The 56,255-nt window shown below is 74.1% G+C and carries 57 protein-coding genes (1 of these 57 only partly in view); 30 read left to right on the top strand and 27 right to left on the bottom strand.

The annotated features are described in order from the left end of the window. Positions 1-9 precede the first annotated feature (9 nt). The 11 genes from AC4OR8_RS16250 (at position 10) to AC4OR8_RS16300 (ending at position 10,972) form a co-directional block, all read left to right on the top strand. Complete coding sequence (locus tag AC4OR8_RS16250) at positions 10-207, top strand: ubiquitin-like protein Pup (RefSeq protein ID WP_492166631.1); 198 nt, start codon at positions 10-12, stop codon at positions 205-207. Further along, positions 204-1,049 carry a proteasome subunit beta gene (gene prcB, locus AC4OR8_RS16255; protein ID WP_492166632.1) on the top strand — a complete coding sequence of 282 codons (846 nt, stop codon included), beginning with the start codon at positions 204-206 and terminating at the stop codon, positions 1,047-1,049. The genes AC4OR8_RS16250 and prcB overlap by 4 nt, the downstream gene beginning before the upstream one ends. Continuing rightward, complete coding sequence (gene prcA, locus AC4OR8_RS16260; RefSeq protein ID WP_492166633.1) at positions 1,046-1,876, top strand: proteasome subunit alpha; 831 nt, start codon at positions 1,046-1,048, stop codon at positions 1,874-1,876. The genes prcB and prcA overlap by 4 nt, the downstream gene beginning before the upstream one ends. A gap of 103 nt (positions 1,877-1,979) precedes the next feature. Then, a complete protein-coding gene (gene pafA / locus AC4OR8_RS16265; RefSeq protein ID WP_492166634.1) occupies positions 1,980-3,341 on the top strand; it encodes a Pup--protein ligase in 1,362 nt (453 codons plus the stop codon). A 136-nt stretch (positions 3,342-3,477) separates the two neighbouring features. Beyond that, a complete protein-coding gene (locus AC4OR8_RS16270; RefSeq protein WP_492166635.1) occupies positions 3,478-4,428 on the top strand; it encodes an FKBP-type peptidyl-prolyl cis-trans isomerase in 951 nt (316 codons plus the stop codon). Continuing rightward, on the top strand, positions 4,425-5,420 hold the full coding sequence (locus AC4OR8_RS16275; protein ID WP_492166636.1) for a helix-turn-helix transcriptional regulator: 996 nt from the start codon (positions 4,425-4,427) through the stop codon (positions 5,418-5,420). Before AC4OR8_RS16270 ends, AC4OR8_RS16275 begins: the two co-directional genes overlap by 4 nt. Next, positions 5,417-6,430 carry a helix-turn-helix transcriptional regulator gene (locus tag AC4OR8_RS16280; protein WP_492166637.1) on the top strand — a complete coding sequence of 338 codons (1,014 nt, stop codon included), beginning with the start codon at positions 5,417-5,419 and terminating at the stop codon, positions 6,428-6,430. Before AC4OR8_RS16275 ends, AC4OR8_RS16280 begins: the two co-directional genes overlap by 4 nt. Before the next feature lie 88 nt (positions 6,431-6,518). Then, positions 6,519-6,812 (top strand): Sec-independent protein translocase subunit TatA, encoded by a 294-nt coding sequence (tatA, locus tag AC4OR8_RS16285; protein WP_492166638.1) that lies wholly within the window; start codon positions 6,519-6,521, stop codon positions 6,810-6,812. Positions 6,813-6,834: 22 nt separating this feature from the next. Then, on the top strand, positions 6,835-7,671 hold the full coding sequence (gene tatC / locus AC4OR8_RS16290) for a twin-arginine translocase subunit TatC (RefSeq protein WP_492166639.1): 837 nt from the start codon (positions 6,835-6,837) through the stop codon (positions 7,669-7,671). Continuing rightward, a complete protein-coding gene (locus AC4OR8_RS16295; protein ID WP_492166640.1) occupies positions 7,668-8,126 on the top strand; it encodes a hypothetical protein in 459 nt (152 codons plus the stop codon). Before tatC ends, AC4OR8_RS16295 begins: the two co-directional genes overlap by 4 nt. 35 nt (positions 8,127-8,161) lie before the next feature. Beyond that, positions 8,162-10,972 (top strand): DEAD/DEAH box helicase, encoded by a 2,811-nt coding sequence (locus AC4OR8_RS16300; protein ID WP_492166641.1) that lies wholly within the window; start codon positions 8,162-8,164, stop codon positions 10,970-10,972. A gap of 28 nt (positions 10,973-11,000) precedes the next feature. Here AC4OR8_RS16300 and AC4OR8_RS16305 read toward each other — a convergent pair whose 3' ends face one another. Further along, positions 11,001-11,660: an SDR family oxidoreductase gene (locus AC4OR8_RS16305; RefSeq protein ID WP_492166642.1), complete on the bottom strand. Its 660-nt coding sequence runs from the start codon at positions 11,658-11,660 to the stop codon at positions 11,001-11,003. A 107-nt stretch (positions 11,661-11,767) separates the two neighbouring features. Further along, positions 11,768-12,673, bottom strand: a complete 906-nt coding sequence (locus AC4OR8_RS16310; protein ID WP_492166801.1) for a 5'-3' exonuclease — start codon at positions 12,671-12,673, stop codon at positions 11,768-11,770. An 80-nt stretch (positions 12,674-12,753) separates the two neighbouring features. Here AC4OR8_RS16310 and AC4OR8_RS16315 point away from each other — a divergent pair, with 80 nt between their 5' ends. After that, a complete protein-coding gene (locus tag AC4OR8_RS16315; RefSeq protein WP_492166643.1) occupies positions 12,754-13,209 on the top strand; it encodes an Lrp/AsnC family transcriptional regulator in 456 nt (151 codons plus the stop codon). A 101-nt stretch (positions 13,210-13,310) separates the two neighbouring features. Here AC4OR8_RS16315 and AC4OR8_RS16320 read toward each other — a convergent pair whose 3' ends face one another. From AC4OR8_RS16320 to AC4OR8_RS16345, 6 genes are all read right to left on the bottom strand, one after another. Then, positions 13,311-14,261, bottom strand: coding sequence for a hypothetical protein (locus tag AC4OR8_RS16320; RefSeq protein ID WP_492166644.1), 951 nt, complete (start codon positions 14,259-14,261; stop codon positions 13,311-13,313). Between the two features lie 166 nt (positions 14,262-14,427). Further along, positions 14,428-15,894 carry a KamA family radical SAM protein gene (locus AC4OR8_RS16325; RefSeq protein WP_492166645.1) on the bottom strand — a complete coding sequence of 489 codons (1,467 nt, stop codon included), beginning with the start codon at positions 15,892-15,894 and terminating at the stop codon, positions 14,428-14,430. Positions 15,895-15,960: 66 nt separating this feature from the next. Beyond that, entirely contained in the window at positions 15,961-16,593 is a 633-nt protein-coding gene (locus tag AC4OR8_RS16330; protein WP_492166646.1) for a GNAT family N-acetyltransferase, read from the bottom strand. After that, positions 16,590-18,221 (bottom strand): amidohydrolase, encoded by a 1,632-nt coding sequence (locus AC4OR8_RS16335; RefSeq protein ID WP_492166647.1) that lies wholly within the window; start codon positions 18,219-18,221, stop codon positions 16,590-16,592. The genes AC4OR8_RS16330 and AC4OR8_RS16335 overlap by 4 nt, the downstream gene beginning before the upstream one ends. After that, positions 18,218-19,678, bottom strand: a complete 1,461-nt coding sequence (locus AC4OR8_RS16340) for an AMP-binding protein (RefSeq protein ID WP_492166648.1) — start codon at positions 19,676-19,678, stop codon at positions 18,218-18,220. Before AC4OR8_RS16340 ends, AC4OR8_RS16335 begins: the two co-directional genes overlap by 4 nt. After that, positions 19,671-20,417, bottom strand: a complete 747-nt coding sequence (locus tag AC4OR8_RS16345) for an enoyl-CoA hydratase/isomerase family protein (protein WP_492166649.1) — start codon at positions 20,415-20,417, stop codon at positions 19,671-19,673. The genes AC4OR8_RS16340 and AC4OR8_RS16345 overlap by 8 nt, the downstream gene beginning before the upstream one ends. Positions 20,418-20,498: 81 nt before the next feature. Between AC4OR8_RS16345 and AC4OR8_RS16350 the strand changes: the two genes are divergently transcribed. The 4 genes from AC4OR8_RS16350 (at position 20,499) to AC4OR8_RS16365 (ending at position 24,521) form a co-directional block, all read left to right on the top strand. After that, a complete protein-coding gene (locus AC4OR8_RS16350) occupies positions 20,499-21,173 on the top strand; it encodes a TetR/AcrR family transcriptional regulator (protein ID WP_492166650.1) in 675 nt (224 codons plus the stop codon). Positions 21,174-21,521: 348 nt separating this feature from the next. Further along, on the top strand, positions 21,522-23,105 hold the full coding sequence (gene lnt, locus AC4OR8_RS16355) for an apolipoprotein N-acyltransferase (RefSeq protein WP_492166651.1): 1,584 nt from the start codon (positions 21,522-21,524) through the stop codon (positions 23,103-23,105). 7 nt (positions 23,106-23,112) lie between these two features. Continuing rightward, a complete protein-coding gene (locus AC4OR8_RS16360; RefSeq protein WP_492166652.1) occupies positions 23,113-23,919 on the top strand; it encodes a polyprenol monophosphomannose synthase in 807 nt (268 codons plus the stop codon). Continuing rightward, the gene (locus AC4OR8_RS16365; protein WP_492166653.1) at positions 23,916-24,521 is read left to right on the top strand and encodes an FxsA family protein; all 606 of its coding nucleotides are present in this window, start codon (positions 23,916-23,918) and stop codon (positions 24,519-24,521) included. Before AC4OR8_RS16360 ends, AC4OR8_RS16365 begins: the two co-directional genes overlap by 4 nt. A 31-nt stretch (positions 24,522-24,552) precedes the next feature. On the opposite strand, the gene AC4OR8_RS16370 is transcribed toward AC4OR8_RS16365, so the two are convergent. The 5 genes from AC4OR8_RS16370 to AC4OR8_RS16390 form a co-directional block, all read right to left on the bottom strand. Continuing rightward, complete coding sequence (locus AC4OR8_RS16370) at positions 24,553-24,939, bottom strand: RNA polymerase-binding protein RbpA (RefSeq protein WP_492166654.1); 387 nt, start codon at positions 24,937-24,939, stop codon at positions 24,553-24,555. Positions 24,940-25,158: 219 nt separating this feature from the next. After that, entirely contained in the window at positions 25,159-26,613 is a 1,455-nt protein-coding gene (locus AC4OR8_RS16375; protein WP_492166655.1) for an MFS transporter, read from the bottom strand. After that, positions 26,610-27,434, bottom strand: a complete 825-nt coding sequence (locus AC4OR8_RS16380; RefSeq protein ID WP_492166656.1) for a glycerophosphodiester phosphodiesterase family protein — start codon at positions 27,432-27,434, stop codon at positions 26,610-26,612. The genes AC4OR8_RS16375 and AC4OR8_RS16380 overlap by 4 nt, the downstream gene beginning before the upstream one ends. A gap of 336 nt (positions 27,435-27,770) precedes the next feature. Further along, on the bottom strand, positions 27,771-28,670 hold the full coding sequence (locus AC4OR8_RS16385) for a sulfotransferase family protein (protein WP_492166657.1): 900 nt from the start codon (positions 28,668-28,670) through the stop codon (positions 27,771-27,773). Positions 28,671-28,672: 2 nt separating this feature from the next. Beyond that, positions 28,673-30,199 (bottom strand): UDP-N-acetylglucosamine 1-carboxyvinyltransferase, encoded by a 1,527-nt coding sequence (locus AC4OR8_RS16390; RefSeq protein WP_492166658.1) that lies wholly within the window; start codon positions 30,197-30,199, stop codon positions 28,673-28,675. A 104-nt stretch (positions 30,200-30,303) separates the two neighbouring features. Here AC4OR8_RS16390 and AC4OR8_RS16395 point away from each other — a divergent pair, with 104 nt between their 5' ends. Next, entirely contained in the window at positions 30,304-31,335 is a 1,032-nt protein-coding gene (locus tag AC4OR8_RS16395; protein WP_492166659.1) for a zinc-dependent alcohol dehydrogenase family protein, read from the top strand. Between the two features lie 81 nt (positions 31,336-31,416). Then, positions 31,417-33,090, top strand: a complete 1,674-nt coding sequence (locus AC4OR8_RS16400) for an alkaline phosphatase D family protein (protein WP_492166660.1) — start codon at positions 31,417-31,419, stop codon at positions 33,088-33,090. 41 nt (positions 33,091-33,131) lie between these two features. Here AC4OR8_RS16400 and AC4OR8_RS16405 read toward each other — a convergent pair whose 3' ends face one another. After that, the gene (locus AC4OR8_RS16405) at positions 33,132-33,572 is read right to left on the bottom strand and encodes a DUF6314 family protein (protein WP_492166661.1); all 441 of its coding nucleotides are present in this window, start codon (positions 33,570-33,572) and stop codon (positions 33,132-33,134) included. Next, positions 33,569-34,135 (bottom strand): hypothetical protein, encoded by a 567-nt coding sequence (locus AC4OR8_RS16410; protein WP_492166662.1) that lies wholly within the window; start codon positions 34,133-34,135, stop codon positions 33,569-33,571. The genes AC4OR8_RS16405 and AC4OR8_RS16410 overlap by 4 nt, the downstream gene beginning before the upstream one ends. A 70-nt stretch (positions 34,136-34,205) precedes the next feature. Between AC4OR8_RS16410 and AC4OR8_RS16415 the strand changes: the two genes are divergently transcribed. After that, complete coding sequence (locus AC4OR8_RS16415; protein WP_492166663.1) at positions 34,206-34,367, top strand: hypothetical protein; 162 nt, start codon at positions 34,206-34,208, stop codon at positions 34,365-34,367. A gap of 14 nt (positions 34,368-34,381) precedes the next feature. Here the strand turns inward: AC4OR8_RS16415 and AC4OR8_RS16420 are convergent, their stop codons facing one another. Then, positions 34,382-35,368 carry a pyridoxal-phosphate dependent enzyme gene (locus tag AC4OR8_RS16420; protein ID WP_492166664.1) on the bottom strand — a complete coding sequence of 329 codons (987 nt, stop codon included), beginning with the start codon at positions 35,366-35,368 and terminating at the stop codon, positions 34,382-34,384. Between the two features lie 32 nt (positions 35,369-35,400). Beyond that, the gene (locus AC4OR8_RS16425; RefSeq protein WP_492166665.1) at positions 35,401-36,621 is read right to left on the bottom strand and encodes a serine hydrolase domain-containing protein; all 1,221 of its coding nucleotides are present in this window, start codon (positions 36,619-36,621) and stop codon (positions 35,401-35,403) included. Between the two features lie 251 nt (positions 36,622-36,872). On the opposite strand from AC4OR8_RS16425, the gene AC4OR8_RS16430 reads away from it, so the two are divergent. Together AC4OR8_RS16430 and AC4OR8_RS16435 are read left to right on the top strand one after the other, a co-directional pair. Then, a complete protein-coding gene (locus AC4OR8_RS16430) occupies positions 36,873-38,135 on the top strand; it encodes a sensor histidine kinase (RefSeq protein ID WP_492166666.1) in 1,263 nt (420 codons plus the stop codon). Further along, positions 38,123-38,776: a response regulator transcription factor gene (locus tag AC4OR8_RS16435; RefSeq protein ID WP_492166667.1), complete on the top strand. Its 654-nt coding sequence runs from the start codon at positions 38,123-38,125 to the stop codon at positions 38,774-38,776. Before AC4OR8_RS16430 ends, AC4OR8_RS16435 begins: the two co-directional genes overlap by 13 nt. Before the next feature lie 66 nt (positions 38,777-38,842). Here the strand turns inward: AC4OR8_RS16435 and AC4OR8_RS16440 are convergent, their stop codons facing one another. Together AC4OR8_RS16440 and AC4OR8_RS16445 are read right to left on the bottom strand one after the other, a co-directional pair. After that, positions 38,843-41,299 carry a PQQ-dependent sugar dehydrogenase gene (locus tag AC4OR8_RS16440; protein ID WP_492166668.1) on the bottom strand — a complete coding sequence of 819 codons (2,457 nt, stop codon included), beginning with the start codon at positions 41,297-41,299 and terminating at the stop codon, positions 38,843-38,845. 100 nt (positions 41,300-41,399) lie between these two features. Continuing rightward, on the bottom strand, positions 41,400-42,029 hold the full coding sequence (locus tag AC4OR8_RS16445; RefSeq protein WP_492166669.1) for a GNAT family N-acetyltransferase: 630 nt from the start codon (positions 42,027-42,029) through the stop codon (positions 41,400-41,402). Between the two features lie 71 nt (positions 42,030-42,100). On the opposite strand from AC4OR8_RS16445, the gene AC4OR8_RS16450 reads away from it, so the two are divergent. Next, positions 42,101-42,901 (top strand): alpha/beta fold hydrolase, encoded by an 801-nt coding sequence (locus AC4OR8_RS16450; RefSeq protein ID WP_492166670.1) that lies wholly within the window; start codon positions 42,101-42,103, stop codon positions 42,899-42,901. 58 nt (positions 42,902-42,959) lie between these two features. After that, the gene (locus AC4OR8_RS16455) at positions 42,960-43,901 is read left to right on the top strand and encodes a hypothetical protein (RefSeq protein ID WP_492166671.1); all 942 of its coding nucleotides are present in this window, start codon (positions 42,960-42,962) and stop codon (positions 43,899-43,901) included. 75 nt (positions 43,902-43,976) lie between these two features. Here the strand turns inward: AC4OR8_RS16455 and AC4OR8_RS16460 are convergent, their stop codons facing one another. Continuing rightward, complete coding sequence (locus AC4OR8_RS16460) at positions 43,977-44,132, bottom strand: hypothetical protein (RefSeq protein WP_492166672.1); 156 nt, start codon at positions 44,130-44,132, stop codon at positions 43,977-43,979. Between the two features lie 271 nt (positions 44,133-44,403). Here AC4OR8_RS16460 and AC4OR8_RS16465 point away from each other — a divergent pair, with 271 nt between their 5' ends. Further along, a complete protein-coding gene (locus AC4OR8_RS16465; RefSeq protein ID WP_492166673.1) occupies positions 44,404-45,708 on the top strand; it encodes an LLM class flavin-dependent oxidoreductase in 1,305 nt (434 codons plus the stop codon). A gap of 12 nt (positions 45,709-45,720) precedes the next feature. On the opposite strand, the gene AC4OR8_RS16470 is transcribed toward AC4OR8_RS16465, so the two are convergent. Continuing rightward, positions 45,721-46,578, bottom strand: a complete 858-nt coding sequence (locus AC4OR8_RS16470) for an SDR family NAD(P)-dependent oxidoreductase (protein ID WP_492166674.1) — start codon at positions 46,576-46,578, stop codon at positions 45,721-45,723. Between the two features lie 174 nt (positions 46,579-46,752). Here AC4OR8_RS16470 and AC4OR8_RS16475 point away from each other — a divergent pair, with 174 nt between their 5' ends. Further along, a complete protein-coding gene (locus AC4OR8_RS16475) occupies positions 46,753-47,643 on the top strand; it encodes a helix-turn-helix domain-containing protein (protein ID WP_492166675.1) in 891 nt (296 codons plus the stop codon). A gap of 18 nt (positions 47,644-47,661) precedes the next feature. Here the strand turns inward: AC4OR8_RS16475 and AC4OR8_RS16480 are convergent, their stop codons facing one another. The 3 genes from AC4OR8_RS16480 to AC4OR8_RS16490 form a co-directional block, all read right to left on the bottom strand. After that, positions 47,662-48,354, bottom strand: coding sequence for a GAF and ANTAR domain-containing protein (locus AC4OR8_RS16480; RefSeq protein ID WP_492166676.1), 693 nt, complete (start codon positions 48,352-48,354; stop codon positions 47,662-47,664). A 79-nt stretch (positions 48,355-48,433) separates the two neighbouring features. Then, entirely contained in the window at positions 48,434-48,604 is a 171-nt protein-coding gene (locus tag AC4OR8_RS16485; RefSeq protein WP_492166677.1) for a hypothetical protein, read from the bottom strand. A gap of 77 nt (positions 48,605-48,681) precedes the next feature. Then, positions 48,682-49,359 carry a helix-turn-helix transcriptional regulator gene (locus tag AC4OR8_RS16490; RefSeq protein WP_492166678.1) on the bottom strand — a complete coding sequence of 226 codons (678 nt, stop codon included), beginning with the start codon at positions 49,357-49,359 and terminating at the stop codon, positions 48,682-48,684. Between the two features lie 205 nt (positions 49,360-49,564). On the opposite strand from AC4OR8_RS16490, the gene AC4OR8_RS16495 reads away from it, so the two are divergent. After that, positions 49,565-50,353 carry a GAF and ANTAR domain-containing protein gene (locus tag AC4OR8_RS16495; protein WP_492166679.1) on the top strand — a complete coding sequence of 263 codons (789 nt, stop codon included), beginning with the start codon at positions 49,565-49,567 and terminating at the stop codon, positions 50,351-50,353. Beyond that, the gene (locus AC4OR8_RS16500; protein WP_492166680.1) at positions 50,337-51,104 is read left to right on the top strand and encodes a GAF and ANTAR domain-containing protein; all 768 of its coding nucleotides are present in this window, start codon (positions 50,337-50,339) and stop codon (positions 51,102-51,104) included. The genes AC4OR8_RS16495 and AC4OR8_RS16500 overlap by 17 nt, the downstream gene beginning before the upstream one ends. Positions 51,105-51,623: 519 nt before the next feature. Here AC4OR8_RS16500 and AC4OR8_RS16505 read toward each other — a convergent pair. Both AC4OR8_RS16505 and AC4OR8_RS16510 read right to left on the bottom strand, forming a co-directional pair. Beyond that, positions 51,624-52,943, bottom strand: coding sequence for an HNH endonuclease signature motif containing protein (locus AC4OR8_RS16505; RefSeq protein ID WP_492166681.1), 1,320 nt, complete (start codon positions 52,941-52,943; stop codon positions 51,624-51,626). Between the two features lie 436 nt (positions 52,944-53,379). After that, entirely contained in the window at positions 53,380-54,126 is a 747-nt protein-coding gene (locus tag AC4OR8_RS16510) for an SDR family oxidoreductase (RefSeq protein WP_492166682.1), read from the bottom strand. A 131-nt stretch (positions 54,127-54,257) separates the two neighbouring features. Here AC4OR8_RS16510 and AC4OR8_RS16515 point away from each other — a divergent pair, with 131 nt between their 5' ends. The 3 genes from AC4OR8_RS16515 (at position 54,258) to AC4OR8_RS16525 (ending at position 55,981) form a co-directional block, all read left to right on the top strand. Beyond that, positions 54,258-54,998 carry a class I SAM-dependent DNA methyltransferase gene (locus AC4OR8_RS16515; protein WP_492166683.1) on the top strand — a complete coding sequence of 247 codons (741 nt, stop codon included), beginning with the start codon at positions 54,258-54,260 and terminating at the stop codon, positions 54,996-54,998. 92 nt (positions 54,999-55,090) lie between these two features. Further along, positions 55,091-55,684: a dienelactone hydrolase family protein gene (locus tag AC4OR8_RS16520; RefSeq protein ID WP_492166684.1), complete on the top strand. Its 594-nt coding sequence runs from the start codon at positions 55,091-55,093 to the stop codon at positions 55,682-55,684. A gap of 15 nt (positions 55,685-55,699) precedes the next feature. Continuing rightward, positions 55,700-55,981, top strand: coding sequence for a hypothetical protein (locus AC4OR8_RS16525; protein ID WP_492166685.1), 282 nt, complete (start codon positions 55,700-55,702; stop codon positions 55,979-55,981). 162 nt (positions 55,982-56,143) lie between these two features. Here AC4OR8_RS16525 and AC4OR8_RS16530 read toward each other — a convergent pair whose 3' ends face one another. Then, positions 56,144-56,255, bottom strand: the end of a protein-coding gene (locus AC4OR8_RS16530; protein WP_492166802.1) for a dihydrofolate reductase family protein. The gene runs 452 nt beyond the window's last position; only the last 112 of its 564 coding nucleotides appear in the window; its start codon lies beyond the right edge, outside the window; the stop codon is at positions 56,144-56,146.

Genomic DNA, 56,255 nt, shown 5'->3' on the forward strand with positions numbered 1-56,255 from the left:
GGTCCCACCATGGCCCAGGAGCAGAAGCAGCCGCGCAAGTCCTCGGAGACCGAGGAGAGCGTCGAGACCGCGCCGGAGACCGACGTCGCCGAGCGCAAGGAGGCCCTCGACGCCGACATCGACGACATCCTCGACGAGATCGACGACGTCCTCGAGACCAACGCCGAGGACTTCGTGAAGTCGTTCATCCAGAAGGGCGGCCAGTGACCTCCCCCCGCCTGCCCGCGGCCTACCTGCAGCCGGGGGCGTCGTCGTTCAGCGACTTCCTGGCCGAGCAGGCCCCCGACCTCCTGCCCGGACGGCGGGCGCTGCCGCAGGGCGCAGCCGGCGACCTGGCCCCCCACGGCACCACCATCGTCGCGGCCACCTTCCCCGGCGGTGTGCTGCTGGCCGGTGACCGCCGCGCCACCATGGGCAACGTCATCGCCCAGCGCGACATCGAGAAGGTCTTCGCCACCGACGAGTACTCCGCCGCCGGCATCGCCGGCACCGCGGGCCTGGCCATCGAGATGATCCGGCTGTTCCAGACCGAGCTGGAGCACTACGAGAAGATCGAGGGCACCACGCTGTCCCTCGACGGCAAGGCCAACCGGCTGTCCGCGCTGATCCGCGCCAACCTGGGCATGGCCATGCAGGGCCTGGCCGTCGTGCCGCTGTTCGCCGGCTTCGACCTGGGCGACGCCCGCGGCCGCATCTTCAGCTACGACGTGACCGGCGGGCGCTACGAGGAGACCGGGTTCACCGCGGTCGGCTCGGGCTCGATGTTCGCCCGCGGCTCGCTGAAGAAGCTCTACCGCCCCGACCTGTCGGAGGAGGAGGTCGTGGTGCTCGCCGTGCAGGCCCTGTACGACGCCGCCGACGACGACTCCGCCACCGGTGGGCCCGACGTCGCGCGCCGCATCTTCCCGATCGTCCACCTGATCACCGCCGAGGGCGGGCGCCGGGTGGCCGAGGACGACGTGGCGGCCGTGGCCGACCGCGTCATCGCCGGGCGCATGTCGCAGCCCGACGGGCCCACCGCCCCGCTGACCGGAGGGGGTCTGCGATGAGCATGCCGTTCTACGTCTCGCCCGAGCAGCAGATGAAGGACCGGGCCGACTTCGCGCGCAAGGGCATCGCCCGCGGCCGCTCCGTGGTGGCCGTGCAGTACGCCGACGGCGTGCTGTTCGTCTCGGAGAACCCCTCGCAGGCCCTGCACAAGGTCTCGGAGATTTACGACCGCATCGCCTTCGCCGCGGTCGGCCGCTACAACGAGTTCGAGAACCTGCGCATCGCCGGCGTCCGCCTGGCCGACATGCGCGGCTACGCCTACGACCGCCGTGACGTCGCCGGCCGTGCGCTGGCCAACGCCTACGCCCAGACCCTCGGCACGATCTTCTCCAGCGGCGCGGAGAAGCCCTACGAGGTGGAGCTGTTCGTCGCCGAGATCGGCGACCAGCCGGCCGCCGACCAGCTCTACCGGCTCACCTACGACGGCCAGGTCGCCGACGAGCACGGGTACGCCGTGATGGGCGGCGCGGCCGACGTGGTGGCGGGCTACCTCAAGGAGCGCTACACCGAGGGCGCCGACCTCGCCACCGCGCTCGGGGTGGCCGTGGCGGCGCTGGGCCACACCCCCGACGCCGCGGGGTCGGCGGGCGGCAGCACCGCCGGCGACGCGGGTGACACCGCCGACCGCGTGATCGCCACCCGCGACCTGGAGGTGGCCGTCCTCGACCGCACCCGTGCGCAGCAGCGCAAGTTCGTGCGGCTCAGCCCGGCCCGCCTCGAGACGCTGCTGGGCGAGCGCGCCTCGGCCGAGCCGTCGCCGGGCGCGGGGGAGAGCACCAGCCCCGACGTCCTGGGCTCGGCCGGGGAGCCGCCGATCGCGCCCTGAGCGCACCCGCTGCGGCGATCGCGCGTCGCCGTGCGCGACCCGGCACCCCTCGGCCCCCGGCGGTTCGACCCCGATCCGTCAGGGGCCGACGTAGTGTGCGGACATGGACCGGCGCATCTTCGGGATCGAGAACGAGTACGGCGTCACGTGCACGTTCAAGGGGCAACGCCGGCTCAGCCCCGACGAGGTGGCGCGCTACCTGTTCCGCAAGGTGGTCAGCTGGGGCCGCAGCAGCAACGTGTTCCTGCGCAACGGCGCCCGGCTCTACCTCGACGTCGGCAGCCACCCCGAGTACGCCACGCCCGAGTGCGACGACATCGCCGAGCTGGTCACCCACGACAAGGCCGGCGAGCGGGTCCTCGAGGGGCTGCTGCTCGACGCCGAGCAGCGCCTGCACGACGAGGGCATCGCCGGCGAGATCTACCTGTTCAAGAACAACACCGACTCCGCCGGCAACTCCTACGGCTGCCACGAGAACTACCTCGTCGGCCGCGCCGGTGAGTTCTCCCGGCTCGCCGACATCCTGATCCCGTTCCTGGTCACCCGCCAGATCGTGGTGGGCGCCGGCAAGGTCACCCAGACCCCGCGCGGGGCGTCGTACTCGGTCTCCCAGCGCGCCGAGCACATCTGGGAGGGCGTGAGCAGCGCCACCACCCGCAGCCGCCCCATCATCAACACCCGCGACGAGCCGCACGCCGACGCCGAGAAGTACCGCCGCCTGCACGTGATCGTGGGCGACTCCAACATGAGCGAGACCACCACGATGCTCAAGGTGGCCTCCTGCGACCTGGTGCTGCGGATGATCGAGGAGGGCGTGGTGATGCGCGACCTCACGATGGAGAACCCCATCCGCGCCATCCGGGAGATCTCCCACGACATGACCGGACGCCGCAAGGTGCGCCTGGCCAACGGCCGCGAGGCCAGCGCGCTGGAGATCCAGGGGGAGTACCTCGCCAAGGCCCGCGACTTCGTGGACCGCCGTGAGATCAGCACCCCGCTGATCGAGCGGGCGCTCGACCTGTGGGAGCGCGGCCTCAAGGCCGTGGAGTCCGACGACCTCGGCCTGGTCGACCGGGAGCTCGACTGGGTGATCAAGTGGAAGCTCATCGACCGCTACCGCGCCAAGCACGGCCTGGCACTGAGCCACCCGCGCGTCGCCCAGCTCGACCTCGCCTACCACGACATCCACCGCGGCCGCGGGCTCTACTACCTGCTGGAGAAGCGGGGGGCGGTGGCCCGGGTCAGCACCGACCTGAAGATCTTCGAGGCCAAGTCGGTGCCGCCGCAGACCACCCGCGCCCGACTGCGCGGGGAGTTCATCCGCGCCGCGCAGGAGCACCGCCGCGACTTCACCGTCGACTGGGTGCACCTCAAGCTCAACGACCAGGCGCAGCGCACCGTGCTGTGCAAGGACCCGTTCCGTGCCCACGACGAGCGCGTGCAGCGCCTCGTCGACGGCATGTGAGCCACCCCGGCACGACAACAGCGCCGGCCCGGCGCGGGCAGCGGCGAGGGCCGGGGTCGGGCCTCGTAGGATGCAGGTCGCTCAGGGGTCACCGGTCACCACCGGGCCCGACGGTCGTCACGTGAAGGAAGTCCCGGTGTCCCGACGCCTCCGCAGGCCGCTGGCCCTGCTGCTCCCGCTCCTCGTCGCCCCCGCCCTCGTGGCCTGCGGCGACGACTCCGGTGAGGGCGCCTCGACCGGGCTCGAGGCGGTGAGCATCACCGGCGACGTCGGCACCGCCCCCGAGGTCGAGTGGACCGACGAGCTCAGCATCGACCCCGAGGCCGACCTCCAGGTGGAGACCCTCGTGGAGGGCGACGGCCCCGAGCTCACCGCCGACGACACCGCGCTGGTCAACTTCTGGGTCGGCAACGGCTTCTCGTCGTCGCAGACCTACTCCACCTACGAGGAGGGCGGCACGCCGCAGGAGCTCGACCTCGGCGCCACCGACACCGTGCCGGTCTTCACCGAGCCGCTCGTGGGCCAGACCGTCGGCTCCCGCGTCGCGGTGGCGTTCAACGCCGAGGGCCCCTTCGAGGGCGGGGGACAGCCCAGCCTCGGCATCGGCAACCAGGACTCCGTGGTCATGGTCTTCGACATCGTCGGGCCCTACGAGGTCACCGCGCCGTACGCCGAGGACGGCCCGGCCTGGACCCCCGACCTGGAGCTCGACGGCGAGGGCACGCCCACCGCGATGCGGTTCAAGGGCACCCCGCGGCCCACCGGCGAGCTGCGCACCTACGTGCTCGAGGAGGGCACCGGGCCCGAGCTGGCCGCCGACGACACCATCCAGGCCAAGTACCTCGGCCAGGTCTACGCCAAGGCCAAGCCGTTCGACGGCAACTACGGCGACGCGGCCTACCTCACCAGCCCGCTGGCCGGCCTGGTGGAGGGCTGGAGCCAGGGCCTGGAGGGCGTGCCGGTCGGCTCGCGGGTCGTGCTGGCGATCCCGCCCGAGCTCGGCTACGGCGCGAAGGGCAGCCCCGACGCCGGCATCGAGGGCACCGACACCATCTACTTCCTCATCGACGTCGTCGGAGCAGGGTGAGCGTCCGCAAGAGCGAGCGCCTGCTCAACCTGCTGATCATGCTGCTGGTCCAGCGCCAGTTCGTCAGCAAGGAGCGGATCCGCTCGATCCTCTACCCCGGCTCCACCCTCGAGGCCTTCGAGAAGATGTTCGAGCGCGACAAGGACGAGCTGCGCAGCCTCGGCGTCCCGATCGAGGTCGGCAACATCGACGCCTACTTCGACGACGAGCCGGGCTACCGCATCCGCCCCGACGAGTTCGCGCTGCCCGACATCGACCTCACCCCCGACGAGGCGTCGGTGGTGGGCCTGGCCACCCGGGTCTGGCAGCACGCCAAGCTCGCGGAGGCCACCACCGAGGCGGTGCGCAAGCTCACCGCGCTGGGCGTGCCCGTCGACGTCGCCGCCCTCGACATCGTGGAGCCGCGGCTCAGCGCCGACGAGCCGTCGTTCGACGCGTTCTGGGAGGCCACCGCCGAGCGCACCCCCGTCGTCTTCGACTACCGCCGCCCGGGCCAGGACACCGTCACCACCCGCCACCTGCAGCCGTGGGGCGTCACCCGATACTCCGGTCGCTGGTACGTCGTCGGTCTCGACACCGACCGCGGTGAGGAGCGGGTCTTCCGGCTCTCGCGCGTGGAGGGCGACGCCCGGCCCGCCGGCGAGCCCGGGTCCTACGAGGTGCCGCCCGGCACCGACGTGAGCGCGGTGGCCCGCCGCCTGGCGCCGGCGCCGGTCGAGCAGGACGCCGTGCTGCTGGTGCGCCGGGGCACCGGGCACCCGCTGCGCCGCAGCGCCGCCACCATCGAGACCGCCGTCGTCGGGCCCGACGACGCCACCGTGTGGGACCGGCTGCTGCTGCGCCGCGACACCCTCGGCCTGGCCGACGAGGTGCTCGGCCACGGCGCCGACGTCTACGTGGAGTCCCCGCTGGCGCTGCGTGCCACCGTCATCGAGCGGCTGCGGGCCGCGCTGGAGCCCGCGACCGCCGGCGCGGGGGAGGAGGCACCGTGAGCGGCACCCCGGCCCCCGGGGCCAAGGACCAGGTCGCGCGCCTGCTGACGCTGGTGCCGTACCTGCACGCGCACGGCGAGGTGCGCCTCGACCAGGCCGCGGCGGCGCTCGGCGTGGCGCCGCGCCAGCTGCTGAAGGACCTCAAGGTCCTGCTGATGTGCGGCCTGCCCGGCGGCTTCCCCGACGACCTGATCGACGTCGACCTCGACGCCCTCGAGGACCCCGACGGCGACGGCGTCGTGCGGGTCAGCAATGCCGACTACCTCGCCCGCCCGCTGCGACTGACCCCCACCGAGGCCACGGCGGTGATCGTGGCGCTGCGGGCGCTGCGCAACGGCGCGCGCCCCGACACCCGGGAGGTCGTCGACCGCGCGCTGGCCAAGCTCGAGGCCGCCGCGGCCGCCGGCAGCGCTGCCCCCCGCATCGACCCCGGGGCCGGCGGCGCCGACACCGACACGGCCCTGCTGGCCACCCGCCTGCAGGACGCCGCCGACCGCGGCCGGCAGGTGCGGCTGACCTACTACGTGCCGACCCGTGACGAGGAGTCGGAGCGCACCGTCGACCCCCGTGGGGTGGTGTCGACCGGGGGGTTCGCCTACCTCGATGCGTGGTGCCACACCGCCGAGGCGCCCCGGTTGTTCCGCCTCGACCGCATCCGCGAGGCCGAGGTCTCCGAACACCCTGTCGTGAGCGCGCCCGAACCACCCCGTGACCTGGCCGACGGCCTCTTCACGCGCTCCACCGAGACCACGCCGGTCACGCTCCACCTCGACCCCGCCGCCCGCTGGGTCGTGGAGTACTACCCGGTCGAGGCCGTGCGCACCCACGATGACGGCAGCCTCGAGGTCGACCTGCTGGTGGCCGACCCGCGCTGGCTCACCCGGCTGCTGCTGCGCCTGGCCCCCCACGCGCGCGTCGTCGCGACCGGCGGCGACCACCCCGGCGCCCACTCAGAGTTCACCGACTCGTACACCGCCGCCGCACAGGCGACGCTGGGTCTGTACACGTGACGGGGCGTACAGTTGGCCTCGTCCCACCGGGTGCCCACGGGCACCTCCCGGCGACACCTCGGCACCACCCCCAACAGAGAAGGTCCTGATGTTCCTCCCCATGATCGGCATGCCCCAGGGCGCGGAGTGGCTCGTCATCCTCGCGATCGTCATCCTGGTCTTCGGTGCGGCCAAGCTGCCCGACCTCGCCCGCGGCACCGGTCAGGCGCTGCGCATCTTCAAGGCCGAGACCAAGGGCCTCAAGGACGACGACGACAAGGACGCGCAGGGCGAGACCAAGCCCGTCACCGCCGAGCTGCCGCCCCCGTCGCCGGCCCCCACCGCCACGCCGGTCGAGGACCTGACGGTCACCGAGCACACCACCGACCAGCACCGCAGCTGAGCGCAGGCACCCCCGTCCGCTCGTGTCGATCACCGGTGTCGCCAAGCTGTTCGTCGGCAAGCCCGTCCACCCCATCGGGTCCGACGGCCGCATGGCCCTCTCCGACCACCTCCGGGAGCTGCGCGCGCGGCTGCTGAAGGTCGTCCTGTTCACCGTCGGCGGGTTCGTCATCTCGCTGTTCTTCTACGAGCAGCTGTTCGAGCTGATCAACGACCCCTACCGCAAGGCGCAGGACACCCTGCCCGAGGGCGCCACCCTCGGCACGGTGGGGGGTGCGGGCGGCGGCTTCCTGCTCTACCTCAAGATCTGCGGCCTGTCGTCGCTGGTGCTCACCAGCCCGTTCTGGCTCTACCAGATCTGGGCGTTCATCCTCCCGGGCCTGCACCCCCACGAGCGGAAGTGGACCCGGGTCTTCAGCGCGATCGCCGGGCCGCTGTTCCTCGCCGGCGTCGTCCTGGGCTACCTCACGCTGCCCAAGGGCCTCGAGGTGCTGATCGGGTTCACCCCGGCCGACCTCACCAGCCTCATCGAGTTCAACGACTACCTCCAGTTCTTCAGCCGCACGCTGCTGGTCTTCGGCGTGGCCTTCGAGATCCCGCTGTTCGTGGTGATGCTCAACCTGGCCGGGGTCGTCTCCGGCAAGGCGCTGGGTGCGCACCGTCCGTGGATCGTGATCGGCGTGTTCCTCTTCGCCGCCGTCGCCACGCCGTCCACCGACCCGTTCACGATGACCTTCATGGCCGTGCCGATGGTGGTGCTGTTCTTCATCTCCGAGATCATCGCGCGCTACAACGACAGGCGCCGCGCGGCCCGCGGCATCAACGCCGGGCTCTCGCCCGACGAGATCTCCGCCCTGTGACCCCGGGCCCCTCCCACGCTGCGCGCTCGGTCGCCCTCGACGACGTCGACCCCTTCGACCTGCCCGCGTGGCTCGGGGAGGACGAGGTCACCTGGACCGCGGCGTCCGGCGTGCTCAGCGGACACCTCGTCACCGGGCGGCTCGACGGCGGTCCACCCGGCGTCCCGTCCGGCGACCTGCCGTGCGACCTGCTGGCCGTGGACGACGCCCACCCGGCGCCGGTCGCCACCGACACCGTGCGCTCGGCCGCGCACCTCGCGTGGCGCCACGGACAGGTGCTGCTCGTCGCGCCGACCACCGGCGCCGCGCGCGGGCGGCTCACCCTCGCCGTACCGGGGCGCAGCTTCACCGCCGACCTCGTCCTCGACGCGCTCGGCCGGCTGGCCAAGGCCGTCGGGGCGTCCCCGGAGCGCTACACCGCCCGGCTGCGCCTCGGCGTCGAGCCACGCCGGTGACGCCGGGGCGTGGCGCGCCCCCGTAGGTTGGAGCCATGAGCACGGCTGACGAGATGACCCCGGCCGAGCGCTACGCCTCCTACCGGCAGCACCGCAACCACCCCGTCGTCCGCGACTTCGAGGCGATGTACGACTTCGCGCTCGACGACTTCCAGCTGCGCGCGTGCCGTGAGATCGAGGACGGGCGCGGCGTGCTGGTGGCGGCGCCGACCGGGTCGGGCAAGACGATCGTGGGCGAGTTCGCGATCCACCTGGCGCTGCAGACCGGCCGCAAGGCGTTCTACACCACGCCGATCAAGGCGCTGTCGAACCAGAAGTACCAGGACCTGGTGGCCCGCTACGGCGCCGACCAGGTCGGGCTCCTCACCGGTGACAACACCGTGAACGGCGAGGCGCCCGTGGTCGTGATGACGACCGAGGTGCTGCGGAACATGCTCTACTCCGGCTCGCGCACGCTGAACGGCCTGGGCTACGTGGTCATGGACGAGGTGCACTACCTCGCCGACCGCTCCCGCGGGGCGGTGTGGGAGGAGGTCATCATCCACCTGCCCGAGTCGGTGTCGGTGGTCTCGCTGTCGGCCACGGTGTCGAACGCCGAGGAGTTCGGCGAGTGGCTCGAGACCGTGCGCGGCGACACCACCACGATCGTGGAGGAGAAGCGGCCGGTGCCGCTATACCAGCACGTGATGGTCGGACGCCGCCTGCTCGACCTGTTCGCCTCCTCCGACGTCGACGCCGCCGCCGGGTTCGTCAAGGAGGGCGCCCCGGTCAACGAGGAGCTGATGAAGGTGGCCCGCGACGACTGGGCCGCCACCCGCATCAAGGACCGGCGCACCCCGCGGGGCGCGCGCGGCAAGGGTGGTCCCCGCCAGATCGGCAACAACCGCCGGGTGCAGACCCCCAGCCGCTACGACGTCATCGACCGCCTCGAGCGCGAGCGGCTGCTGCCGGCGATCGTCTTCATCTTCAGCCGGGTCGGCTGCGACGCCGCCGTGGCGCAGTGCCTGAACGCCGGTATCCGGCTGACCACGTCGGAGGAGCGCGACACCATCCACTCCTTCGTCGAGGAGAGCACGCGCCACCTGCCCCAGGACGACCTGCACGTGCTGGGCTACCACGACTTCCTCGAGGGGCTCACCCGCGGCGTCGCCGCCCACCACGCCGGCATGCTCCCGGCGTTCAAGCAGGTGGTCGAGGAGCTCTACACCCGTGGGCTGTGCAAGGTCGTCTTCGCGACCGAGACCCTGGCCCTCGGCATCAACATGCCCGCCCGCACCGTGGTGATCGAGAAGCTGTCGAAGTGGAACGGCGAGACCCACGCCGACATCACGCCGGGGGAGTACACCCAGCTCACCGGCCGGGCGGGTCGCCGTGGCCTCGACACCGAGGGCCACGGCGTCGTGCTGTGGCAGTCGGGCACCAACCCCCGCGAGGTGGCCGGCCTGGCCTCGACCCGCACCTACCCCCTGCGCTCGTCGTTCCGCCCGTCGTACAACATGGCGGTCAACCTGGTCCACCAGTTCGGCCGGGAGCGGGCGCGCGCCACGCTGGAGCTGTCGTTCGCGCAGTTCCAGGCCGACAAGGCCGTCGTCGGGCTGGCCCGCCAGCTGCGCAAGAGCCAGGACGCCCTCGACGGCTACGCCGAGGCCGCCGCCTGCTCGCGTGGCGACTTCATGGAGTACGCGACGCTGCGCCGCCGCATCAGCGACGTGGAGAAGGACGCCAGCCGCGCGAAGCGGGCCGACCGCCGGGCCGAGGCCGTCGAGTCGCTGCGCCACCTGCGGGTGGGCGACGTGATCCAGGTGCCGACCGGCAAGTTCGCCGGGCTGGCCGTGGTCGTGGACCCCGGCTGGTCGGAGGAGGGCCCGCGACCCTACGTGGTGACCGCCGACCGGCAGGCCCGCCGCCTGGCGATGATCGACTTCCCGACGCCGGTGACCGCGCTGACGCGGCTGCGGGTGCCGAAGAGCTTCAACGGGCGCAACCCGCAGATGCGCCGCGACCTCGCCTCGGCGTTGCACGCGCGCACCCGCGACCTGCCCCGTGACGGCGACGGCGGCTCCCGGCGCTCGGCGATGGCCCGCTCCGGTGCCGACGAGGAGGTGCTCGAGCTGCGCGCCGACCTCAAGGCGCACCCCTGCCACGACTGCCCCGACCGCGAGGACCACTCCCGCTGGGCCGAGCGCTGGTTCAAGCTGCAGCGCGACGCCGCCACCCTCGAGCGGCGCGTCGAGAACCGCACCAACACCGTCGCCCGACAGTTCGACCGCGTGTGCGACGTGCTGACCGCGCTGGGCTACCTCGCCCCCGCCGGCGACGGCGGCGCCGACGCCCGGGTGACCGAGCGCGGACGACGTCTGATGCGGCTGTACTCCGACATGGACCTGCTGGCCGCCGAGGCCATGCGCGCCGGCCTCTGGGACGACCTGTCGCCCTCCGGGCTGGCCGCAGCGCTCTCCGCGCTGGTCTTCGAGGCCCGCCGGGCCGAGGACGCCGCCTCACCCCGCCTGCCCGGCGGCGGGTCCCGGGAGGCCATGGAGGGCACCGTGCGGCTCTGGGGGGAGCTCGACCGGCTGGAGAAGGACCACGGGCTCGCCTACCTGCGCCAGCCCGACCTCGGCTTCGCCTGGATCGCCTACCGGTGGTGCGAGGGCGACGACCTCGACGACGTCCTGGCCGACACCGGCATGTCGGCCGGTGACTTCGTGCGCCGGATGAAGCAGCTGCTCGACCTCGCCGGCCAGGTCGCCGACGCTGCCGGCGACACGCCGCTGCGGCGCACCGCCCGTGACGTGGTCACCCGCATGAAGCGCGGGGTGGTGGCCTACTCCGGTCTCGCGGAGTAGGCCCCCGCCCGCTCGTCGGCCCGGACGGTCAGGCGCCCGCCTGCGCCACGGCCTCGGCGACCGGGGTGTCGCCACCGACGAGCTCCCACTGGTGGCCCACCGAGGTGTCGTCGTCGAGGCACGCGGCCACGACGGCGGCGACGTCGGCGCGGGTGACCTCACCGCGCTCGACGTGCTCGGCCAGGGTGACCCGGCCGGTCGCGGCGTCGTCGATGAGGGCGCCCGGACGCACGACGGTCCAGCGCAGGGTGCTGGTCCGCAGGGCGGCGTCGGCGTCGCGCTTGGCGTGCACGTAGACCTTCCACACCTCCTCGGCGTCGTCGGCCAGCGGGGTGTCGACCCCGATCGCCGAGACCTGCACGAAACGGTCGATCCCGGCGTGCTCGGCGGCCTCCACCGACTTCAGCGAGCCCTCCAGGTCGACGGTGCGCTTGCGCTCCACGTTCCCGTCGGCGCCGCCGCCGGCGGCGAAGACCACCGCGTCGCAGCCCTGGAACGCCGCGGCGAAGCCGGCGACGTCCTGCTGCTCGATGTCGAGCAGGCGCACCTCGGCGCCCAGCGCCTCCAGCTCGGCGCGGTACTCCTCCTTGCGCACCAGCGCGACCGGCACGTGCCCGGCGTCCACCAGTGCGGTGTGGAGGTGCTGGGCCACCTTGCCGTGGCCCCCGACGACTGCGATTCGACTCATGTCCCCAACGTACGTCGGGCCCGTGCGGGTCCGTCCAGCGGCGGGGAGCGTGGCCCCGGGCTCCGTCGGGGCTGATCAGGCGCCGCTGCGGCTGGCTCGGGGCCGGCTCAGGGCTGGCTGAGTACCGCGACCAGGCGCTGCACGGGCGACTCCAGGCCCCACCGCTGGGCGAGCGCGGCGAGCCGCTCGAGGTCGGGCGGGGCGGACGGCAGGGCGGTGCGGCTGCGGTCGAGGTCGATGTCGCGGGCGACCGCCACGACCTGGGGCGCCACCGCGAGGTAGTCGGCCGCGGCGCGCACCTTGCCGCGGGGCCCGGGGGCGAGGTCGGCGGCGGGGTCGTCGAGCGCGGCGCTGATGCCGGCGATGTCGCCGAAGCGGCCCAGCAGCGTCGCAGCGGTCTTGTCACCCACCCCGGGCACGCCGGGCAGGCCGTCGGAGGCGTCGCCGCGCAGGGTCGCGAAGTCGGCGTACTGGCGCGCGTCGACGCCGTACTTGGCGCGTACCCAGTCGTTGGTGACCCGCTCGTGGTTGCCGACGCCGCGGGCGATGTAGAGCACCCGCACGTCGAGGTCGTCGTCGACCAGCTGGAACAGGTCGCGGTCGCCGGTGACGACGTCCACGGGCTGGCCGGCGCCGGTGGCCAGGGTGCCGATGACGTCGTCGGCCTCGTAGCCCGGGGCGCCCAGCACGCGCAGCCCGAAGGCCTCGAGCACCTCGCGGATGATCGGCACCTGCACCTGCAGGGGGTTGGGCACCTCCTCCACGTCGGGGTCCTGGGCGACCTCCTCGACCACGCGGTGGGCCTTGTAGGACGGCAGCAGGTCGACGCGCCACTGCGGGCGCCAGTCGTCGTCCCAGCAGCAGACCAGGTCGGTGGGGCGGTAGTCCCCGACGAGGCGGGAGATGAAGTCGAGCAGGCCGCGCACCGCGTTGACCGGGGTGCCGTCGGGGCCGGTGATCTCCGGGACGCCGAAGAACGCCCGGAAGTACAGCGAGGCCGTGTCGAGGAGCATGAGGCGTCCGGTGCCGCCACCGGTCTGAGGGCTGGTCACGTCGCGCAGTCTCGCACGCGCGCTGGCCTACGCTGTGGCACGTGACGATCTCCGAGGTCGAGCCCACCGACCGCCGGATCGTGGAGCTGCTCGCCACCGACGGCCGGATGTCCTACACCGACCTCGGCAAGGCCACCGGCCTGTCGACGTCCGCGGTGCACCAGCGGGTCAAGCGCCTCGAGGCCCGCGGGCTGATCCAGGGCTACGGGGCCACGATCGACCACGCCGAGATCGGCCTGCCGCTGACGGCGTTCATCTCGATCCGCCCCATCGACCCCTCCCAGCCCGACGACTGCCCCGACCGGCTGCAGCACCTCCCCGAGATCGAGTCGTGCTGGTCGGTGGCCGGCGAGGAGTCGTACGTGCTCAAGGTGCGCACCGCCACCCCCGCCGCCCTCGAGGACCTCCTCGCCCGCATCCGCCACGCCGCCAACGTCTCCACCCGCACCACCATGGTCCTCTCCACCTACTACGAGAACCGCCCGGTGATCGGCTGAGGCGTGCGGGTTTCACCGGATATCCGGTGAAACCCTTGGTTGTCGACCGAAGCCTCGGTCGACAACCAAGGGTTTGGGCTGACAACCCCTGGGCTCTGGCGTCAGGCGGCCCAGTGGCGGCCCTCGAGCACGGCGCGGACGCGGGCCACCGTGCGCTCCGGTTGGCTGAGGTCGGCCCAGGTCACCCGGACGCACCGCCACCCGGTCAAGCCCTCGACCAGCTCCTGGCGTCGCTTCTCACGCAGGACGACGTCCGTCGCCGTCTCTCTCGGGCCCAGGCCGCCGCCGTACTTGACCCGGCCGTCGAACTCCAGGAAGGCGCCACGTGCCGGCCAGGCGAAGTCCAGCCGAGCCACCACGACGCCCCGGCCGTCGCGGACGACCCACTGGGGCACCGGGGCGGGGATGCCGTGGCGCCACAGGAGGTGGAAGGTGCGCGACTCGCCAGCGCTCTCGCACCGGCCGTCCACCAGCCGCAGGACGAGGTCGGTGTGCAGGGTGCGCGGCCAGTACGTCATCGCGTCGAGCCGCCGTCGCATGGCGGCCACCGTGGTCTCCCCGCGGTGCACCAGGGAGTTCAGCACCACCAACGACCGCTCGACGTCGGCCACCGTCGTGACGTCGAGCCCTGTTCGGGTGCCGCTCGTCAACCACATGCCGTCGCGGCGCGTGACGTCGTCTGCCACGACGGTGCCGCGGTGCGGCACGACACCGGCCTGGCGGCGTCCGGCCCTCCCGTCGCTGCGAGTGAGGTGCACCAGGTCCGGAAGGTCCCAGACGTCCGCGCCGAGACGTTCGGCCGCGGTGGTGTGCGAGCCCAGGACGTGTGACCGCGCCGCGCGGTAGGCGGATCGGGACACCGCGAGTCGCCGGCTGCGGTCGTCGAGCGCCCGCCACAGTTCGGCCGTGCAGTACGCGCCGTGACGGACGCGGTGCCACTCACCCGACCGCACCATCTGCGTGATGGTCCGGTCGTCGTGGCCGTGGGCCAGGGCCTCGAACGTCAGGAAGACACCGTCGGGCCCGGCGGGTGGGGTGCTCAGACAGGACATGCCTGAGTCATGGCCGTTGCGGCTCGCATCGAACCGTCCGATCTCGCCCCTGTGGACAAGGGCCCCGGCGTCGACCGGGTTGTCGAACCAAACCCTTGGTTGTCAGCCGAGGCTTCGGCTGACAACCAAGGGTTTCACCGGATATCCGGTGAAACCCGCAGCACCTTCACCACGCCTGGAGGGCAGCGGTACGGCGGGAGGCCTCGGCCATCTCGGCGGCCTTGAGGGCGGAGGTGTCGAGCTCGCCGTGCTCGGCCCACCACGCGCGGCCGGCCTCGGGGAGGGTGTGGATCGGGTCGTAGTACTCGAAGGTGCGGGTGAGGGCCTCGGGGTCGGTGGCCTCGATCGAGGTGCGGTAGTTCTTGGTCCAGTAGGAGATGCCGCGCTCGGTGTCGTAGTCGGCGAGCTGGTGGACCCAGCGCTTGCCGACGTAGGGCACGTCGCAGACGATGCGCGGGGTGGCGAAGCCGGGGAGGTAGCCCATGATGTGGTGCTGCAGCTTCTGGGCGTCGGCGACCGAGACCCGCCAGTGCTCCGAGAACGGGATCATGTCGCACATGTAGAAGTAGTAGGGCATGATCTGCGCGCCGTCGAGGAGGCGGAAGCACAGGTCGAGCAGCGCGTGCGGGTCGGCGTTGACGCCGTCGAGCAGCACCCCCTGGTTGCGCACGTCGCGCACGCCGGCGTCGAGCATCGCCCGCGTGGCCTCCGCGACCAGCGGGGTGATCGAGTTGGCGTGGTTGGCGTGGGTGTGGATGGCCAGCGACACCCCGCGGGCACGGGCGGTGGTCGCGACGCGCTCCATGCCGGTGCGCACGTCGTCCTGCAGCCAGTGCTGCGGGAGGCCCACCAGCGCCTTGGTGGCCAGGCGGATGTCGCGGACGTTCTCCACCTCGAGCACCGACATGAGGAACGCCTCGAGGCGCGGCCACGGCATGTTGGCGACGTCGCCGCCGGAGACCACCACGTCGCGCACCGACGGGGTACGGCGGATGTAGTCGAGCATGTCGCCGATGCGGTCGGCGGGCTTGCCGCCGAACTTCAGCTTCTCGATCACCGGGGTGGAGTTGCCGACCAGGTCCATCCGGGTGCAGTGGCCGCAGTACTGCGGGCACGTCGGCAGCAGCTCGGCGAGCACCTTGGTGGGGTAGCGGTGGGTGAGGCCCTCGGTGGCCCACATGTCGTGCTCGTGCAGCGAGTCGCGGGTCGCGTGGGGGTGGGAGGCCCAGTCGGTGCGGCGGTCGGAGAACACCGGGATCATGTAGTGGCGCACCGGGTCGGCGTAGAACGCGTCGGTCAGCGAGCCGGGGCCGGCCACGGGCTCGTGGGGCACCATCGTGTTCATCATCTGCGGCGGCACCAGCATCGACATGGTGGCCCGCTCGGCCTGGTCGCGCTCCAGGTCGGCGTAGAACCGCTCGTCGACCAGGTCGCCCAGCAGCTCTCGCAGCTGGCGCACGTTCTTCACGCAGTGCGCCCGCTGCCACTGCACCGACGCCCACTGCTCCGCGGTCACGTCGCGCCAGCCCGGGAAGCGGGTCCAGTCGGGCTCGACCAGCTCGACGCGGCGGTAGGGGTAGGGCTGCCCGGTGGTGTCCTCGACCAGGGAGGCGATGGACGTCTCGATGCTCATGGTGGGAGCGTAACGGGAGATCTTGCGGCGAGTCCAACGAAGCGCCGCAAGATCTCCGTCCCCTCGTCACCTGAGCCCGCTGGCCTCCAGCGTGCGTCGTACGGCGGACGCCTCGGTCGGCAGCCCGTAGCGCAGCCGGTAGACCGACTCCACCAGCCACCGCAGCGGTACGTCGGGCGCTGCGGCCCCCAGCGGGGCCTGCATCAGCAGCAGCCGCGGCGCGTGGCCGTCGTCGTGGGGCGGGAGGTAGTCGCGTACCGGCAGCAGCCGCCCGCCGAGGCGCTGGTAGAACACGATGCGCCGCTGGTGCTCCTCGGCGAGGTCGTCGGGCAGGCCGGGCTCGTCGGGGTCCTCCACGTCCCACACCAGCCGGGTGCGCCCCTCGGCGGCGAGCAGGGCGGTGAGGTCGCGCCACAGCGCCGACCCGACGCCGGCGCCGCGCCGGCCCACCGCGTAGTAGCGCAGGAACGTCAGCCCCGTGTCGGCAGCGGGGTCCACCACCTCCGCGCCCGGGTCGACCAGGTCGCGCACCAGCGCCAGCCCGGCCGGCCCGTCGTCGTCGACGCGCACCAGCATCCGGTCGACCAGCAGGTCGTCGAACGGCGCGCGCAGGTCGTCGGGGAAGGCGCCGTCGTAGATCGCGCGCACCGCGTCGACGTCCGCGGCCGAGAGCCGGTCCAGCGGCACCAGCGGGCTCACGCCGACCACACCCGCTCGCCGTCGACGTAGGTCGCCAGCACCTCGACGTCGCGCAGCCGCGCGGGGTCGACGGTGGCGGGGTCGTCGGAGAGCACGGCGAGGTCGGCCAGCTTGCCGAGACCCAGCGTGCCGCGGGTGGCCTCGGCGTGGGAGGCGTGCGCGGAGCCGTGGGTCCAGGCCACCAGGGCCTCCAGGCCGGTCACGGCCTCCTCGGGCCCGCATGGGAGGCCGCCGTCGGTGAGCCGGTTGACCATGTCGTGCATGCCCTTGAGCGGCGCGCCGTCGACCACGGGCCGGTCGGAGCTCCCGGGCAGGACGATGCCGGCGTCGAGCAGGGTGCGGCCGCGGTAGGCCCATCCCGACCGCTCGGGGCCGAGCGCGCGCAGCATGCCGTCACCGATCTCCCCGACGAAGCGGCCCTGGGGGACCGGCACGACCCCCAGCGCAGCGGCCCGGGCGACCTGGTCGGGCCGGGACACCCCGAAGTGCTCCACCCGATGGCGTACGTCGGGGCGCGGCCAGCGCCGCTGGGCCTCCTCGTAGGCGTCGAGCACCAGGTCGATGGCGGCGTCGCCGATCGCGTGCGCCGCCACCCGCCACCCGGAGCGGTGGGCATCGATGATCCGCCGCCGCAGGGCGTCGGCGTCGCCCTGGAGGTAGCCCCGCTCGCCGGGGGTGTCGGCGAAGTCGTCGCACATCGCGGCGGTGTGCCCGATCAGCGAGCCGTCGGAGAAGACCTTGACCGGGCCGAGCCGCAGCCGGTCGTCGCCGAGGCCGGTGCGGATGCCGAGGTCGAGGCCGACGGGGATGTCGTCGTCGGCGTGCGCGGCCACGGGGTGCAGCACGTCGGCGGCGACCATCAGCTCCACCCGCACGGGCAGCCGGCCCTGCTCTCGGGCGCGCTGGTAGGCCGCCACCTCGACCGGGCTCTTGCCGATCCAGCCACCGCCGACGCCGGCCTCCACCACGCTGGTGACGCCCTGGGTGAGGAACACCTGCCCGGCGCGCTCGATCGCGTCGACGAGGGTGTCGACGGGGTAGGGGAGCACCAGGCGGTTGAGCAGCTGCTGGGCCTGCTCCTGCAGCAGCCCGGTGGGGCGGCCCGCGGCGTCGGTGACCACGAGCCCCCCGGGCACGTCGGTGGGCGCCTCGGCCAGGCCGAGGTCGGCCAGCACCGCCGAGCTCACCACGCACATGTGGCCCGAGGTGTGACGCAGCCAGACCCGCCGGCCGCCGGCGGCGCGGTCGAGGGCGTCGCGCTCGGGGTGGGCGCCGACCTTGTTCTCGTCGTACCCCGCCCCGACCACCCACTCGTCGGGGCCGAGCGTCGCCGCGCGAGCGGCGACGGCGGCGTAGAGGGCGTCGAGCGAGGGCACCCGCAGGTCGACCTCGGCCAGGCTCAGGCCGAACCACGCCATGTGGTTGTGGGCGTCGTGGAAGCCGGGCACGACGACGGCGCCGTCGAGGTCCACCACCTCGCGCGCCGCCACGTCGTGGTGGGCCACCACCCGGCCGCCGAGCACCGCCAGCGCCGGCACCACCTCGGAACGTCCCGGGCCCTCCAGCGTGCGCACCCGCGCGTTGCGCAGCAGCAGGTCGGCCTGCAGGTCTCCCCGTGCCGCGGTCACGGCGTGGCCCCCCGCAGCGCCGACTTCTCCACCCGCTGCGACGCGGTCATCGGCAGCTCGGTGCGCAGCTCCCACCACCGCGGGACCTTGAAGCGGGCGAGCCGCTCCTCGCACCACGCACCGAGGACGTCGCCCAGCGTGGCCGCGTCGAGACCGGGCGCCACGACGTAGGCCTTGACCTCCTCGCCGCGCACCTCGTCGGGCACCCCGACCACCGCGGCCAGGCGCACCTCGGGGTGGGCCATCAGCACCTCCTCGACCTCGTGGGCGGCGATGTTCTCGCCGCTGCGGCGGATCATGTCCTTCATCCGCCCGGCGAGGTAGACCCGGCCCTCGTCGTCGAGGCGGGCGAGGTCACCCGTGGGGAACCAGCCGTCGGCGTCGAAGGGGGAGGGGTGGCCGAGGTAGCCGTCCAGCATCCCCGGCCCGCGCAGCCACAGCTGGCCGCCGTCGTCCAGGCGCACCTCGCGGTGGCCGGCCGGTCGACCCAGGCAGCCGGTGCCGACGAGCGCGTCGTGCTCCTCGGCCCCGACCCGGATGTCGGCGCCGGTCTCGGTCATCCCGAACGCCTCGAACCAGCCCACGCCCCAGCGCTCCTCGAGCTCGGCGTGGCGCGTCGGCGGGATGGCCGAGCACTGCACCGCCCGCACCCGGTGCTCGCGGTCCAGCGGGTCGGGCGGCATCCGCAGCAGCAGGGTCGGCATCGAGGCGAGGCAGTAGAAGTAGGTGACGCCGTGGGCGCGCACCCGCGACCAGAACGTCGAGGGGTGGAAGCCGTCGAGCGCGACGAGGTGGGCGCCGGCCAGCAGCGCGGTCGCGACGTTCCACTGCGGGTCGACGTAGTGGAACGGCTGCGCGGTGAGCATCACGTCGTCGGCGTCTAGGTGGGGGAACTCGCCGGTCATCGAGCCCGCCAGCGTCGTCCAGTAGGCGTGGGGGAGCAGGCAGCCCTTGGGCCGGCCGGTGGTGCCGGAGGTGTACTGCACGTTGGCGGTGGCCGACGCCGGCACGACGCCCTGCGCGAACGGCCCCGCCGTGGCCGCGGCCGCGTCGAGGTCGCGTACGTCGAGGAGCTCGGGCGGGGCGTCGAGGCCGCGCAGCACGGCGTCGTGCGGCGCGGTGGTCAGCGCCAGCGCCACCCCGGCGTCGGCGAGCACGTGGGCGGCGTCGGCGGAGCGGTAGCGCACGTTGAGCGGCACGATCGCCGCCCCGAGCCGGCCCAGCGCCAGCCAGGCAGTGGGGAAGTCGGCGGTGTTGTCGAGCACCACCGCGACCCGGTCGCCTGCGCCGACCCCCCGCTCGCGCAGCACCTGCGCCCACCGGGCGGTGCGGTCGGCGACCTCGGCGAAGCTCGTCGTGGTGGCCGCGCCGTCGGCGTCCTCGAAGGTCCACGCGGGGCGCTCGGGCCAGCGCTCGGCGGCGCGGACGACGAGGTCGGGCAGTGACGGCTCAGCCACGGCCGAACGCCTCGCGCGGGGCGTCGCCCTCGCCGGAGAGGGACGTGAGGATCGCGTGGTCGACCTCGCGGGCCATCGCCTCCTCCAGCGTGGCGTCGAGGCCGAGGTCGATGACCTGCTTGGCCAGGCTCACCGACAGCGGGGGGCGCTCGGCCACGCGCCGGGCGAGGTCGAGGGCGACGTCCTCGTGGGTGCCGCTCGGCACCGCGCGCGCCACCAGCCCCATGGCCGCGGCCTGCGCGCCGGAGACCCGCTCGCCGAGCAGCAGCAGCTCCTTGGCGCGCGCCCACCCGACCAGCAGCGGCAGCAGCCGCGACACCCCGCCGGTCACGCTGAGCCCCACCCCGACCTCGGGGAACCCGAACGACGCGTCGTCGGCCGCCACCACCACGTCGCAGGCCAGCGCGAACTCCGCTCCTGCGCCGAGGGCGTAGCCGTGGACGGCGCCGATCACCGGGCCGGGGAAGCGGCGCACCAGGCGGGTGACGTCCTGGATGGCCTCGAGGCGGGCCCGGGTCTGCAGCACCGTCTCCTGCGGCACGGGCTCCTTCAGGTCGTGCCCGGCGCAGAACGCGCGCCCGCGCCCCGCCAGCACCACCGCGCGGGCGCCGTCGTCCTCGGCGCGGCGCAGGGCGGCGACCAGCGCGTCGGTGAGGGCGGGTACGACGGCGTTGAGCCGCTCGGGGCGCGCGAGGTGCACCTGCGCCACCGCCCCGTCGTAGTGGTAGTCGACGCTCACGGGCGTGGCCTCCTGCTATCGTCACGGTTGCCGATCGATCGATCGATCGATCGGGTCGCACGCTACCAGCCGGGAGGCACCGTGCCCGAGCCGAGCGAGCCGGTCGAGCCGACCGGGCAGCGCGTACGACGCGCTGCGCTCGAGCTGTTCGCCGAGCGCGGCTACCACGGCACCGGCATCCGCCAGCTCGCGGAGCGAGCCGGGCTGTCGTCGGCCTCGCTCTACCACCACATGGGCTCGAAGGAGGACCTGCTGGTCGAGCTGATGCGCGAGAGCCTCACCCGTCTCGTCGACGACGCCGAGCAGGTGGCCGCCACCCACGCCGACCCGCTGGCCCGCCTGGTCACCCTGGTGCGGGTGCACGTCACCAGCCACGGCGAGCGGCCGCTGGAGACCCGGGTCGTCGACGGTGAGGTCGGTGCGCTCGCCGGGCCCGCCCGTGCCGAGGTGGTCGCGCTGCGCGACCGCTACGAGGCGGTGTGGGCGCGCGCGATCGACGAGGGAGTCGCCTCGGGGCGGCTCGGCGTGGCCTCGCCGGCCGTCGCCCGACGCGCGCTGCTGGAGATGTGCAGCGGCGTGGCGCGGTGGTACGACGCCGCCGGGCCGACCCCGCTGGCGCAGCTCGCCGAGCAGTACGCCGACATGGGCCTGGCCCTGCTCGGCGTGCCTGCCACACGACGTCGGCGCGTCGTCGGCGACACGCCGGGCCGCGAAGGGAAAGGCGCGGGAAATCTCGCGCCGGACGCGACCCGCTGACCTGCGGCTTCGCGCGTCTGCGCAGGTCAGCCCCCGGTTGACACCCCCTGGGCGGGAGAGTGAGTGTGTGCCGTCCGCTCGCGCAGGTCGTGGCCGGCGAACCGACGTCCGAGTGGCCGTGTCGGAGGGTGGGGGCGCCAGCCACCTGTCCGACACTGTTCGCGGAGGTCGGTCCGCTCCACGGGAACGGACACGGAAGGACCCCGGCCCCCCTAGACAACAGCCCGGCTTCGGCAGCCGGTCGTTCCCGGGTTGGACCGAAGGGTTCCGGGGTCCTTCCGTCCCTCTGCCGACCCGCTGTCGCCGTGCCCCCGGGTCCCGGCCGACCCCGCCCCGTACCGTTGGGGTGTGCTGATCCGGAGCGTGGCCGCCGTCGCGGCGGGCGTCGTGCTGTCGCTGGCCCACGAGCCGGTGGCCCTCCCCGTGCTGCTCCCGTTCGCCCTCGCCGCCTTCTTCGCCCTGGCCCACGGCCGCACGGCCCGCGCCGGGTCCGTCGTCGGGCTGGCCTTCGGGCTGGGGTTCTTCGTGGCCCACCTGTTCTGGCTGCGGGCCGTGGCGGTGCCGGCGTGGCTCGGGCTCGCGCTGCTGGAGGCGCTGTTCGTGGGCGTCGCGGGCGCGGTCGTGGCCCGGCTGTCCACCTCGCCCCGCACGCGGGGCACCTGGCCGCTGTGGGCCGCGGCGACGTGGGTGGCGGTCGAGGTGCTGCGCAGCGGCTCGCCGTTCAGCGGCCTGCCGTGGGGCCGGCTCGCCTTCGCCGTGGTGGACACCCCGGTGGCCCCCGCGCTGCCGTACGTCGGCATGGTCGGTGTCAGCCTGCTGCTGGCGCTGCTCGCCGCGCTGCTGGCCGGGGTCGTGGTGACCACCGGACGCACCCGGCTGCTGACCGGGGGCGGGCTGCTCGCGCTGGTCGTCGTGGCGGCCGTGCCGGCCCTGGCGCCGTACGACGCCGGCGCGGAGGACCCCGCCACCGCGGAGGACAGCGCGACGATCGCCGCGGTGCAGGGCGACGTGCCGGGTCCCCTGGGCAACGACGTGCTCTACGACTTCCGCCAGGTCACCGAGAACCACGTGCAGGCCACCGTCGACCTCGCCGAGGCCGTCGAGGCCGGGGAGCGGCCCGCCCCCGACCTCGTGCTGTGGCCGGAGAACTCCACCGCCGTCGACCCCTTCACCGACGCCACCACCAACGCCGGCATCGAGCGGGCGGTCGAGGCGATCGGGGTGCCGGTGCTGGTCGGCGCGCTCGTCGACGACGGGCCGGAGCACGTGCTGAACCAGGGCATCGTGTGGGACCCCGACACCGGGCCGGGCGAGCGCTACACGAAGTGGCACCCGGTGGCGTACGGCGAGTACATCCCGTTCCGCTCCGTGCTGGACGTCAACTTCGGCGACCTCGCCCGCATCCAGCGCGACATGCTGCCCGGCTCCCGCGAGGAGCCGCTGAGCGTGGCGGGCGTGCAGCTGGCCGACGCGATCTGCTTCGACGTCGCCTTCGACGACGGGATCCACGCCCAGGTCGCCCGCGGCGCGGAGATGCTGGTGGTGCAGACCTCCAACGCGACGTTCATCCAGACCGACCAGATCGACCAGCAGTTCGCGATCAGCCGGCTGCGCGCCGTCGAGACCGGCCGGTGGACCACGGTGGCGTCCACCAACGGTGTCTCGGGGGTGATCTCGCCCACCGGGGAGGTCGTCGAGACCGTCGACCCCCGCACCACCGCGGTGCTGGTGGCCGAGGTGGGCCTCACCGACACCGTCACCCCGGCCGTGCGCCTCGGGCCCTGGGTGGGTCGGCTGTGCACCGTCGCGACGCTCCTCGGTCTCCTGGCGGCCGTCCTGCCGTACCGTCGTCGGTCCACACTCACGCACCGCACCACCAGCACCACCCCCACCGAGGGCGCGCCCGCGCTCGTCGGACCCACGAGCGAATGAGGGACGCATGAGCATCGCCGGACTCGGCCGTGTCGTCATGGTCATCCCGACCTACAACGAGGCCGAGAACCTCACCTGGATCGTCGGGCGGCTGCGCCAGGCGCAGCCCGGCGTCGACGTCCTGGTCGTCGACGACGGCTCGCCCGACGGCACCGGTGACCTCGCCGACGCGCTGGCCGCCGCCGACCCGCAGGTCGCCGTGGTGCACCGCACCACCAAGGAGGGCCTGGGTGCGGCCTACCTCCACGGGTTCCGGGTGGCCCTCGACGCCGGCTACGACGTGATCGGCGAGATGGACGCCGACGGCTCCCACCAGCCTGAGCAGCTGCACCGGCTGCTCGACGCGCTGCACGACGCCGACCTGGTGATCGGCTCGCGCTGGGTGCCCGGCGGCTCCGTGGTCAACTGGCCCTGGCACCGCCAGGCGCTCTCGCGCGGCGGCAACCTCTACGTGCGGCTGCTGCTCGGCATCGGGGTGCGCGACGCCACCGCCGGCTTCCGCCTCTTCCGGCGCACGACGCTGGAGAAGATCGACCTCGCCGCCGTGCTGTCGACGGGCTACGTCTTCCAGACCGACCTGGCCTCGCGCACGCTGCGGGCCGGGCTGCGGGTGCGCGAGGTGCCGATCGAGTTCGTCGAGCGGGTGCGTGGCGACTCCAAGATGAGCGGCTCCGTGGCCACCGAGTCGCTGCGCCTGGTCACCGTGTGGGGGCTCAAGGAGCGCCGGCGCCAGGTGCGCGACTCCCTGCGCCGACGCCGCGCCACCGCCACGACGAGCGCCCCGGGCGGCACCCGGGTCGGCGGACCACGGTGAGCCAGTCCGTGGGCGGCCCCGGCGGCCCTGGCGGTGCCGTCCCGGCGCGGCGGCGCCGTCCGGTGGCGCTGCTGCTGGTGGTGCTGTTCGTGGTCGTGCCGCTCGCGGAGATCTACGTGCTCATCCAGGTCGGCCAGGTCATCGGCATCGGCTGGACGCTGGTGCTGCTCGTGCTCGACAGCATCCTGGGCGGCTGGCTGATCCGCCACGAGGGGGCACGGGCGTGGCGGGCGCTGCGCACGACCCTGGAGGCCGGCCGGATGCCGGCGCGCGAGATCGCCGACGGCGCCCTGGTGGTGCTGGGCGGCACGCTGATGCTGAGCCCCGGGTTCGTCACCGACGCCCTCGGCATCCTGCTCATCCTGCCGTTCACCCGCCCGTTCTTCCGCGGGATGCTCACCACCGCGCTCGGACGGCGGCTGGTCGCGGCTCCGGGTCCCGGCGGGCTGGGCGGTCTTGGCTTCGGGGTGCCCGGTCGCTTCGGCACCGCTGCCGGCGGTCCCGGCGGTTTCGGGCCCGGCGGGGCGACCCCTGGAGACGCACGACGCCCCGGACCGGGGCAGGGGCCGGTGGTCCGGGGCGAGGTCGTCGACGACGAGTAGTCGCCGGGCGGGTCAGGTCGAGCCGATCGGCTCAGGCGCTGGCCTGACGCTTCTTGGCGTTCGCGCGGTGCAGGTGGGCCGGGCCGATCTCGCCACCGCGCAGCAGCTCGAGACGCTCCTTGAGGATGTCCTCGAGCTCCTTCTCGGAGCGGCGCTCGAGCAGCATGTCCCAGTGCGTGCGGACGGGCTTCTCGGCCTTGACCTCCTTCTCGATGCCGGCGGTGCTCAGCGCCTCGGCGCCGCAGCGGGGGCACTCCCACACCGCCGGGATGTCGGCCTCGACCGACATGGTGATCTCGAAGCCGTGGCCCTGCGGGCAGCGGTAGCCCACCTGCTGCCGAGCCGCGAACTCGATGCCGCGCTCGTCCTCGAAGCTCTGTCCTCCGAGTCGCGCTCCGCGCAACGTCCGCTCAGCCATGAGGCACCTCCAGTTCCTTGTCCCCGGGTTGTCGACGAGGGACCAGCGGCACGGCGGTGCTGCCATGGGCCGCGGGAACGCAAGCGGCCTTCCGATGCCGGACCCTCGAAGTGATCAACGGTACCGAGGGGTGCAACATTCCGGAAACCGTCGGCGACCACCCGGCGACCGGTGGTCACCGGTGGGCTCGCCGGCAGGCGCGCCACCCGGTCGGGCCGCTCAGGACCGCCCAGCACGAAGCAGCGCGCCCGGCACCGTGTTGCCGGCCTCCTCGATCCCGCGGCGGGGATCGAGGCGCAGCAGGAAGAACCCGCCCAGCACGAAGAACACGATGAGGGCGAAGAGCGCCGGGCGGTAGGAGCCGGTGAGCTGGAAGACCACGCCGAACAGCAGCGTGCCGAACCACGACGTCCCGCGCTCGGCGGCGTTGTAGAGCGCGAAGTACTCGCCCTCGCGGCCGCGGGGGATGAGCAGGCTGAAGAACGAGCGCGACAGCGCCTGGGTGCCGCCCATCACGATCGCGATCGCCGCGCCGGCGACCACGAAGAGCACGACGTTCTCGGCCGGCAGGAAGAAGGCGCCGACCACGATCGCCATCCACCCCACGGTGCCCCACAGCAGGCAGCGGTAGGCGCCGTGGGTCTGGGCCAGGCGGCCGAAGAGCAGCGCGCCCCCGAAGGCGATGAACTGGATCATCAAGATGGTGGCGATCAGCACCGACTGGCCCAGCCCGAGCTCCTTGGCGCCGTACGTCGACGCGCTGGCGATCACGGTCTGGATGCCGTCGTTGTAGAACAGGTAGGCCACCAGGAACGTCAGCGTCATCGGGTAGGAGCGCATCTCGCGCAGCGTGGTCCACAGCTGGCCGAAGCTGCGCTGCACCAGCGTGCCCTCGCGGCGCTCGCCGTCGGGCACCCGCGGCTCCACGTCGCGCAGCCGCAGGTAGGGGATGATCGTGAACCCGGCCCACCACAGCGCCGCGGAGAGCATCGACAGCCGCACCGCCAGCTCGGTGCTGATGCCGAACGCGTCGTGGCCCAGCACGACCACCAGGTTGAGCAGGAGCAGCAGCCCGCCGCCGAGGTAGCCGAACGCCCAGGCGCGCGACGACACCCGGTCGCGCTCCTCGGTGGTCGAGACGTCGACCAGGATCGCGTAGTAGCTCACCAGCGAGCAGCCGCCGAAGATGCTGGCCAGCACCACCGCCACGGCGCCGACCTGCCAGTTGTCGCCGGTCATGAAGAACAGCGCCGCGCCGCACGCCGCGCCGGCCCACGCGAAGAACGCCATGTTGCGCTTCTTGTGCGCCGAGCGGTCGACGTAGGCGCCCACCAGCGGCAGCACGAACGCGCTGGCGATGGTGGCGAAGGTGGTCAGGTACGCCGGCAGCGACCCGGCCGCGAGGTCGAGCCCGAGCACGCTGACGGTGCGGTCGCAGGTCTCGTCGGGGTCGGTGCAGCCGGCGGCGCGCCCGGCCACGGTGATCATGTACGGCGCGAACAGAACGGTCAGCACCGAGGTGTAGAACGCGGAGTTGGCCCAGTCGTACCAGCTCCAGGCCCGCTGCTGGCGGCGCCGGTCGTCGGCCGCGGCGAGCGGCGACAGGTCGGCGACGCCGCGCGGCGGGCCCGTGCCCGGGCCCGGCGGCGGGGTGGTCGGCGGGGTGGTGCTCACTGCTGCTCCCTCCAGCGGCCGGCCTCGACCAGCCGCTGGCGCAGCAGGTCGGTCCGGTCGGTCATGATCCCGTCGACACCCAGGTCGATCAGCTCGGTCATCTCGGCGGGGTCGTCGACGACCCAGACGTGCACCTGGACGCCGGCGGCGTGCGCGCGCCGCACCAGCCCGCGGGTCACCACCGGCACCCGCAGCCGGCCCAGCCGGCGCTCGTGCGGCACCTGCAGGGCCGCGACGTGGCGACCGGTGAGCAGGTCGGCGAGCCGCGCGCTCGGGCACAGCGCCCAGACCGCGGTCTCCAAGGGGTCGGCCGACGTGGCGACCTGCCCGTGGGTGAGCCGCCGGAACCGGCGCAGCCGCGAGGGGGAGAACGACCCCACCAGCACCCGGTCGTGCTCGCCGCGCTCCTCCACGAACGCGGCCAGGGCCTCGACCGCACCGTCGGACTTGAGGTCGATGTTGAACCGGGCACCCGGCAGCGCGTCCAGCAGCTCCGCCAGCAGCGGCACCTGCTCGCGCCCACCCACCCGCGCCCGGCGCACCTCGGCCAGCGTGATGGCGGCGATCTCGCCGCGCGCGTCGCTGACGCGGTCGAGCGAGCGGTCGTGGAAGGCCAGCAGCGCGCCGTCGGCGGTGACGTGCACGTCGGTCTCGAGGTAGCGGTAGCCCAGCGCGTAGGCGTGGCGGAACGCCGCCAGCGTGTTCTCCAGGCCCTCGAGCTCCGGGTGGAACGCCCCGCCGCGGTGGGCGAAGGCGAGCACGCCCCCCGGCACGCCCCCGCTCAGGTACGGCGCCGGGCGGGGCAGGACGCGACGGCTCACGGCCGAAGTATGCCGTCGCCCGCCGCTGCCCGCGACGGGGCTCGCCTGGTGGTGGGTGGCGCGGGTTTCACCGGATGTCCGGTGAAACCCTAGGTTGTCGGCCGAAGCCTCGGTCGACAACCAAGGGTATGCCCCGACCGGTGTGACCCGTGGGGCCGAGGTGACTGGGCGGGCCGGGCGGGCTGGGTGGGCTGCGGGGACGCGTCGGTGCCGTTCGCTCGTGGGGTACGCCGCCGAGGTCCGACGGTGTGCGCGGGTCGGACGGTCGGCCCGGTCCCTGCGCTGCTCGACCGGCGCGATTGCGCTGCTGGGGCAGTGACCGCGCCGAGCGGAGCCTCAGCCGCGCAGGCCCGCCTTGCGGGCCAGGCGGGTGGCGACGTCGGCGGGGTCGAGGTCGCCGGCGAGCAGGCGGCTGGTGGTCCAGCCCGACACGTCGAGGCCCGACTGGGCGGCGAAGTCGGGCAGGTCGTCGGCGTAGGCCTCGGCCAGCACCGCGACGTCGGCGGCGGTGGGGGCCGCGGCGTCGAGGTCGGTGGCCGAGCGGTTGGCCACGACCGGCTCCGGCGGCCGTCGGTAGGGCGCCAGCCCGAGGAAGTCGACGACGCGCGCGGCGGTGGCCTGCTGGTCACCGACCACGTCGGCGAAGTCGAGGAGCAGCAGCTGCTCGGGGGCGAACAGGCCCCGGGCGCGGCGCAGCTGGGCGCCGTACCGGCCGCGGGCCACGATGCTGAGCTGACGCACCCGGCTGGTGCGCCACTCCGCGGGGCGGGCGGTGAGCAGGTCGAGGTGGCGGCCGCGCTCGACGAGCTCGCCGAAGCCGAGGCGGCGCGCCGGGGGAGTGCGCTCCCAGGTCATCGTCCACTGCGAGAACGCGCGCTCCACCGGGTCGCGGAAGCTGACCACCAGCCGCGCGTCGGGCCGGTGGGCGGCCAGCCGGTCGAGAGCACCGGGCCAGAAGAAGTACGACGGCGTCGCGTCGACCGCGAGGCGGGCGGCCGGCTGCCGCGGCACCACGTGGTAGGCCGACAGGTCCGGCGCGGTCCAGTCGCGCCGGTCGTCGTCGAAGACGTGCCACTCCTTGGTGCCGGACGCCGCGACCTGGCGGTGGCGCGCCAGCAGCGCGTAGAGGGTGCTGGTGCCGGCCTTCTGCACGCCGGCCACGAAGGCCGTGAACGGCAGCTGCTGCGGCGCCCCCAACGGGGACGCCGCAGCAGCGGGCGGGACGGGCGGGGTCACGCTCAGATGTCGCGGAAGGTCTCGATCGAGGCGCCCAGGGTGTTCAGGCGCTCGGCGAGGTCCTCGTAGCCGCGGTGGATGACGTAGGTCGAGCGCAGCACCGAGGTGCCCTTCGAGGCCAGCATCGCCAGCAGGATCACCACGGCCGGACGCAGCGCGGGCGGGCAGACGATCTCGGTGCCGGAGAAGTGGGTGGGCCCCTCGATCATCACGCGGTGGGGGTCGAGCAGCTTGACCGACGCCCCGAGCTTGGTGAGCTCGGTGAGGTAGATCGCCCGGTTCTCGTAGACCCAGTCGTGCAGCAGCGTCTGGCCGGTGGCCACCGCCGCGATGACCGCGAAGAACGGCAGGTTGTCGATGTTGAGGCCCGGGAACGGCATCGGGTGGATCTTGTCCAGCGGGGCGCGCAGCTCGGAGGCCTCGGTGGTGACGTCGACGAGGCGGGTGTGGCCGTTGCGGGCGACGTACTCCTCGGTGCGGGAGTAGCGGAAGCCCATCTCCTCCAGCGTGGCGAGCTCGATCTCGAGGAACTCGATCGGCACCCGCTGGATCGTGATCGACGACTTCGTGACGATCGCCGCGGCGAGCAGCGACATCGCCTCGATGGGGTCCTCGGCCGGGGCGTAGTCGACGTCGACGTCGATGACCTCGCAGCCGGTCACGGTCAGGGTGGTCGTGCCGACGCCCTCGACGGTGACGCCGAGGCGCTGCAGGTAGAAGCAGAGGTCCTGGACCATGTAGTTCGACGAGGCGTTGCGGATGACGGTGGTGCCGGGGTGCAGCGCGGCGGCCATCAGCGCGTTCTCGGTGACGGTGTCGCCGCGCTCGGTGAGCACGATCGGGCGACCCGGCTCGACGGAGCGGTCGACGCGGGCGTGGTACATCCCGTCGGTGGCGGTGACCTCGAGGCCGAAGGGGCGCAGCGCCGACATGTGCGGCTCCACGGTGCGGGTGCCGAGGTTGCAGCCGCCGGCGTACGGCAGCTCGAAGGTCTCCGCGCGGTGCAGCAGCGGGCCGAGGAACATGATGACCGAGCGGGTACGACGCGCCGCGGTCTCGTCGACGGCGTCGAGGCGCAGCTCGCGCGGCGGGATGATCTCGAGGTCGTTGTCGGCGTTGAGCCACCGGGTCTGCACGCCGAGGCTGCCGAGCACCTCGAGGAGCCGGTTGACCTCCTCGATGCGCGCGACCTTGCGCAGGGTGGTGCGGCCCCGGTTGAGCAGCGTGGCGCACAGCAGCGCGACGCCGGCGTTCTTCGAGGTCTTCACCTCGATGCTGCCGGTCAGCGTGGTCGGCCCGCTCACCCGCAGGTGGGTGGGCCCGGCGCCCAGGGCGACGATCTCGGAGTCGAGCGCGGCCCCGATGCGGGCCAGCATCTCCAGCGAGAGGTTCTGGTGACCCTTCTCGATGCGGTTGATGGCGCTCTGGCTGGTGGACAGCAGGTCGGCCAGCTGGTGCTGCGTCAGTCCGCGGTGCTTGCGCGCGTCGCGGATCAGGTTGCCGATGCGGCCCTTGTATCCCTCACTCATGCCCCCACGGTAACTCACATGTGAGATATGGACGCAACGCGCGTCTCCCGCGTGTCTGCGGCTCCCGCCCCCGCGGCGACCGGGGGGCTGCGAGGATCGGTGGCATGCGCGCCACCACCATCCACGCCCCCCGTGACATCCGCGTCGAGGAGGTCCCCGACGCCCGCCTGCAACGTCCCACCGACGCGGTCGTGCGGGTCACCACCGGCTGCATCTGCGGCTCCGACCTGTGGCCCTACCGCGGGGAGAACCCCGTGACGGCCGGCTCCACCATCGGCCACGAGTGCATCGGCGTCGTGGAGGAGGTCGGGCCCGAGGTCTCGCGGGTGCGGGTCGGCGACTTCGTCGTCGTGCCGTTCGACCACTGCGACGGCACCTGCGCCCACTGCCTCGCCGGCGTGCAGTCGGCCTGCGTGGAGCTGTCGATGACCACCAGCGGCCAGGCCGAGCTCGCCCGTGTCGGGCACGCCGACGGCAGCCTGGTGCGCGTCGACGGCGTGCTCGGCGACGGCCGTCCCGACCCGGCGCTGGTGCCCTCGTTGATGGCGCTCTCCGACGTGATGCCCACCGGGTGGCACGCCGCGGTGGCCGCCGGGGTGCGCGAGGGCGGCACCGCCGTCGTCGTCGGCGACGGCGCCGTCGGGCTGTGCGGTGTGCTGGCCGCCTCGGTGATGGGGGCCGAGAAGGTCGTGGTGATGTCGCGCCACGAGTCGCGCCAGCGCCTCGCGACCACCTTCGGCGCCACCCACGTCGTGGCCACCCGCGGCGAGGAGGGCGAGGCCGAGGTCATGGAGATCACCGGCGGTGTCGGCGCCGACGCCGTGCTCGAGTGCGTCGGCACCGACCAGTCGATGCGTACGGCGTTCACCGTGGCCCGCCCCGGGTCGACCGTGGGGTTCGTGGGGGTGCCGCACGGCGTCGAGCTGCCGGTGCGCCGGATGTTCGGGCGCAACGTCGGCCTCGCCGGCGGCATGGCGCCGGTGCGCCGCTACCTGCCCGAGCTGCTCGACCTGGTGCTCGCCGGGCGCATCGACCCCGGGCTGGTCTTCGACCTCGCCCTGCCGCTGGACCAGGCCGCCGAGGGCTACGCCGCCATGGACGAGCGCCGCGCGATCAAGGTGCTGCTCGAGCCGTGACCGGGCGACCGCCCACGCCCCCGGCCCCCCGGGAGTAGCGTCTCCCGCGGAACGGCCCGCACGGGTCGGCTGGGAGGACGCATGACCGAGCTCGTGCTGGGACCGCTGCTGCGCTACGTCGACGAGACGTCGGCCACCGTGTGGGTGGAGACCTCCGGGTCGACCCACGTGGAGGTCACGACGACCACCGAGGGCGGTGCCCCCGGCCCGACCGCCGGGGCGCGCACGTGGCGCGTGCACGGCCACCACTACGCCCTGGTCGAGCTCACCGGCCTCGGGCCGGGCTCCACCACCAGCTACGAGGTGCGCCTCGACGAGGGCGTCGTGTGGCCGCCCGCCGACGCCGCCCAGGCCGACTCGGCGGTCTCGACGCTGCTCGAGGGCCGGCCGCTGCACATGGTGTTCGGCTCCTGCCGGGTCTCGGTGCCGCACGACGCGGAGCACCACGCGAGCTTCGGCGTCGACGCCCTGCGCACCCTCGGCATGCACCTGGTGCGCCACCCCGACGAGCGCCGCCCCGACCTGATCCTGTTCCTCGGCGACCAGGTCTACGCCGACGAGACCTCGGAGGCGATGCGCGACTTCATCGCCGCGCGCCGTGACCCCGACGAGGACCCGGGCTGGGAGCTGCAGGACTACGAGGAGTACGCCGAGCTGTACCGGCTGGCGTGGAGCGACCCGGCCAACCGGTGGCTGCTGTCCACCGTGCCGAGCGCGATGATCTTCGACGACCACGACATCCGCGACGACTGGAACACCAGCGTGAAGTGGCGCCAGGACATGGCGGCGACGACGTGGTGGAAGGGCCGCATCGTGGGCGGGCTGGCGTCGTACTGGGTCTACCAGCACCTCGGCAACCTCGGTGCCGAGGAGCGCGCCGCCGACCGCGTGTGGCAGCGCATCGCCACCCACGAGGGGCCCGACGAGCTCGACCTCACCCAGGTGCTCGACGAGCTGGCCGACCTCGCCGACCGCGAGCCGCACACCTACCGGTGGAGCCACTCCCGCGAGATCGGCACCCAGGCCCGCCTCGTCGTGGTCGACTCCCGGGCCGCGCGGGTGCTCGAGCCCGAGCTGCGCTCGATCATCGACGACGACGAGATGGCCTGGCTCGACACGCAGATGCGCGGCGACGTCGACCACCTGCTGATCGGCACGTCGCTGCCCTACCTGATGGCGCCCGGGCTGCACCACACCGAGGCGCTCGTGGAGTCGGTGGCCGAGGGCGCGTGGGGCCGGCTGCCGGCGCTGGTGGCCGAGAAGGTGCGCCGCGCCGTGGACGTCGAGCACTGGCCGGCGTTCCAGTCGGGCTTCCGCACCGTGGGCCTGATGGTGCGCGAGGTGGCCGCCGGCGAGCGCGGCCGCGCCCCGCAGACCGTCACCTTCCTCTCCGGCGACGTGCACCACAGCTACCTCGCCCGCGCCTGGGCCGATCCGGCGTCCGGCGTGGCGATGCGCAGCCGGGTGGTGCAGGCGGTCTGCTCACCGATCCGCAACCCGCTGCCGGCGTTCATGAAGGCGACGTTCAGCATCGGGGTCAAGGGCCAGGCCCGCCCGCGCGGCTGGCTCCTCGGACGGCGGGTGCTGCGCTCGCCGCTGCACTGGAAGGTCACCGACGGGCCCTGGTTCGCCAACCTCCTGGCGACCCTGGACGTGCGCCCCGGGGGGCTGGAGATCTCCTGGTCGACCGGCGAGGTGCGCTCCGGCGACCACGACCGGCCGGTGTGGCGCGAGGTGGCCTCGGTCGAGGTCTGAGCGCCCGACCGCGCCCGACCCGGGCGGGCCAGGCGACCCGGTCACGCCGGACGGTGGGTGGCCACCATCGTGTAGTCCTTGGCCGGGCCGGTGACCTCCCAGGTGACGCGCCACCCGCCGGTCGGCACGCCCGGCTCCACGCGCCCGCGGTAGGTGTCGGCGCCGCACGGGTGCACGACCTGCTCGCCGGGTGCCCAGGGGTGGAAGTCGCGACCGTCCTCGAAGGTCACCCACCAGTCCGGCCCGCGCCGCTCGACGTGCAGCGTGCGGAAGACCGGGGTGGAGAACGGCCCGCGGCCGGTGTCGAAGGTCATCGTGCCGGTCTCGTGCCAGCGCACCCGCCCGTCGGCGTCCAGGCTCAGCTCGGCGGTGCCGGTCACGCGGCGGTGCACCGCGTCGTGCCGGTCGTCGATCTCACGCTGCACCCGCCAGTGCCCCAGCAGGTCGGTGGGCAGCACCGGCGCCGGGGGCACCGGTGTCACCGCGCGTCTCCTCGGGGGTGGCGACGCAGCCGGTGGGGCGGCGGTGGTGCGGTCACGTCCTCGTTCTGGTGGTCCCGCACGGCGATCTTGATCTGCTCGATGTTGTTGCGCAGCAGGTCGGAGACCAGCTCGTCCATCCGCGGGTCGCCCAGCATCTCGATCAGCACCCGCAGCGTCGTCTCGGTGACCTGCCCGACGACCATGTCGTAGCCCGGCAGCCGGCCGAGCAGCCGCACGTTGGGGTCGTGGCGCACCTTGTCGGTGACCAGCGACTTGAGCTCGTCGTGGTTCTCCCGCAGCGCCGCCGACATGTTCTTCGTGTAGTGGCCGGTCTGAATCACGTCGGCCACCTCGTCGAGCACCATGATCGTGATGGGCCGCTTCACCGCCGCCACCACCCGGTCGCGACCGCGGGCGACCTGCCGCACGGCGAACGGCGTGCGCAGCCCGCGGCGCACCAGGAAGCCGGTCACCACGGTGGAGACCACGGCCAGGGCGATCAGCAGCACGACGACCAGCGCGACGAGCTGGGGGGTGCTGAGGCCGGCGACGTGGGGGATCACGGACCCATCCTGCCGGGTGCCCCGACGGCGGTGCGGGTCAGCAGCCCGACGGGGTCTACGCTCGCGCCTCGTGACCACCAGCACCACGCCGCCCGCTGCCGGCGGCGACCTCCCCACCGACGCCGCCGGCGAGAGCGCCGGAGCCGTCGTCGCCCCCCGCTCCGCCGCCGACGCGGGCCTCGACCTCAGCGACCTCGGCGAGGTGCGTCGGGCCCGGTTGCAGCGGATGTGACGCGGCCCGGCTGATCAGCCCGGGTCGGGGCCGTCCAGCGCCGAGGTCGACCCCAGCGAGGTCGCCAGCCGGTCCACCGCGGCGTCGTGGCCGAACAGCCCGGGCAGCCCGCCGGTGTGCACCAGCACGACCCGCTCGCCAGGTCGTACGTCGCCGTCGCGCACCGCCGCGGCGAGCCCGGCGAGCGCCCGGCCGGTGTAGGTGGGCTCCAGCACCAGGCCGGTGGTGCGCGCGGCCAGCACGACGGCGTCCCAGGCGGGCGCGGCCAGCCGGTCGTAGCCCTCGCCCACCTGGTCGGTGCGCACGCGCAGCGCGGGCTGTCCGTCGCCGGACCCGCCGAGGAGCCGCACGACGGCCGCGCGGGGGTCGGCCACCGCTCCGCAGTGCACGCCCAGGACCCGCTCGGCGCCGAGCGCGGCGACCAGCCCCGCCGTGGTGCCGCCCGAGCCCAGCGCCACGACCACGTGGCGCAGGTCGGGCACCTGCTCGACCAGCTCGCGCCCGGCCGCGGCGTACCCCTGCACGCTCGTGGGGCTGGAGCCGCCGAACGGCACGAGGTGGGGCCGGGCCCCCTCGGCGCGGAGCCGGTCGACCTCGTGGGCGGCGGCGGCCGCGAGGCCTGCGGCGTCGACGTCGCCGGCCCGCACCACCCGGGCGCCGAGCAGGGCGTCGAGCAGCAGGTTGCCCCGCGCTGGCGCCCCGGCGGGACCGCCCAGCACCAGCACCACCCGCAGCCCGAGGCGGGCCCCCGCCGCGGCGGTGAGCCGGGCGTGGTTGCTCTGGGCGGCGCCGGTGGTCACCAGCGTGTCGGCTCCCGCCGCCAGGGCCTCGGCGCAGGTCCACTCGAGCTTGCGCACCTTGTTGCCGCCTCCGCCGGGGCCCACGAGGTCGTCGCGCTTGACAACCAGGTCGTCGGGGCGCAGGCCGAGCGCGGTGGCCAGGCGGGGGGCGGGCTCGACCGGCGTGCGCCAGGAGCCGAGGTCGAGCGGGGTGAGGGGCACCCGCCCGTCCTACCACGGCCCCCGGGCGGCGCTCAGGAGGCGCAGACCGCGGCCTCGACGGTGCGGCTGACGTCGGCCACCATGTCGAGGCTGGTGGGCAGCGCGGTCACGGTGACCACGGCCCAGCGACCGTCGTCGGTCACCAGGTTGCGGGTCTCGAAGCCCTGGATGTCGCCACCGTGACCCCATCCCCGCACGCCGCACGACAGCCGGTGGGAGGCCAGGCCCAGCCCGTAGCGCCACCCCGGGTCGGCGTCGAAGCCGGGCGCCGCGACGGAGCGCCGCATCTGCGCCAGCTGCTCGGGCGGGAGCAGCTCGCCGCCGAGCAGTGCCTCCATGAAGCGGCCGAGGTCGTGGGGCGTGGCCACGAGCTGGCCCGCGGCCCACCCGAGGGAGGGGTCCATCCGCGTGAGGTCGTGCCACTCGCCGCCGGGCTCGTCGGCGAGGTAGCCGCGGGGGTGGCTGCCGCGGATGCGCTGCTCCCCGACACCGGGCCAGTAGGTGTCCTCCAGGCCGAGCCGGTCGATGATGCGCCGCTCGACCTCCTCGGCGATCGGACGACCCGTCACCTGCTGGGCCAGGAGCCCGAGCAGCACGTAGTTGGTGTTGCTGTACTCCCACTCCGAGCCGGGAACGAAGTGGCGCCGGCGGTCGAGGGCGGCGTCGACGAGCTGGTGCGGCTCGACGTAGGTGTGGGCGACGGCGCGCAGGGTGCCGCCGGCCTCGACCACGAGGTCGTCGTAGTCGGGCAGGCCGCTGGTCTGCTGCAGCAGCTGGCGCACGGTGATCTCGCGACCGTCGTTGCCGCGCCCGCGCACGACGCCGGGCAGGTACCGCTCCACCGGGGCGTCGAGGTCGACGCGGCCCTCCGCGACCAGCTGCAGCACGACGGTGGCGGTGAACATCTTGGTGTTGCTCGCGATCCGCACGCGGGAGTCGAGCGGCACCGGGGCGCCGGTGTCGAGGTCGGCGACCCCGGCGCGGTAGGTGCGCACCTCGCCGTCGGAGCCCCGCACCGTGGCGATCACGCCCGGGAACCCGGAGCGCTCCACCAGGCGGTCGAGCCGGCGCTGCACGACCGCGTCGCCCGACCCGGGCGTGGGCTCCGCGGCGACGGGGGCTGCGGGGGAGGGGGTGGACGCCGGGCTGGACGCGGGGGTGGACGCCGGGGCGGGTGAGGTGACGGCGACGAGGGAGGCCAGGGAGAGGGCTGCGGTGACGGCGGCGAGCCGAGCACGGGGGAGAGGCGACACGGGATCGTTTCCTTGCTGATCGGGGGGTCTTCCGGACACCTCCACGCTCGCGCAGCAACGCCCGGTCCTCGATCCGGCAGGCTGGCGGGTCGATGGTGCAGCAGGCACCACCATCCGCCCGCGTGGGACCTCCTGGCCCCGCGGCGCCACTAGGGTGACGACCGGCCGCACCGGCCCCGGTCCGCCGCGGCGCGCCGCGCCCGCCAGCACCCGGGGACACCCACGAGCACGCACGACGAGGGCACACCACGATGGACGCCACCACCCGCCAGCGCGCTCGGACGACGACGTCCGGGCGCGTCCTGCGCGACGCCGTGCGCTCCGCCGAGCAGCTGCTCGGCGGGCTCGGCACCGCCGTCCTGGCGCTGGGGCTGCTGGCCTGGCTGTGCGTGGTGGCGGCGGCCTGCCTGGTCGGCGTCGGGCTGCTCGCCGTCCCCGGCACGCTCCGCGCGCTGCACGCCCTGGCCGGTCACGAGCGCGAGCGGCTCGCCCGCTGGGGGCCGGACCTGCGCGCCCCCGACACCCGCGACGCCGGCGCCGGCGTCCGCGCCGCGCTGGCCGACGCATCCACGCGGCGCGAGGGCGCCTGGCTGGCCCGCCACGCCGTGCTGGGCCTGCTCGCCGGCCTGGTGGCCGCGCTGCTGCCGCTGCTCGCGGTGCGCGACCTCACCTTCCCGCTGTGGTGGTGGGCGATCCCGGCGGAGTACGCCTCGCCGTCGCTGGGGTTCTGGATCGTGACCGGCTGGGCCGGCGCCGCGGCGGTGGTCGTGCTGGGGGCGGCCTGGGCGGGGCTCGCGCTGCTGGCCGTGCCGCCGCTGGCCCGCCGCCAGCTGCGCACGGTGCGCCGCCTGCTCGACCACGACCGCGGCGACCTCACCCTGCGGGTGGCCGAGCTGACCGCCACCCGGGCCGCTGCCCTCGACGCCCACACCACCGAGCTGCGTCGCATCGAGCGGGCCCTCCACGACGGCGCCCAGAACCGGCTGGTGGCCGCCACCGTGCTGATCGGTGCCGCCCGCCGCAGCATCGCCACCGGGCACGGCGAGCGCGCGGAGCCGGCCCTGGGGCGGGCGCAGGACGCCGCCGAGCTCGCCCTGGCCGAGCTGCGCGCCGTCGTCCGCTCGATCCTGCCGCCGGTGCTGGCCGACCGCGGCCTGGCCGGTGCGGTCGCGGGGCTGGCCGCCGCCTCGCCCGTGGAGTGCACCGTCGAGGTCGACGTGGCCGAGCGGTGCCCGTCGGCGGTCGAGGCCACCGTCTACTTCACCGTCGCCGAGGCCCTCACCAACGTCGCTCGCCACAGCGGAGCCCGCCGCGCGCACGTCGAGGTCCGTCGGGCCCGCAGCCGCCTGCACGCGCTCGTCACCGACGACGGCCACGGCGGGGCGGCCGAGGGACACGGGTCGGGGCTGGCGGGCGTGCGCACCCGGGTCGAGGCGATGGACGGCCGGTGGTCGCTGGACAGCCCCGTCGGGGGCCCGACCCGCCTGGAGGTGGAGCTGCCGTGCGGATCGTGATCGCCGAGGACGACCCGCTGCTGCGTGAGGGGATCGCGGCGCTGCTGACCGCCGAGGGCCTCGACGTCGTCGCCACGGCCGGTGACGCCGCGGGGCTGCACGCCGCGCTGGAGACGCACCGGCCCGACCTCGCGGTGGTCGACGTGCGGATGCCGCCGACCCACTCCGACGAGGGCATCCGCGCCGCGGTCGCGGCCCGCACCCGGCGCCCCGACCTCGCGGTGCTCGTGCTGTCGGCGTACGTCGAGCAGAGCTTCGCCACCGAGCTGCTCGCCCAGGGCAGTGCCGGGCTCGGCTACCTGCTCAAGGAGCGGGTGGGCCGCGTGGAGGTGTTCCTCGACGCCCTGCACCGCATCGCGCGCGGCGGCACCGTCATCGACCCCGAGGTCGTGCAGCAGCTCGTCTCGCGGCGTGACGACCGGCTGGCCCGGCTGACCGCGCGGGAGCGCGAGGTGCTCGCCCTGATGGCCGAGGGGTGGGGCAACACCGCCATCGCGGCGCGGCTCGTGGTCACCGACGGGGCGGTGCACAAGCACATCCGGTCGATCTTCGCCAAGCTCGACCTCGACCCGGCCGACGACACCGACCGCCGGGTCGCCGCGGTACTGCGCTACCTCGACGGCTCCGCGGGCCGGCGCTGACCCGACGGCGCTGACCCGACGGCGCTGACCCGACGGCGCCGACCCGTCCGCGGCGACCCGTCCGGCTCAGCCGCGGCGGTAGACCACCCGCCGGTGGCCGGGGCGCTCGTCGAGGTCGGGGGCGACCAGGCTGTGGGTGCGGGGCGAGCCGTCGGCCCAGCGCTGGAACACCCACCGCCGACCACGCACCCACTGCACCCGCGGCGCCGACACGGTCACCTGCGAGCCGGTCACGAAGGTCGCGGTGGCCGGGGTCCGCAGCCGGTTGCCACCGACCGACACCACCGCACCGCGCGGGGTCGAGGCGAAGCGAACCGCCTGCGGCTCGGGGTCGAGGGTGCGCTCGACGGTCGTCGTCAGGCCGCGGGAGTCGGTGGCCGAGACGGTGAGGGCGAGCGACGAGGGGTACTCGTGGTCGGGTGCGGTCATCGTGGCCGACGAGCGGTAGAGCCACTCCTCGACGGGGTGGGTGTGGCAGATCGACGGGCAGTGCCGGATCGCCAGCGACCAGCGGAAGGCGTCCTCACCCAGGTCGCCGTCCTCGGCGTCGGTGGCCGTGGCCGCGAGCGGGATCCGCTGACCGACCTGCCAGCGCAGGTCGTCGCCGGGGGAGAGGACGTCGACGGCGGGCGGGGTGTCGCCGGGGAACACCTGCACCGCGGCGCGGTCGTCGGCGCGGCCGTCGGAGACCCGCACCGCCACCGCCCGGTTGCGCGGCTCGTCGTACGTCTGCTCGACCTGCGGGCCGGTGGCGTCGTCGAAGTCACCGTCGGCGTCGAGGTCCCAGGCGTACTCCAGGCGGTCGCCGTCGGGGTCGCCGGAGCGTGAGGCGTCGAAGGTGACCGTGAGCGGCAGGTCGCCCCAGGTGCGGTCGGCCGCGAGCCGCGGCGTCGGCGGCTGGTTGCCGCGGGTGTAGCGGATCCGGTGCAGCGCCCCTGCCGAGGCGGTGGGGTAGCCCATCGGGTCGACGCCCAGGTCGAGGTAGTACAGGTCGCCGCCGGGGCCCTCGACCAGGCCGATCGGGCTCGCCGCACCCTCCACCAGCGGCTCGACCCGGTCGGGGTCGGGCACGCCGTCGCGGCCGGCCCGCATCGCCCAGATGCACCCCCGGGAGTAGTCGGAGAAGACCAGCGCCCCGCGGTAGCGGCCCGGGTAGCCCGCGGCGGCAGTCACGAACGCCATCCCCGAGATCGAGGCCGAGCCGGTGGGGCAGGCCTCCCCGGGCGTCACGGTGCCGCCGCGCGTGGCGTAGGACCAGTACGGCGCCACCGCGCCGCGCGGGGTGCCGGCGTCGTCGTAGAGGTGCTCGCACATCTTCATGTCGAGCACGTCCCACGCCGGGTTGCGCCGGTCGCCCTCGTAGCAGGGCCAGCCCAGGTTGGCCACGGCGTCGGTGGGGTCGACGATCCGGTTGACCTCCTCGCGGCGCGACCCGCCGACGTCGCCCACCCACAGCTCGCCGGTGCCGGGGCGGAAGGCGAAGCGGAACGGGTTGCGCAGGCCGTGGGCCACCATCCGTGCCGCGTTGGCGTCGGGGTCGCCGGCCAGCGGGTTGTCGGGTGCGCCGAGCCCGGTGGCGGGGTCGAGGCGCAGGACCGAGCCGTCGATGCCGACGGGGTCGCCGGGGATGTCGCGGGAGCGGAGGTCCTGGCTGCGCAGCGACCCGCCCTGGCTCCAGGTGGCGTCGTCGGTGGCGATCGGGTCGCGGCAGGGGTTGCCGGCCTGGCCGTGGTCCTCGAAGACGAAGCTCGCGCCCTCGCCGATGCTGGCGTAGAGGTACCCGTCGGGACCGAAGCCGACCGAGCCGGTGGCGTGGCTGGGGTACTGCAGGCAGCCGTCGTCGACCAGCACCTCCTCCTCGCCCACCATGCGGTCGCCCTCGGCGGTGAGGCGCGACAGCCGCGCGCCGACGACGCAGCCCTCGCCCATCGGGTCCTCGCAGGCGTCGTACGGCACGCCGGGGGTGCCCCACGCCGGGGCGGGTGCGTCGTCGAAGGGCACGTGGTCGTAGGCGTAGAGCACGTAGACCGACGGGTCGGCGGGGAAGTCGGGGGCCAGCGTCATGCCGAGCATGCCGCGGTCCCAGTAGTTGTGGACCGCGGTGCTGAGGTCGGCGAACACCTCGCCGGAGGGGTCGTCGAGGGAGTCGTGCACCCGCAGCACCCCCGACTTCGACGCGACGAACACCCGGCCGTCGTCGGCGAAGTCGACCGCCGTGGGCTCGTCGAGGCGCGACATCACCACGGTGTCGTGGAAGCGGTCGGGCAGCTCGGGCTCCCCGGTGGCCACGGCGGCGCGGCGCGCGGCGCGGTCGGGCGAACGCCGGTCGCCGGACGGCGCGGCGGTCCCGGCGTGCGCCCCTGGGTGTCCGTCGGGGTGCCCGTCGGGGTGCCCGCCCTCGTGCGCCCCGGCCACGGGCAGCGGCACGGGCAGCGCCACGAGCGGCGCCGCGACCAGCGCGGCCAGCGCCAGCAGCGCGGGGGAGCAGCGACGGCGACCCCTGGTGAGCAGGCTCCACCCCATGCGCGACCCCCCGGTCCGGTGCGACCCCCCGCCGCACGACGTCGCGAGGCTAGGGGGCCGGGCCCGTGCAGGTAAAGAGCGACACCCGGTGGGGCCGCGCTCAAGCGAGGTCGAGCCGCATCACGACGCGACGGGCGGTGGGGCGGGCGACCTCGTGCAGCCCGGCCGCGGCGAAGGTGGCGACGGTGCCGACGTGCAGCTCCTCGGCGATGCCACCGGCGGTGAGCAGCGGGTAGGCCTCGACCGCACGGGCACCCCGCGCCCGGGCGTGGTCGACCGCCGCCCGGGCCAGCGCCCGGCTGACGCCGCGGCGCCGCGAACCGGCGCGGGTGAAGAGGCAGGTCACCGCCCAGACGCCGTCGTCGGCGGGGTCCTCGTCGCGCCCCACCCACGGCACCCGGTAGGCCCGCACCAGGCCGCCGTACGCGCTGCGGGGCTCGACGGCGCACCAGCCCACGGGCTGCTCGCTGCGGTAGGCCACCAGGCCGCTGGTCGGCGCGCCCGGCGTGTCGCAGCCCGCCTGCTCCCGCAGCCGTGCGGCGCGCTCCTCGACCGGGACGGCGGCGAACGTCTCGCCCGGCGACAGCCTGTACCGCTGGCACTGGCACCGCGCCCCCTGGCCGCGCGTCCCGAGCACCGCCCGGAGGTCGTCCCACGACGCCTCGTCGGCAGGCACCACCACCGTGTCGTCCGCGACGTCCAGGTCGTCGGCGTCGTCCGAGTCGTCCATGTCGACGCATCGTGCCAGGTACCGACCGGCCGCGGGCGGGTCAGCGACACCGACCGCCTAGGCTGCGCCGGGTGACGAACGAGCAGTCGCCGGCGGTGCACTCCACCGAGGTGGGGGGACCCGCCGGTGAGCCGGTGGTGTTCCTGCACGGCCTCTTCGGCCAGGGCCGCAACTTCAGCCAGGTGGCGAAGTCCCTCGAGCCCGACCTGCGCTCGCTGCTGGTCGACCTGCCCAACCACGGCCGGTCGGGCTGGACCGGCTCGGTCGACTACCTCGACGTCGCGGACGTGGTGGCCGAGCACCTGCGCGGCGGGTTCGCCGCCGACGGACCGGTGCACGTGGTGGGCCACTCGATGGGCGGCAAGGTCGCCATGGCGCTGGCGCTGCGCCACCCCGAGCTGGTGGACCGCCTGGTCGTCGTCGACATCTCGCCGGTCGACACCGACGGCACGGGGGAGTTCGAGCACCTCCTGGACAGCCTGGCCCGCCTTGACCTCGACGCGATCGAGCGCCGCGCCGACGCCGACGAGCTGCTGGCCGCCGACGTCGACGACGAGCGCGTGCGGGGCTTCCTGCTGCAGAACCTGCGCACCCACGGATCCGGCTTCCGCTGGCAGGCCGACCTCGCGCTGCTGCGCGCCGAGCTCGCCACCATCGGCGGCTTCCCCGCGCTCGACGCGACCTTCGACCACCCGGTGCTGTGGATGGCCGGGGAGCGCTCGCCGTACGTGCGGGAGGAGCACGGCGCCCCCATGCGACGGCTGTTCCCGCGCACCCGGCTGGTGACGATCAAGGGCGCCGGCCACTGGGTGCACTCCGAGCAGCCCACGGCCTTCGTCTCCGCGCTGCGGGTGTTCCTCACCGCCGACTGACCGACCTGCGGGCCGGTCGAGCACCGGGGATCCTGGACGCCGGGGGCAGACTCCCGGCATGACCCGCGCACCGTGGAAGTGGCTGGCGGCCCGCATCGAGTCGCTCGACCCCGAGACCGACAGCGACGAGATCATGCGGCTGGTCGCCGAGCACCAGCTCAACGACCCGATCGTCAACCTCACGCTGCTGGTCACCACCGCGCAGACCGCCCTGCCGCCGACGGCCTCGGCGACGCTGGTCGGCACCGGGAAGATGCTGCACCGGGGGGAGGAGCGCTTCCACGACGGCAGTGGGTACCTGATGACGTGGTTCACCCAGGGCGCGCGCAGCGAGGCCACCCGGGCGTCGGTGGAGCGGCTCAACCGCTACCACCTGGGCCTGGCGAAGCGGTTCCCCGGCGCGTTCGGCGACAACGACGAGTACGTCTACACGCTCTGCGCCGTCGGCGACTTCCTGCCGCGCATGCGTGAGGTGCTGGGGCTGCCGCCGCAGAGCCCCACCCTCGACGTCGCCTGGCACCACTTCCTGCGCGACCTCGCCGAGCTGTTCCGCGGGGAGCACGGACCGGTCACCGGCTTCCCCGACGACCTGGCCGGCGTCCGTGCGTTCGCCGCCGCCTTCGAGGCCCGCGACTGGCCGTCGACCCCCGAGGGCCACGAGCTGGTGGAGGGCATGGTGCGCCAGTACGCCGAGCGGTTCTTCCCGCCGCCGATGCGCTGGTTCGCCCGCACCCAGGCGCTGCTCCTGCTGCCGCCCCGCGTGCGCGAGGTGCACCGCACCGGTGAGCCGGGGCCCGTCGCGGGCGCCGTCGTCCGAGTGGTGATGCGGTGGGTGCTGCTGGCGCAGGAGTCGTGGTGGCCCGACCGACGACGCCGCTTCTCCAAGACCCGCGCCGGGCGCCGCGGCCAGGCCCGGGCGCGCCGTCGCGCCGCGCAGATGCAGCGTCGCTACGACCGTCGGGTCGCGCGCGGCGAGGTAGTGCCGCCGGCTGCGGGGTGAGGCCCGGGTAGGCCCAGCACTCTCCGACGTCGGTCCCCAGGCCCGGACGACGCGTTGGGACGCAACGACGGGCTGCTAGCGTCCGCGGCTGTGGAGCCGCGGACGATCGACGTCGACGGGGTCGAGCTGCACGTGGGCGTGACTGGTCGCGGCGCCGACGTCGTCGTGCTCTCGGGTGGACCGGGGTGCGTGCACCACCTGGAGCGCGACGAGCTCGCGGTCCCCGGCCATCGCTGCTGGTACCCCGAGCCGCGCGGCGTCGGTCGGTCGGGCGGGGGAGCCCATGACATGGAACGGGCGATCAGCGACCTGGAGGCCGTCCGGGTGCTGTCGGCGTCGCCCGCTGGACCGTCGTCGGCCGCTCCTGGGGCTGCGACCTGGCCGTGCGCTACGCCGTGGAGCACCTAGAGGCGATCGGCGTGGTCGGCGTGGTCGGCGTGGTCGGCGTAGCCGGCAGGGGCCGCAGCGCTCGGCGTGACGTTGTCCACGTGACGGGGGTGCGGTGGCGGTGAGCACGGTGATGAAGCTCGTGTGGGCCTACGTCGGCGTCGTCCTCGGAGCGGCGCTGGTCGCGGTCGTCTACCTACGGGTCTCCGACGACGAGTCGCCGCTGATGACGGGCGTCGGCATCGCTGTCCTCACCGCCGTCTCGGTGGTCGCGGCCCGGCGCGAGTCCCGCAGGGCGGCGCGACGCCGGATGCCGCAAGGCGCGCAGCACCGACCCGCAGCCGGAGACGGGTGCGGGGTGAGCAGTCTGCGCCCGAACAGCGGGCGCCCGGCGGGCTCGGGGGCATCCCGGCGCGGGGAAGGCATGGGCGGCGCGGGTGGTTGTCCCGTCGTGAAGCTGTCGCTGCTCGACCGGTCCCGCACCCGCGCCGGCGTCGGGGAGGGCGAGGCGCTGACGCACACGGTGGAGCGGGCCGTGGCGGCGGAGCGGCTGGGGTACGACCGGTTCTGGGTCGCCGAGCACCACGGCGTCCCGGGCGTCGCCTCGGGTGCACCCGCGGTGCTCCTGGCGGCGATCGGCGCCCGCACCGACCGCATCCGCCTCGGCTCCGGGGGAGTGATGCTGCCCAACCACCAGCCGTTCGTGGTCGCCGAGCAGTTCCTGGTGCTCGCCGGGCTCCACCCCGGTCGCGTCGACCTCGGCGTGGGCCGGTCGTCGGGGTTCACCGGCCCGGTGCGCCGCGCGCTGCGCCAGGACGACGACCGGCCCGACACCTTCGCCGAGGACGTCGCCGAGCTGCGCGGCTACCTCCGGCGCAGCGCACCGGTGACCGCGCGTCCGGCCCTCGCCGAGGAGGTGCCGCTGTTCGTGCTGGCCACCGGGCGCGGGATCGACGTCGCCGCACGCCTGGGCCTGCCGGTGGTGGTGGGCGGGCCCGTGCTGTCCGAGCCCGACGTCGGCGAGCGGCTGTCGGCGTACCGCCGCGAGGTCCGCGCCCACCACCCGGACCCCCCTCGGGTGACGATCTCCCTCGACGTGCTGGTGGCCGACACCGACCGCGAGGCGCGCGAGCTGGCCCTGCCCGAGGTGTGGGCGATGGTGCGGTCGCGTCGCACCGGCACCTTCGGGCCGCTCGAGCCCGTCGAGGAGATCCGCGGCTCCCGGTGGGAGGACCAGGACCGGAGGCGGGTCGAGGCGGGGCTCGCCGCTGTCGCCGCGGGGAGCCCCGCCACGGTGCGTCGCCGGGTGGAGCAGCTGGTCGAGGCCACCGGCGCCGACGAGCTGCTGGTGACCGGGTCCACCTACGACCGGGCGGCGCTCGCCGCGTCGGACGCCGCCGTCGCCGACCTGCTCGCCTGAGCGGGCCCGGCCTCAGCCGACGGGGAAGTCGGTGGTGACCGCGAGCGGCCGGCTCGCCTCGACGTCCGTCTGGAGCGCACGCACCCGGCTCGCGGCGAGGTCGAGGGAGTCGGAGCCGAGCAGCTGGTGGAGCGGCGCACCGTCGCCGGCGGCGACTTGGATGATCGCGGCCGCGACCGCGACGGGGTCGCCGAGCTGGGTGCCGGCCATCGCCCGGTGGGCCTCGGCCATCTCGCGCACGGCGTCGTAGCCGTCGGCGACCACCGTCGCCGAGCGCAGCGAGGCGGGGTCGAGGAAGTCGGTGCGGGTGTAGCCGGGCTCGACCAGGTTGACGCGGACGCCGTGGTCGGCGACCTCAGCGGCGAGCGCCTCGGTGAGCGCCTCGAGCGCGAACTTGCCCGCGCAGTAGAGGCCCCAGCCCGGGAAGGTGGTGAGGCCGAGGATGCTGGAGATGTTCAGCACGTGCCCGCTGGCCTGCCGGCGCATCAGCGGCAGCGCGGCTCGCAGGACGTTCCAGGCACCGAACACCTGGACGTCGAACATCTCGCGCGCCGCGGCGTCGCTGACCTCCTCGACGGCGGCGAGGAAGCCGTACCCGGCGTTGTTGACCACGACGTCGAGACGACCGGTCCGCTCCGCCGTGGCCTGCACCGCCGCGGCGACGGCCCCCTCGTCGGCGAGGTCGAGGGCGACGGCGAAGAGCCGGTCGGTGTCGGTGTCACCGAGGGCCTCCAGGAGCCGCTCGGTGGAACGGGTCGTCGCGGTGACGTAGTCGCCGCGCTCGAGCAGCTGGCGCACCAGCTCGAGCCCGAGGCCGCGGGACGCGCCGGTGACGAACCAGGTGGCGGGGGTGTCGGTGGGGTAGGGCATGGGTCCTCTTCTCCGGGTGGCGCGGCCGGTGTCGACCGCTCGTCCAGTCTTGGCCGGTCGGCGGCGCCGTGGGCCGCCACGTCGGGGCCGCTGCGGACCAGGACGCCCCTGCCCAGGACGCGGCGTCCTCGGTCCGGGCGTGCCGCACCCCGGCCGGCGCGGGAGGATGGTCCGGTGCCGGTACGCAACAGCGAGCTCGCGGACTTCCTGCGTCGCGCCCGGGGACGGGTCGACCCGTCGCGGGCGGGGCTGCCGCCCGACGGGCGCGCCCGTCGGGTGCCTGGCCTGCGACGCGAGGAGGTCGCGCTGCTGGCCGGTGTCTCGACGGACTACTACGCGCGGCTCGAGCAGGGCCGCCCGATCACGCCCTCGCCCGAGGTCGTCGACGCCGTGGCCCGGGCCCTCGAGCTCGACGAGGCCGGTGCCGCCCACCTGCGCCACCTGCTGGGCGCGCGCGGGTCCGACGTGCGCCGGGCACGCCTGCCGCAGGTGCAGCGGGTGCGCCCCGGCCTCCACCAGCTCCTCGACGACCTCGAGGAGCAGCCGGCCCTGATCCTCGGACGAGGTGCGGAGGTGCTGGCGAGCAACCGCCTGGCCCGGGCGCTCTTCACCGACTTCGACCGCCTGCCGGCCGCGGAGCGCAACTACGCGCGGTGGATCCTGCTCTCGCCGCAGGCCCGCGACCTGTTCCTCGACTGGCCCGACCAGGCGCGCACGGCGGTCGAGACCCTTCGCCTGGCCCACGGCACGCATCCCGGCGACCGTGCCATCGGCGACCTCGTCGCGCTGCTGCTCGAGCAGAGCGCGGAGTTCGCCGGCTGGTGGGCCGAGCACGGTGTCTACCAGCGCACCCACGGGCGCAAGCACCTGCGGCACCCGGTGGCCGGCGAGATCGTCGTCGGCTACGAGACCATGCTGCTGCCCGGCGACCCCGACCAGACGGTCTTCCTCTTCACCACCGAGCCCGGGAGCCCGTCGCGCTCGGCGCTGCGGCTGCTGTCGAGCTGGAGCACCCCCGCCGGCCGGCATCCCTCACCCGCGGGCGGCGCCGACGGGCCGCGGTGACGACGCTCGTGGGGCTCGCTACTCGCCCGGCAGCCGGCGGGTGGTCACGATCTGCTGCGCCAGCTCGCGCAGCTTGAGCTGCTCGGTCGTGGACAACCGGGTGAGCAGGGCGAAGGCCACGTCGGGGGTGAGGTCGAAGCGCTCCATCACGATGCCCATGGCCTGACCGATGACGCTGCGGGTGTCCAGCCCCGCCGCGAGGTTGTCCGACTGGCGCACCGCCGCCAGCGCGATGGCCACGTGGGCGGCCAGGGCCAGGCCCTCGGCCTGGTCCTGCTCGCTGAACGCGTCCTTCTCGGAGGAGTACATGTTCAGCGCGCCCAGGGAGTCACCGTCGGTGAACAGCCAGATGGCCAGCACGCTGCGGACGTCGTGCTCTTCGGCCACGCGTGGTCCCCACGTGGGCCAGCGGGGGTCGTAGCCGACGCTGGGGCTGACGATGAGCTGGTGCTCGTCGATCGAGCTCAGGCACGGCCCCTCGGACAGCTCGTACTGCAGGTGGTCGCAGTCCAGCGCCGTCTGCCCCACCCAGGCCGGGGTGTGCACCTCGGTGCCCCGCACGATCGAGATGCCCACCGACTCGGCACCGTCGATGTTCGACACCGCCAGCCGCGCCGCGGAGTCGAGGGTGGCCTGGGCGCCGTCCTTGCCCTGCATGTCGCGGGCCGCGGTGGCGAGCCAGGTCGACAGCGGTTCCATGTTGGTCGGCACGACCTCAGTGTCGCCGACCGTTCGACGGGACACCAGGCCACCCCCGGTCACCCGACGACGGCAGGGGGTCAGCCGGTCGTCACGGTGGCAGGTCGAGGCCGATGGCACGCCCGACGGGGCGTGCCTGCAGCTCGACGGGCGGGCCCCACTGGGCAGTGGCGTCGAGTCGGGTCAGCAGCTCGCAGCGGCCGTCGGACCACACCGTCACCAGGAGGTCGAGCTGCTGGACCTCGACGCGGCCGGCCAGCACGCGGACGACGTGCGGACCTGGTGACCCGACGGGGGCGGTGGTCGGTCGCTGGCCGGCCGGGGGGAGCCCGCCGAGGATCACGTGGTCACCGCCGTGGGGCCGCTCCGCTCACCGACGGCGGGGAGCAGGGTCATCTCCGGCCGCGCGGGGGTCGGGGCGCCCCCACCGCCGCCGAGCCCCCACAGCACCGCCTGGGCGCGGTGGGTGATCCCCAGCTTGCGGTAGCCCGAGCGCAGGTAGGTCTTGACGGTGCTGGGGCTGAGCGACATCTCGGCGGCGATCTCGGCGTTGGACAGGCCTCGACACACCAGGGCGAGCACGTCGGCCTCCCGCCCGCTCAGGGCGCCTGCCCGCCCGTCCTCCGGCGCGTTGCTCACCCCGCCTGCCGACCGCAGCACCCGGGGCTGCGAGCGGGCCCGGCGCAGGGTCGCCACGAGGTCGTGGGCGTCGGCACGCATCGAGACCACCTCGCTCGCGCCCAGGTCCCCGGCCTGCTCCGGCCCGGCGGGTCGCTCCCCGCTGAGGACGACCACCGTCGCCACCGGCCCCGTCGGCAGCGTGGCGAGCACCGCACGCGGATGACCCTGCGCCACGACCACGACGTCGACCGCCGGGTCGTCGTCGGTGAGCAGGGTGACCTCGTGCGAGCGGTCGCCCAGCACGTGCACGAAGCCGGCGTGCAGCAGGAGGGGGAGGCGGAGCAGGACGCGGACCGGTGGGGAGGGGGTCAGCAGCTCGAGCGCTTGAACGGCCACGGGAGGCCCTTCGACGTGGTCTGCGGCAGAGCCGTTTCTTGACTCGGCAGACCACGACCACGTTAGCGCCTCCCGGCGGTGGAAGCGAGCACCACACGTCTGCTCCTCGAGTGACGCGGAAATCGCCCCGACCGGCTAGTGTCGACGAAACGTTCCCGCTGACAGCGGGGCTCGGCCCGTGGCCGGCGACAGGGGAGGGGGCGCGGTGGCTCCCTCAGTCGACGCGATGCGGTCAGCGCTCAACGCCGCCGTCACCGGGGCTGCGCCCGGACTCTCTGCGGCCAACGAGCTGTGCGCGGCGTGCGTGCCCCTGCTCGGGGTGGACGGCGCTGCGGTCTCGATGATCTTCGACGGGGCCTCGCGCGGCACCTTCGGGTCGAGCAGCGAATCGAGCCGGCGGCTCGACGAGTACCAGTTCACCTTCGGCGAGGGGCCCTGCCTCGACTCGGTGTCCTCACGCGAGCCGGTGCTGGTGCCCGACCTCGACGCCCCGCACGAGCGGCGGTGGCCGGCGTTCACCGGGGCCGTCCTCGGCGACGGAATCCGTGGAGTGTTCGCGCTCCCGATCATGATGACCTCGGTGTGCGTGGGCGCGCTGGACCTGTTCCGTGAGGGCCCCGGGCCGCTGGCCGACGAGCAGCTCACCGGCGCGATGCTGGCCGCCGAGCTCGCCACGCTGCCGTTGCTCGACCTGCTCGCCAGCGACACGTTCGACGCCGACGGCGGCCTCGACGCGCAGCTGATGGCGCAGGGGGAGGACGCCTGGGGTCTCCTCGCCGACATGGACCGGATCGAGGTCTACCAGGCTACCGGCATGCTCATCTCGCAGCTCGACGTCGACCCCCCCGAGGCGCTGGTGCGCCTGCGCGCCCACGCCATCGCCACCGGGCAGACCGCGAGCGACGTCGCCTGGGCCATCCTCGAGCGCCGGCTGTTCCTGGACCGCGACGACCAGCACGGCAGGGGAGGAGGTATCCATGAGCGACACTCCTGACACCGGCGAGCACCGCGAGCGCGACATCGTGCGGGCGTTCGTCGAGCTGTCCAACGAGCTGGTCGGCGAGTACGACATGGTGGACCTGCTCTCCAACCTCACCACGAGCTGCGCGCGGCTGCTCAACGTCGCCTCGGCGGGCCTGCTGCTGAGCGACGCGGGGGGCACGCTGCACGTCGTCGCCGCGTCCTCGGAGCGCACCCGCCACCTGGAGCTGTTCCAGCTGCAGCGCAACGAGGGCCCGTGCCTCGACTGCTTCCACAGTGGTGAGGCCGTGCTGGTCCCCGACCTGGCCGAGGCCGGGCGGTGGCCACGCTTCGCCGAGGGCGCGCGTCGGGCCGGTTTCGTGTCCGTCCACGCGCTGCCCATGCGGCTGCGCGACACCGTGATGGGGGCCCTCGGCCTCTTCGGCGAGCATGTCGGCGACCTCGACCCTGAGGACGTCGCGCTGGCCCAGGCGCTGGTGCACGTGGCCGGCGTCGCGATCGTCAACGAGCGCTCCGCCTCCGACCGCGCCGCGATCCACGCGCAGCTGCAGCACGCCCTGACCAGTCGCATCGCGGTGGAACAGGCCAAGGGGGTCGTCGCCGACGCCGGCCACCTCGAGATGGAGGAGGCCTTCAACGTGCTGCGCGGCTACGCCCGCGACCACAGCCGCCGGCTCAGCCACATCGCCGTCGAGGTCGTCAACCGCGAGCTGCGCAGCGACGACCTGCTCCAGCACGCCCGGTCTGCCGCCATCATCACCTGATCCGTCAGCACCACTGACCGCCGTCGACCCCGGCAACGGCCTTCGTGACCCGGGGCAGGTCCCAGCGCGTGGGCTGCGGGGGTTTCGACACGGGCGCTGCGCGCCCTGCTCGACCATCGGACGGGCCGCTCTTCGGTGGTCGAGTGCCGAGGAGCGCCAGCGACGAGGTATATCGAGACCCCGCAACCGTCCGCTGGGACGCGCCCAGGGCAGGTCCCGGCGCGGGCCGCGGGGTTTCGACACGGGCGCCAGCGCGCCCTGCCGACCAACGAAACGGGGGACCGGGCGCGGGGCGCGCTGCCGACCGACGAACTGGCCCCTCCTCGCTGGTCGAGTGCCGAGGAGCCCTTCGAGACGCTCGCTGCGCTCGCTCCTCAGGAACCACGCCAGCGACGAGGTGTATCGAGACCACCGAACCGTCCGCTGGGACTTGCCCAGGGCAGGTCCCGGCGCTGGCGGCGGGGGTTTCGACACGGGCGCTAGCGCGCCCTGCCGACCAACGATCGGGGGAGGGCGCGGTCAGGTGAGGTGGGTGGTGCCAGTCGGGGCGACGGCGTACCGGTGTCCGTGGGGACTGACCCATTCGAACGCCGCGGCCGCGGTGCGGGTGTAGGTCCAGCCGTCGTGGGTCTTGGCCCGGTGGTGGCGCCTGCACAGACACGCGAGGTTGGCGGTCGACGTCTGGCCGGGTGGGCCGCCGTCGGCCAGCGCCCGGTAGGGGGTGATGTGGTCGACGTCAGATGACCGGGCGGGGCGGGTGCAGTGCGGGAAGCGGCAGGTGCCGTCACGCAGGACGACCTGCTCCCGCAACTGGTCGGGGACCTCGTAGGCGTCCGTGGCGATCTGCTGGGTCAGGTCGAGGACCGGGCGGACGGTCACCGCGGTACCGCTGCTGGCGCACCAGGTCTTCACTTGCTCGGCGGTCACGAGGCTGCGGGTCTTCTCCACCCGGGCAAGGTGCAGGTCGGCGTCGTCGTGGAGGGCAGCGTCGCTGAGGTGGACGTGCAGCACCACCTGCCGGGCCGGTCGTCGACGCGGCGTCCGGTCTGCCTCGGTGTCGTCGCGGGTCAGGTCGAGGGCGGTCTGGGCGCGGGCGATCTCACCGACCGCCATCGCGCGGCGGGCGTCCAGCGACTCGGTGCATCCCAGCTCGGCCAGCTGAGCGGCGCAGTGCGCGACCGCGGCGTCCAGGTCCAAGGCGTCGGCGAGGTCGAGGTCGCCCTGCACGTGCATCGTGCCGAACACCGACACCTGTGAGGTGTCCACGTCGAAACACCGGTCGGCCGCGGCCTTCTTCGCCCGTGCTCGCGCCTGCTCGGGGTCGTGACGGACGATCGCCTCGTCGACCAGCCGGTCCAGGGCGCGGAACCCGATCTTCGACGCCACCGGGGCCACGTGGCGGTCCACGAACGCCGCGGCGTCCGGGCTCAGCGCGAGGGTCTGGTCGGCCACCCGGCGGGCCCGCCACACCTGCACGTCACCAGCGGTCACCCGCGACCACAGTCGCGGCAAGCGGTGCGCGATCTCGAGGGCGTGGCCGACGTACCGCATCCCGGCGTCGCTGCTCATCCCGAGAGCGGCGGCGAGCTCCACCACCGCGAACTCCGACACCAGTGGCGCGCCCTCGCCGGCGACCGCGAGCTGCTGGTCGGTCCCGGGAACGGCCGCGGCGAGGTCTCGGTCGCCGGGCTCCAGCTCGTTCTCGGCAGCCCACTCCACCGCCGTGGTCAACAGGCCCACCTCGGCAACGTCTGCGGCCTGCCGGTACGACCTCGCCCGCTCCAGCAGCGAGCCTGCTGCGGGCCCCTGTCGGCGGGGGCGGAGGGCGGTCGAGGTCATGACCTCATTCTACTCGAACACGTGTTCGAGTGCAGTCGTTCTCCACCGGTTCGTGAGCACGTTGCGGGGTCTCGATACGAGCGCTAGCGCGCCCTACTCGACCAACGAGGGGATCGGCGCTGGCGCGCCCTGCTCGACCAACGAGGGGACCGGCGCTGGCGCGCCCTGCTCGACCAACGAGGGGACCGGCGCTGGCGCGCCCTGCTCGACCAACGAGGGGATCGGCGCTGGCGCGCCCTGCTCGACCAACGAGGGGATCGGCGCCACGCGCCCAACTCGACGACCGGACAACCGTCGGTGGTCCAGTGCCGCTGAGCACCGGCGACGTGCATCGGGACCGCGCGGCCGCGGCGGTGGAGCTGGCCGGGGGAGCAACGCCGGTCGTCTCGAGGACCGCGGTCCGCTGACCAGGCGCGCCTCGCGTCAATCGCGGTCATCACCTGACCGACGTGGCCAGCCACTCCTCGAACGTCTGCCGGCCGACCCGGGCACTGTCGCCGCGGGGGAGCAGGCCGCCGGAGACCATGGCCGACCCGGCCGCGCCGGGCAGACGCACGCCGACCACCGGTCGCCGCCGGCCTCGTGCCGCCAGGGTGCGCCGAGCCAGGTCGACCAGCTGCTCCTCCTTCGGACCGGCGAGCTCGGGCCCGAGCCCGGTGGCAGGCCCTCGGGCCAGCGTCACCAGCACCGCTGCGACCTCGGCGGCGGCGACCGGTCGGATCAGCTGCCGTGGCACCAGGGCGACCGGTCCCCGCACCCGGTCGAGCACCTGACCGGCGAACTCGTGGAACTGCGTCGCCCGCACCACGCTCGCCGGGATCCGTCCGTCCAGCACGAGCCGCTCCTGGGCCAGCTTGCCCTGGTAGTACCCGAACGGCACCCGGTCGACCCCCACGATGGACAGCGCCACGTGGTGGCGGACACCCACGTCCTCGCCCGCTGCGAGCAGGTGTCGCGTCGACGTCTCGAAGTAGGCCACCGCGGCGGAGCGCCGGGTGGTCGCGACGTTGCTGACGTCGATGACGACCTCGACGTCCGTCATCGCCTGCCGCAGTCCCGCACCCGTGGTCAGGTCGGTCCCGCGCGACCGAGCCAGCACCACCGGGGTGTGGCCGGCCTCGGCCACCTCGTGGGCGACCAGGCGGCCCACCAACCCGGTGCCACCGGCTACTGCGATGCGCATCACGCCTCCCCGGCGGTCGTTCCGTGCTCGTCGGTGGGCAGCATCGCACGCGAGCACGTCCGTCGCGCCGAGTGCACGGGACGCCGCAAACGTGTGGCGACCGCCTCGGCTCGCGTGGAACGCTGAGCGTCGTGACGAGCAGCGAGGTGTGGGACGAGGAGACCGCCGCCAGCTACGACGCCGACGCCGCGTCGCACTTCGCCCCCGAGGTGGTGGGTCCGACCGTCGACGTCCTGGAGCGCCTGGCCGGCGACGGCCCTGTGCTGGAGCTGGCGATCGGCACCGGCCGCATCGGCGTCCCCCTGGCGGCCCGCGGCGTACCCGTGACGGGGATCGAGCTGTCGGAGCCCATGGTGGCCCGACTCCGGGGCAAGGTCGACGAGGCACGGCTCCCGGTGGTGGTCGGCGACATGGCCACCACGGTGGTGCCCGGCGCGGGGACCTTCTCACTCGTGCTCCTGGTCTTCAACACCCTCTCGAACCTGCAGACGCAGGCCGAGCAGGTGCAGTGCTTCGCGAACGCGGCGCGTCACCTGCGACCCGGCGGTCGGTTCGTGGTCGAGCTGTGGGTGCCCCCGATCCACCGCCTGTCACCGGGCGGGGACGCGGTGCCGATGAGCGTCGACCCGGAGCACCTGGTGTTCGACACCTACGACCTGGTCACCCAGGCGTGCACGTCGCACCACTACCACCGCGACGCCGACGGGAGCATCCGCTACGGGTCCGGGCACTTCCGGTACGCCTGGCCGGCGGAGTGCGACCTGATGGCGCAGCTCGCCGGCATGGAGCTCGAGTCACGCTCTGCCGACTGGACGGGGAGCCCCTTCCTGGCCACCAGCGGGAGCCACGTGTCGGTGTGGCGCAAGAGCTGAGCCCCGTTCCGCCCGGACCGGTGGACCGGCGGCCGAGTGCGCCCTAGAGTCGTGCGCCAGGCGGACGTTCACGACCCAGGGGAGCAGGTCCGATGGCAGAGGTGCTGCTCTTCCATCACGTGCAGGGCCTCACTGCAGGCATGCAGGCGTTCGCCGACGACCTCCGATCGGCCGGTCACACCGTGCACGCGCCCGACCTCTTCGACGGCCACGTCTTCGACGCGATCCCCGACGGCTTCGCCTACCTGCGGGGGCTGGACGACGGAGCCGTGGCACAACGCGTCGAGGCGGTCGTCGCGGACCTGCCGGCGGCGCTGGTCTACGCCGGCTTCTCGTGGGGCGTCCCACGCGCCCAGCTGCTGGCCCAGACCCGGCCGGGTGCCCGCGGGGCGTTGCTCTACGAGTCCTGCATCCCGATCACCGGTGACGACGCCTTCGGCCCGTGGCCGCACGGCGTCCCGGTGCAGGTGCACGGCGCCGAGGGCGACGAGTTCTTCCAGGAGGACCTCCCGGCCGCCCAGGAGCTGGTCACGTCGGTCGGACCGGACCACGCCGAGCTGTTCACCTATGCCGGTGACCAGCACCTGTTCGTCGACCGCAGCCTTCCGTCGTACGACGCGGCGGCGGCTGCGCTGCTCACCGAACGGTCCCTGGCCTTCCTCGTTCGGGTCGGCCAGTCCGCCTGATGGCACGCTAGGGCGATGCGACCCGGGTCGAGATCGATCATTCCCGTCGACGAGCGCGACAGCTCGTGGGAGGACGACAATCCACGTTTTCGCGTCTACGTCCAGACGACAGTCGGTCCACACGAGTCAGCCAGCACGGCCACCTACGACTTCACCGGTCACGAGTTCCTCGACGTCCACGACTGGGCGCGCGCGCAGGCATCCGGCGGGAACACGTGTGCGATCGCCCTGGTCGTGGACGACCACCGGGGCCGCGGTCTCGTGTGGCTGCAAGGCCAGGACCTGAACGGTCGCTAGCAGGACCACCCACAGGACACGCGCAACCGGCCGGACGCCCCTTCCAGCCCACTCCGAACAGTGCCGATAACTTAGATTATGTCACCTTGCGCATTCGCGCCGCACGGGACGAGCGAGATTGCCGGGCTTGGGTCCACTCCCCGGCACCCGTGGTCCGGGTGCTCAGCGCCTGGTCTGGTACCTCGTCAGGAGCACGCCGTCGGGAAAGGTGCGGGTCTCCACCAGGTCCAGGTCGACCCAGCTGTCCAGGACCGTGAAGAACGGCGTGCCGCCG

The sequence above is a fragment of the Nocardioides sp. FY1077 genome, assembly GCF_058681775.1.

Coding starts and splice junctions, on each gene's coding strand:
- AC4OR8_RS16500 (WP_492166680.1), top strand. CDS start 50,337: ATGAGCGACACTCCTGACACCGGCGAGCACCGCGAGCGCGACATCGTG.
- AC4OR8_RS16525 (WP_492166685.1), top strand. CDS start 55,700: ATGCGACCCGGGTCGAGATCGATCATTCCCGTCGACGAGCGCGACAGC.
- AC4OR8_RS16370 (WP_492166654.1), bottom strand. CDS start 24,939: ATGGCTGAGCGGACGTTGCGCGGAGCGCGACTCGGAGGACAGAGCTTC.
- AC4OR8_RS16360 (WP_492166652.1), top strand. CDS start 23,113: ATGAGCATCGCCGGACTCGGCCGTGTCGTCATGGTCATCCCGACCTAC.
- AC4OR8_RS16440 (WP_492166668.1), bottom strand. CDS start 41,299: ATGGGGTGGAGCCTGCTCACCAGGGGTCGCCGTCGCTGCTCCCCCGCG.
- AC4OR8_RS16460 (WP_492166672.1), bottom strand. CDS start 44,132: ATGGCCGGGGACCGCGAGCTCGTCGCGCTCCAGGTGGTGCACGCACCC.
- AC4OR8_RS16520 (WP_492166684.1), top strand. CDS start 55,091: ATGGCAGAGGTGCTGCTCTTCCATCACGTGCAGGGCCTCACTGCAGGC.
- AC4OR8_RS16325 (WP_492166645.1), bottom strand. CDS start 15,894: ATGAGCATCGAGACGTCCATCGCCTCCCTGGTCGAGGACACCACCGGG.
- AC4OR8_RS16310 (WP_492166801.1), bottom strand. CDS start 12,673: ATGCTCCTCGACACGGCCTCGCTGTACTTCCGGGCGTTCTTCGGCGTC.
- AC4OR8_RS16510 (WP_492166682.1), bottom strand. CDS start 54,126: ATGCGCATCGCAGTAGCCGGTGGCACCGGGTTGGTGGGCCGCCTGGTC.
- AC4OR8_RS16250 (WP_492166631.1), top strand. CDS start 10: ATGGCCCAGGAGCAGAAGCAGCCGCGCAAGTCCTCGGAGACCGAGGAG.
- AC4OR8_RS16505 (WP_492166681.1), bottom strand. CDS start 52,943: ATGACCTCGACCGCCCTCCGCCCCCGCCGACAGGGGCCCGCAGCAGGC.
- AC4OR8_RS16470 (WP_492166674.1), bottom strand. CDS start 46,578: ATGCCCTACCCCACCGACACCCCCGCCACCTGGTTCGTCACCGGCGCG.
- AC4OR8_RS16390 (WP_492166658.1), bottom strand. CDS start 30,199: ATGAGTGAGGGATACAAGGGCCGCATCGGCAACCTGATCCGCGACGCG.
- AC4OR8_RS16395 (WP_492166659.1), top strand. CDS start 30,304: ATGCGCGCCACCACCATCCACGCCCCCCGTGACATCCGCGTCGAGGAG.
- AC4OR8_RS16400 (WP_492166660.1), top strand. CDS start 31,417: ATGACCGAGCTCGTGCTGGGACCGCTGCTGCGCTACGTCGACGAGACG.
- AC4OR8_RS16300 (WP_492166641.1), top strand. CDS start 8,162: ATGAGCACGGCTGACGAGATGACCCCGGCCGAGCGCTACGCCTCCTAC.
- AC4OR8_RS16455 (WP_492166671.1), top strand. CDS start 42,960: ATGACCCGCGCACCGTGGAAGTGGCTGGCGGCCCGCATCGAGTCGCTC.
- AC4OR8_RS16320 (WP_492166644.1), bottom strand. CDS start 14,261: ATGTCCTGTCTGAGCACCCCACCCGCCGGGCCCGACGGTGTCTTCCTG.
- tatA (WP_492166638.1), top strand. CDS start 6,519: ATGTTCCTCCCCATGATCGGCATGCCCCAGGGCGCGGAGTGGCTCGTC.
- pafA (WP_492166634.1), top strand. CDS start 1,980: ATGGACCGGCGCATCTTCGGGATCGAGAACGAGTACGGCGTCACGTGC.
- AC4OR8_RS16430 (WP_492166666.1), top strand. CDS start 36,873: ATGGACGCCACCACCCGCCAGCGCGCTCGGACGACGACGTCCGGGCGC.
- AC4OR8_RS16305 (WP_492166642.1), bottom strand. CDS start 11,660: ATGAGTCGAATCGCAGTCGTCGGGGGCCACGGCAAGGTGGCCCAGCAC.
- prcA (WP_492166633.1), top strand. CDS start 1,046: ATGAGCATGCCGTTCTACGTCTCGCCCGAGCAGCAGATGAAGGACCGG.
- AC4OR8_RS16445 (WP_492166669.1), bottom strand. CDS start 42,029: ATGGACGACTCGGACGACGCCGACGACCTGGACGTCGCGGACGACACG.